The following is a 53,039-nucleotide window of genomic DNA, read 5'->3' on the forward strand; positions in this document are numbered from 1 at the left end:
GTGAAGTGTTATACTTAAATAGCAGTCGACAAACACCCAAAAATCTGGTAGAATAAAATTGATAAAATCGGAAAGGGAAAACGATTATGAAGTACAGTAAAGAATTCAAAGAAGAAGCGTTAAAGCTCTCTGATGAGATCGGACTGAAAAAGGCTGCTCAGCAATTAGGCATCCAGTATTACACACTGTCTGACTGGCGCTCAAAACGAAATGCCGCTGCCAAGGCTAAGAAATATCAGATGTCAGATGAAGAACTTAAACAGCGTAATCTTGAGCTTGAACGAGAAAATGCCGAGCTTCGCAAAGCAAATGATATTCTCAAGGATGCACTCGGTTTTTTCGCAAAAGACCGGAAGAAGTAAAGACAAGCGAACGTCACCTGTTCGTTAATGAGTTCCGCAGCAAGTATGGAGCGAAAGCAATATGCAGATTTCTGAAAATCAGCGAATCAGGCTATTATCGCTGGCTCAGGAATCAGGGCAAGCCTGGTGCAAGGCAGCTTCTTCTGGTCAAAATACAAGGAATACTATCAGAGCATCCTGACAACAAGAATTACGGTGTCAGAAGGATGCAGGCAGCTCTTGCCCAGAAAGGCACTCACGTCAGCCTCAGAACAGTATACCGTACTATGAGCGAAGCCGAGCTTATTCACAAGAACCGCAGACCTCACGGTATCACAAAGACTGATTCCGAAACTCAGGACAGAGAAAACCTGATCAAGAGAGATTTCACTGCAAACGCACCGCTGAAAAAGCTGCTGACTGATATCACCGAGGCCCAGTGCGCTGACGGAAAGCTCTATGTTTCGCCGATTTTTGATTGTTATAACGGCGAGATCGTCGCTCTTGAAATGCGTGATAACATGAAGAAAGAACTCTGTATTGACACTGTAAAACAGCTTCGTGAGAAGTACGGCAGGCTCGATGGAACTGTCCTTCACAGTGACCGTGGCTGCCAGTATACAAGCTATGCCTTCCGCAGGGAACTTGTAACAAATGGGCTAATCCAGAGCCTCAGCGGTACCGCTCATTGCTTCGACAACGCTCGCATGGAGAGTTTCTTCGCCACGCTGAAAAAAGAAAAGCTGTATCAGATCCCGACCTACAGAATGAAGCGTGAAGAGGTCAAGACTGTCATCTTCAGATACATCTTCGGTTATTACAACACACAAAGGATCAACAGCTTCAATGAAGGTGGTCTCCCACCTGTGGCGTTAAGAACTTCAAAGCAGCTCTCTCATCACGCCGCCTGATATCTGCCTATCCAAGATTTTGGGTATTTTATGACTGCACATTTCTTGACAAGTCCAGATTTAGTATCTGATTATGTTATTATACTGAATGGTGGGTCTACATTTGGCTGTTTTAATAATATTTAGCGAGGCAGCACTAGAAAATAGCGTAGATACGGCTTTTTATATTTTCACTGTCGTGTCGCTACCCTCAGGTGCTAGTGTTCGCAAGGACGTGTGGGTTCAAGTCCCACCATCTGCACTAACTAAAACCGTGATGCTCCGAGGAAATCGAGGAGTGTTGCGGTTTTTGTTATAGTGAATAAGTGCGGACTTGAACCGTAGCGACCAAAGACATTTATGGCGTTGGTCGGTTTGTCAACCTTGGCCCACCACCTGCCAATCAGTTTCATATCTTCTGAAAGAAAAACAGACGTGAGGTTAAATACCCCACGCCTGGTTTTTACTCAGATATTTCAGTTCCCTTTCTCGCTATCGTTGTCACCCCATATCCCTCAAGAAACATCTCAAACACATCCAAAACGATCGCATTCGCTTCAGCATGTGGCTGTTGCAAACAAGCAGCACTCCCTTTTGAGATCAGTGAAAAAACTGTAAATTCAAAAAATGATATATGGCGCGAAAGATCAGCTGTCAGAAACCGTTGTAAAGGAAATCTGCCCAGTAATACTGGTTCATATATTCACACTCGTAAGCATTTACAGCTCCGGCATCAAGCTCTTTGAAACGGCTGCGCTCAAATCGCAGCGGCGTGCCGTCTGGTGTTCTCCATTCCGATATGTGAGTGTCCGTCGTCCTTGACCTCGCTTGGTCAAAGCCTACACCATCATCCGCAATGATGATCTCGTATGCACTGTCATTTTCACGGGTCGAGATAGTCACCGTGCCGCCGCCTTTAGCCATATTGAACAAGCCAAAGTCCAAACATTTGTTGAATATGCTGATGCGAAATAGGTTTATCTTGTTGTTACTTTTGTTGTAGTGTGTGTGATATACTGTAGTCAAAGAAAAGGGAAAAACAAAAAACAAACTTCCCCAAAAAAAAGAATCTGTTGTACTTCTGTTGTAGTCGGTGTGCTACACTTAAGTCAAAGAAGAACAACCGAAGTGAAAAAAATGGAGGTATAATATGAAAAACCGTAAAAAATGCTTCGTTTCACAGCGATGTTAACTGCGCTGGCAATAACTGTTTCCATGCTTACTTCCTGCGGCTCGTCCTCGCAGTCCAAGTCGGATTCGGAAAACGCACAAAGCTCCGAGTTAAGGCTGGGCGGCGTAAGAAATGCCGAGGCTCCAAAAGAGATCTACTACGAGTCTGAGAAGGATTATCTCTATTATTCGGATGACTATTTCAAAAAACCATCTACAAACTATAATGAGCATCTGTCTTCGTTATCCATAATGATGGCCAATTACTCCATGAACCCAGGCAATCCGAAGAGCCTTGATGATACCGACTGGTATAAAAATCAGTCGAGCCGTGTTCGCGGATTCTATGATCTCATCGGATTCAAGTAGGCTGAAGTCAATAAGGATTACGAAAGCAGAACAGCGTTTGACACGATCGGCATCATCGCAGCAAATCGAAAGGTCGATGATTATACAGTGATCGCCTGCACCGTCAGATCAGGCGGATACTTCCTTGAGTGGGAAAACAACGTATTCCTTGGCGACGGAACAAAATCCGACTATATGCACGAAGGCTGGTACAATGCCGCAAATAAGGTGATCGACTTCCTTGGCAGCTATATCAAGGAGAAAGGGATCACCGGAAAGATCAAGTTGTGGGTATCCGGTTTCTCCCGTGGCGGCGCAACCATGAACCTGACCGCAGGTCTTGTGGATAACAAGATCGCTAAGGGCAGCGACAGCGTATTCCCCAACGTTACTCTCGAGCATAATGACCTGTATGCCTATACGTTTGAAGCTCCGCAGGGTGCAAATGTCAATTCCAAAACAGTAGCAGCCCCGACGGATGCAATTTACAACAATATTTTCAACATTATCAATCCAAACGATCTTGTCACCAAGGTTGCAATGGCAGATTACGGATTCAGAAGATTCGGAATCGATAAGTACATCACCACACAGTTCTTTGATCCGGATAATTTCGCCTCGAACCGTGAGTCCGTCAAAGAGATCTATGAGGCAAAGTATCCCGATTATAAATGGATATCCGATGATTTCACAATGTATACGATCAATACGGCAGATCTTATAAGTCTGACGAATATGGGCGTTTTGGTACGTGATATCGTTAATGTCGTAGATTCTATTGAAGAAGGAAAGCTCCCTGACATTATCCATGTCAACGACAAGAAAGTGCATTACGATGCCAATACGGCAGTGACATTGCTGATCGACCGTGCAATGGGGAAGATCGGAAACCGCAGTGATTACTGTAACAAGATCCAGCCTTTTGCCAGAAAACTGATGAAGGTGCTGTTCACCGATGTGAAAGATCCGAATACCCCATCTATCGGAGAGATCGGTATAAAATTAGTGTTCCAGGCGATAGCTTACGGCGTATTTGGAGATTCTTCCTTCATTTCTGATTTTTCCAAGATCACCGGCGCTACCGACGAGGAAATAAAAAGTATGTTAGAGATTCTTTGGTATACGTTTGAAGAATATCCGAATGAAATGATCTCAGTGGGCATCTGCATCAAAAATGTTTTTGAAAACCACAGCACCAGCATAAATATGGCACATATCCAGGCACAGGACTCTTATTATGTAGACCATTACAGAAAAAACAACGACAAGGTCCATCTGGTGCCTCTGCGCAACAATGCAGATTTCTTCCGTATCGAACTGGTCGATTTAAATAAGGCTTGGCTCAAGAATACTGATAAAGATCAGGTAGTGATCGATATTGCAGGACATGACACAGGAGCGAGTGATATCAATACCTGCAAAGACGGATATATAGCCGGGTATTATAACTATGCAACTTATGAACGTCTTGAACTGTTCATGCCCGGTCGGTACAACTATTATATCGATGCTTACGAGCACTCTTTGGATCTTTCTCATCATGTAAAAGGGCTGATATGGCATTATTTCTCAAATGGAGAAATGTATCGTAAGTCAAAAGTATTTGTTGATGAAGACGTTACTATGGACGGAGGCCCGTATAAAACCAATATCGAAAAAGTAGTAAACGAATAATAAGTCGGCTGTCTGAGCTTCAGGGCTTCTGCCTGATACATCTAAGCCTAAACATCAACGAGCTGCTGCACGAACAAAATCGTGCGGCAGCTCCTTTTCATTGTATGCTTTAGCAAAAAATGAAATAAGCCAAGCTAGTTTTGCTTGGCTCAAGGAAACAATATTAAGCGAATGACTGCTTTGAAAAATCATTCATTGCAGCCTTTTTGTCGTGCCTTTTTCTCGAGCTGTTAAAAATCTGTAAATCATTCATTTTCAGACTTGACTTTTGTTTGCAGGTCTCACATACTCATATCATTTTTTTCATCTTAGGTTTTGTCATGCTCATCAGCTATTATCGTATTTGAGTTATTCTCGATTCATATCCTTATTTTACAGTTTTTACGATCATTGTTGCTTAGACTACATCTGCCCCGCAAAGTGTAGTTTAAGCTACAATCCCCCTTGATTTTATCTATTGAAAAAACCGTAAAAGCGTGGTATTATACATACAGAACAAGAGAACAGGACAAATAAAAAACACACAAACAACAAAACAATCACACAACGAAAGGAGTAATACAACATGGAATTCTTCATTAATATCTGGGAAGGCTTTCAAAAATTCTTCAGAGGCAAGTGCTGATCTTGTAAATCTTCCCCATAAAACCAAATCCCCAGACCATAACAATTCCCACCCAAAATACACGATTCCCCAAAAATCATACACATTATCCACGATTACAAGCGGACGCTGACTAAATCAGCGAACGCTTTTTTCTTTTTATGCACCTTTCCAAGTACGAATCCTGCCCGCATCGGATGTTGCTTATGCAAAACAAACAAATCCTCTGGATTTTAGGTCTCGGATATCTCCTTAGTTAATCTCTTGCATACGACCGTCGAGCGTTTGACAGGCGTTGACAAAACATAAGCCATAGAGCCGCGGTCAATCTGACCTGCAATGAGCTTGTTTGCCGTAACAAGAACATATATGGCGGGCAGGATAGTCGTCATCATGCCGTAGAAAATTACGAAAAGCAAAGGCTGTGTCATTTTAAGAGCTGAAAACTGTGCGCACAGAACAGACATAACACCGGTGATGGCAGTCCACATCACCCAGTTTGATTTTACCGACTGCTTGAATAAAGGTAAGCTGAACTTATACATTTCCTCCCGTCTCGATATTGTTCTTATAAAAGTGCATAAAGTATTCCTCCAAACTTACGGAATGTTCGTCAATGCCGGTGATACTGCACTTTGAAAGAGCCGTCAAAAAGCTATTTGTAAGTTCATCGGGAACAGATATCACACATTTTTTTGCTGTTCTATCGCCCCTTTCGGGAGTCAGCCCCGAATGAACGAATCTGTTATAATCATCAGTACTTTCAAACTCTATTGTGAACTCATTTTTCAGCCCGTGCTTGACATCGGCGGCAGCTACGGTGGAGATCAGCCTGCCGTCCTTGATGATCGCAATGCGGTCACAGAGAGCTTCGACCTCACTGAAGATATGACTTGAAAGCAGTATCGTTTTGCCGCACTTCTTCTCATTGCGGATAAAGTCGATAAAGACCTCCTGCATCACAGGATCAAGACCGCCGGCTCCTGCATTGCCGAGATCAAAGCTGAGACCCGATATTCCTCCTACCACAGCCCCGATGAAAAATGCTACAAGCATAGCCGCACCTGCGATAAACCCGACTAGAGTTTTCGACAGCACATAGTCAAACGGATCAAGGAGCTTATCAAAGGCGACGAGCTGGCACTTGTCAGGGGCATCAAAAGCCTGATGCGTAAAAACAAATACACCAGACGTTATTTAGAGAGCAAGGATTTCCACGCAGAAGCATCACTATATACAGGGTTTGCGATAAACCTGTTCTTTGCCTGTTCCAAAGGTGCGACGGGCGCAGCTGTCGCTTCGGTCGGTGCTTATGCTGTGCATATGTGTCCACAGGACACCCGCACCCTTAGAGCCGGGGACACAGTAAAGCCCTATTCCGAGAGCTATACGACCTGCATTGAGGAGGCAAAACAGACGCTCACAAATCGGCTCACAGCGCACAGGTTACCGTCACCCGTGACGCTTTGAAAAGTTTTTAAAAGCCGCCATGGCAGCTAAATTCAGGTTTAGCTTAGGAACACTTTTGCGAAGAGAGTTATTATTTTATGCGTGGCGGTGACGAATGAAGGTATGCTTTTTCGCATCTGAAAAATGAACTCCTTTTCTGCAAAGCAGCACAGACATCACCATTGCGACAGTCCAGCCTATCGGCCACGCTGCCCAGATACCTGTTGTGCCAAAGTATGAGGAAAGCAGCTTTGCAAGCACGACACGCAATATCAGGTCGGTAAAGGTCGCTGACATAAACTGCTTCATCAGCTGTGCACCCCTTAACACGCCGTCTGACACAAGCTTTAGGGCTGCGATGAAATAAAACGGCGAGACTATCTGCAAAAATCTTACTCCCACGTTCAGAGCGGTTTCGGTCGGCTCGTCGAGGAAGAAATACACAAGGTATCTGCCTGCGAAAAGATACAGCGCAACTATCGGCACACATATCACCCAGACAAGCTTTATGCCTGCCTTAAAGCCCTCGTGGACTCTTTGCGGCTTGCCTGCGCCAAGATTCTGTGCGGTGAAGTTGGACACGCCGTTGCCAAGCGTTGTGAACGAGGTTATCACAAGATTGTTGAGCTTGACAGATGCGGCATAGCCTGCGGTAACGCTTGAACCGAAGCTGTTTATGACTCCTTGTATGATGATATTGCCCACCGAGATAAAGCTTTGCTGGAGTATGCTCGGTACGGCAACAGATGCTATTTTTCCAAGCAGCTTCCACGAAAAAGCATCAGCTTTGTGCTCGGTCTTAATTTTTGAAAATCTTTTAAAAACGACTGTTACTGCAAGCACGCAGCTCACGCCCTGGCAGATGAGCGTTGCCCACGCAACTCCCGCAACACCCATATTAAATGCTGTTACGAACAATATATCCACAGCGATGTTTGAAACTGACGATGTCGCAAGGAAAATGAACGGCGTGCGTGAATCGCCAAGTGCGGAGAAAATGCCAGTTGCGATGTTGTAAAAGAACACGAACGGCAGGCTCCAGATATATATATCAAGGTACTGCTTTGACGCTGCCATGATATTATCGGGGGTGTTTATCAGTTCAAGCAGCTGCCGGGAGAAGATCAGCCCTGCGAGCATAAGCACCAGACAAAGCACTCCGCCTGCGATAAGTGTGGTATAAACTGCGGTTTTCATATCCTTCAATCGCCTTGCGCCGAATAGCTGTGACACAATGACAGAGCAGCCAATGTTGCAGCCAAACGCAAATGCTATGAACACAAGCGTTATCTCGTAGCTGTTGCCGACTGCCGCAAGCGCATCCTCTCCGATGAATTTGCCCGCAACAAAGCTATCAGCGATATTGTACAGCTGCTGAAAGATTATGCTGCCAAACAACGGCAGACAGAATTTCCACAGAACTCTGTCTGAACGTCCTACCGTCAGATCCTTAGTCATTCAAACCTCTCCCTACTCTTGCACACTATTGACTTTATTATCAATTTATAGTATAATTCATTTTCAGAGATATGTAAAATATATATTCAACATATCTGATATATATTTTTTATATGGAGAATTTATATGAATATCAGCTACGACCACTACAGGATATTTTACTATGTTGTCAGATACGGCAGCTTTACCAAAGCGGCAAATGCCCTTACGAGCAATCAGCCGAACATTACAAGGGCTATAGGGATACTTGAATCAGAGCTTGGCTGCACGCTTTTTATCCGCACAAACAGAGGCGTTAAGCTGACGGCGGAAGGTCAGAAGCTGTACGAGCACATCAAGCCTGCTGTTGAGCAGATACAGACGGGAGAGGAGGAGCTTGCGCTGCGCAAGACGCTGCAATCGGGCATCATCTCGATAGGTGCCAGCGAGATAGCGCTGCGCTGCTTTTTGCTGCCCGTACTTGCACAGTTTCACAAAAAATACAGCGGTGTCAAGCTGAGGATATCGAATTATTCAACGCCGCAGGCAATCACCGCTTTGCACAAGGGAGTTGTGGACATTGCGTTCGTTACCACACCCACAAGCGATATGAAGGGGCTGAAAGCGGTCAACATACAAAAAGTACGTGAGCTGCCCGTATGCTCGGCGGAGCTTGGACATCTGGCAAAAAAGTCACTGGGATATGACGAGATAGCACGCTATCCGCTTATCTCACTGAGCGAGGGAACGAAAAGCTATGATATGTACAGAGATATCTTTGTGCAAAACGGCGTTGCTTTCGATCCCGATATTGAAGTTGCGACCGCAGATATGATACTGCCTATGGTCAGAAGCGGACTTGGCATAGGATTTGTTCCTGAGCCTTTTCTTAACGGTGTACAGGGAGTTATAAGGCTGAAGCTGAAAGGCAAGCCGCCCGAAAGACATATATGCTGTATCAAGACCGCACAGCATTCGCTCGGCAGCGCTGCAAGAGAGCTTGAAAGAATAGTGACAGCGGATCTTTGATACACACGTGGATCAGTATACAAAAAAAGAGCCGGTAAAACCGGTGATCTGCACTGCCACGGAAAGCGGATACTACAGACTTATCCACTAAAATTGACGCTGAAGTCTTAACACCATATTACAATAAAGGAGCTTTTGCACATCGCAGAAGCTCCTTTTGCTTTCTTTATATTCGTTACAGTATCCCTTTTACAAACACAGCCACTATGAGGACAGGAAGGACGTAATTGAAATAATACCTGAAAAACTTTGGGAACTTTACTCCCTTACCTGTGTTGCACTCTTCAAGGTATTTTTCAAATCCCCAGCCCCATTTCAATGTACAGAAAAGCAGGAAGACAAGTGAGCCAAGCGGCAGCAGCCAACTGCTGACGATATAGTCCTCACTGTCGAGAACTCCCATGTCGCCAATTATATGCAAATTCTTGAATACATTGAATCCGAGCACACATGGGATACTTCCCACAAGCACGATAATGCAGTTGATTATTGACGACTTAACTCTGCTCATTTTCAAGTTGTCCATAAAGAACGCTACGAGTGACTCGAACACGGCAATGACCGTTGAAAAGCTGGCAAAGGTCATGAACATGAAAAACAGCGAGCCCCAGATACGTCCGCCTTTCATATTTACAAAAACATTCGGCAGTGTTTCAAATATCAGCGATGGACCGGCATCCGGCTCGATCCCGAATGAAAAGCAGGCAGGGAAAATGATAAGTCCTGCCATTATGGCAACGAATGTATCAAGCATTGAAACTCGCAGTGCTTCGGATGGAAGGGTGTTGTCACGGCTCATGTAGCTTCCGAATATCTCCATTGAAGCTATGCCCACGCTGAGTGTGAAAAATGCCTGGTTCATAGCATTTACAATGACTTTGCCAAGCCCTATCTCCCTGACCTTAGCCAGATCGGGAACAAGGTAAAAGCTGAGTCCCTTCGAGCTGCCTTTGAGCATTATACTGTTCACGGCAAGAACGACAATGAGAAGCAGCAATGCGCCCATCATTATCTTGCTGAGCCTTTCTATTCCGCCTTTCAAGCCTTTGGAGCAGATGAAAAATCCTGCAATGACCACTATCGCCATCCATATACCAAGCTCAAGGGGTGAATCGAGCATCGAGTTGAACACGCCCTTTATCTCCTCGGTGGACATTGACGGTTTGAATTCACCAGCGGCGAACTTTACAAAGTAATCCGACATCCAGCCCGAAACGGTAGTGTAATACATCATCAGCAGGTAACAGCCGATTATGCACACCCAACCGTGAATATGCCATTTTCCGTGTTCTCCCTCAAGCGTGTGAAACGCCTGCACGGCACTCTTGCGGCTGGCTCTGCCGACGGCATATTCCATAGTCAGCACGGGAACACCAAGTATCAGCAGGAACACAAGGTATATCAAAACAAACAGACCGCCGCCGTTCTGCCCGACGATGTACGGAAACCGCCATACGTTGCCTATACCTATTGCACAGCCCGCACTTACGAGCAAAAATCCAATTCTTGAACCGAAACGTTCTCTTTTCATAATACACTTCCCGATCCGCAGGCACGGCAATAATTCTGTAATGCACCTGCATATCCTTATTTTTTCCTATTATATCAATGATGTGTGAACATTTCTACACATTGCAAAAAAAGAACCGTTTATTCGTTCTCATTGCGTTGGATAAACGGTCAAATAAACGTTTGAAGTGTTTATGAAAAGGTCATCCGGATCGGCACAGATAGCGGTGATAAACAAGGGAATTTTGAAAAACCGGGTTTTTTCAAAGATATACTATCCTCGGTTTTTCACTTTTCTGCTAACTTATGCGATCTCCTTTGCGTTATCTATTATTCAGTCTTTTTCTTTTTTAAATACTCATTGCGTAGGTCACAGTCACGTACGCAAGATTTGACTCAAAGATCCCGCCATGCTGTTCCCCTGTGAACACTCTCTTCCTGTGACGTCTTTTGCAGTGAACGGATGACAGTTCTGCGTACAGACCGATCCCACGGTCGCAAAGCGGATATGTCCAAGCAGTGACGTCTGTGGAGTTATCTGCTCCAATATCTCTTTAAGGCGCTCACTGTCGCTTGCTTTGACACCTTCTCTGTATGTACCGCCGCTGTATCTTATTCCCCAGCCATGGAGATTCTTATCACAATGCGAGAAAAACTCCCGCAGCTGTGTGCGAATATCGGTAGGCTCTTTTGCGGAAAGCCCGAGAAGATCGCCTGATTGTCCGCTTCGCTGCCGCCGGAGGTAAAGTAGATCTCTCTCGCCTTACAGCCCAGACAGTCAGCGATCGTATGCCTTGCCTCAAACAGCGCCTCAGCAGCTATCTGTCCGACAGAGTGAAGGCTCGACGGATTTCCGTAGACTTCGTTCATATACCTTGTGACAGTATTTATCACCGACTCACTCATCCGCGTAGTTGCGGCGTTATCCATGTATATCATTATATTTCACCTATTTTATATTTCCTATCAATTAAGTAGGTAAGCAGTGTTATAGCACTTACTGAACAGTTTGTCAAGAGAAAAAACAAACATGAAGCAAGTCAAGCTTGATGAGCAACTGCATTTGCTCGCAAACCATGACCAAGCCGCTAATACAAATATTATGGGCAATAATCTCATCTCACATAGCTTGAAAAACAAGCTATCAGAAATCTAAGCTGAATTTATGATAATTACAAACAACTTATAGATGCCGGCAGTTTTGCTTGTCGTTTATAATTTGTTTACGAAGTATTCTTGCTTAACGCTTATTTTTATACTATAATCATAAGCAGCCTGATAGGTGTTAAAACATATTTATATAGAACCAAAAAGACGGTTCATGGAGGTCGAACATATGAAAAAGTTAGCAGCAATTTGTCTTTGCGTTATTCTGGCGGTTTCCATGGTGTCCTGCGGAAGCTCATCCGGCAATACAGACAGTAAGGATCCAAGCAGCGGTTCTGCATCAAGCCGGGCGGAAAGCAGCACTCCGGATTCAAGCAAGGTTGAAAGCAGCAATTCGGATTCAAACAATGCAGAAAGCAGCAATTCAGATTCAAGTAATGCGGAAATCAAAAGCTTCACTGAACTAGACGATTATCAAAATTGGGCTAAGGAAACCGGATACACTAATAACTATCTTTGTGCCCGTGGAATTGAAGGGATCAACATGGACTATTTCCACACACTGCCCGGCGAAAAGGCATATACTTCCGGTAAGATAGTGATAGGCGACAGCAGATGCTGTCAGATGGGCATTTTACAGCATAGAAACGGAAAGGCTGACTTTGCGGATTTTGCGATCTGGGGCGGTCATTTTACACATGGTGTTGATCCGGCGGCTATGAATGATGAACTTATCTCAGAGGTCACCAACTGCTTCAAGGCGCAGATCGAGGCTTGCGGCGAATGTAAGATCTATTTCTTTGCCACTGTCAATGACTACGATTTCCAGAAGAACAACAATGCGGACAATATAAAGGGCGCAGTTTCTGCTGCTGAAAAACTTGCCGCTTTGAGCTATGATTACAACGGCAAAACATATCACCCACACATCAGCATAATCGGTTTTGAAGGCAGCTCAAAAACAGAGAAAGTTTACGGTATCGAACCCGCAGATTTCAACCGTTATGTTGAGGATTACAACAAAAAGCTGCTTGATGCCATAAAGGCAAGCGGTACTATAAAGGGCTGTGCAGATACTTTCACCACCGTTGCTAAAATAAACGACGATAAGGTAAGCTTTATCACTGACCAGCTGCATTACAGTGACGAAACTCTCGGAAAGCTTATTGAATACGTCAAGGCTCACTGAGTTTTCTGTCCGAAGAGAACGGGATACATAAAACAAAGCAGGACTACCCGGGGGCAGTCCTGCTTTTTCATTTGTCAAGTATTATCGGATATCGTTTACGATAGTTCAAGAGCTGCCGGATCCGTCAGTCTTTAGTCTCAACCTTTTTGATGTCATCCGACTGGTCTTTTGTCAGATCAAGCGACGGAAACTTCTCTGTATTCGGAAGCTGCATATTAAAGCCCTGTGTGCAGTCTATTTTCAGCTCTGCACTGTCGATGTCCAGATCAAGCACGTGTCCGCCGTACTTTTTGTCCTTTGAAACAAAGTGCAGATGCCAGCCGGCAGCATTTAGGTCTTTCATGTACTGCGGGCAGTACAGCGCAACAACAGTGCCCTCTATATTATCCCAGCTGAATTCTCTCTGGTCGGTTTTAAGTGCCTCTGCAAGCGGCTTGTATGGCTGCTCCTGTTTCAGCTCGCTGCGTGCGTGCATCTTTTTAAAAGTGCCGTCTATCCTTACCATATAAAACTGGTTTTTGCCCAGCTTTTCTACCTTTTCATCAAGCAGCTTTTTTATGTCCGCAATATTTGCTATGCCGCTTATATCCTGCTTTTCATCTGTATCAAAGAATGTGACGTTGGCAAAAGGGATAGTCTCGTCATCAGGTGCCGCTTCTATTGAGCCGTCCGATTTTGCTCTGTAAACTGTTCCGTCCACCATGATAAGTTCGCCGTTAACGCCCTCGAATGTTCCTATGCCCGTATCCCCTTTTTGTTTCAACTCCTTGACGCTGACGCTACCGTAATAGTCGCCGAGTGTCAGACCCTGCAAAAGCGATACCTGATAGATAGTTTCTCTGTCAGCCTTCGGAGTTTCGTCCTTCTTGATTTCGCTTGATGATGAGCTGTCACCGCATGAAGTAAGCATTGCAAGTGCAAGTGCGCACATCAGCATTTTCTTCTTCATATATATGACCCGCCTTCCTTAAAATGATTATACCGGTATTATACATCACCACAAGTCCGCTGTCAATTATTATACAATTTGTTTCACAATAATCCGTTTCCATGATTGACACGGGCTTGGTAAAATGTTATAATCAGTTCAGATAAAATCTTCACGGAGGTCTGTATGATCTATTCGAGTATAGGCATTGTGGCGATGCTTGTGCAGCTCATAATAAACTACGATGTGTTTATGAATAAAACAAGCTCCAGCATCGGGCAAAAGCACAAGTCATACCGCCACTTTCTCATTGGCTCTGTTTTATATTATATTACCGATATCATTTGGGGCTTTCTGGATGAACACAAGCTGAACAAGCTGCTTTACGCCGATACTGTACTGTATTTTCTGGCGATGTGTCTTATGGTAATGCTGTGGACATCCTACACCACCGACTACCTTGACGAAAAGACCCGTTTCGGCAAGGCTTTAAGATCAGTGGGAAAGGCGTTCTTTGCCATGTCAGTTCCTGCTGTGATCATCAATTTCTTTTACCCGATCCTATTTGATGTCACAGACGAATGCGAATATAAGGCGGGAAGTATCCGTTATATCATTCTGATGATCCAGATATTCCTGTTTCTGCTCTCATCGCTGCACACACTGGTGCTGAGCACAAAAACTTCAGCGGAAAAAAAGGTACGCTACCGTGCTATCGGTGCTTTCGGTATTGTTATGACGGCATTGATAGCTGTGCAGATATACAATCCTCTGTTGCCGGTATATTCGGTTGGATGTATGCTGGGAACATGTATGCTGCACACCTTTATCTACGAGGACGAAAAGGCTGAATACCGCATCAAGCTGGAAAAGCTATTGCAGCAGGAAAAAGAGTCAACAGAGGCACTGCGTACCGCAAGGACAGCTGCCAACACCGACCCTCTTACCGGAGTGAAAAGCCGTCATGCTTACATTGAGATCACAGCACGGATAGACAGAAGCATAGAGGCAGGGAAAAATGACGAGTTCGGAGTCATCGTGTGCGATATCAACGACCTGAAAAAGATCAACGACACCGTCGGTCACGAGGAAGGTGACAGATACATACGTGACGGTTGTATGATGGTGTGCAAAAAGTTCGCACACAGTCCTGTTTTCCGAATAGGCGGCGACGAGTTTGCGGTTATTCTGGAAAGAAGCGATTACGACAACCGGGAGCAGCTTTTATCTGAGTTTAATGAGCAGGTGGAGCAAAACCAGCGGCAAAAGCTTGTTGAGGTCTCGGCGGGTATGGCTGTTTTTGAAGCCGGGAACGACTCGTCATTCTCCGATGTCTTTGAACGTGCGGATAAAAAAATGTACGAAAGGAAAAAAATACTCAAAGCAATACAATAGTTTGGATGTTACACTATGACCCGGACGAGTTTTATCTCTTCCGGGTTTTCTTTTTTATGCTTAAAGCTATGGCTGATACCGGGTCTTAACTTAACATAAATGCACGTAAGCATTGTATACAAGCCACATTATCACACATACTAATCTCAAAAACACTTACGGAGGCAGATATGGGACTTTTAACCACTGTGTGGACATCTGTGCTGAGCATCATCGTGCTCTTTATCCTTACAAAACTTATGGGCAACAAACAGCTCTCGCAGCTGAGTATGTTTGACTATATCATCGGCATTTCGATAGGCTCTATCGCAGCGGAGTGTTCCTTTGAAAACCAGCACCCCGAGCGAATGGTTGTTGCAATGCTGATCTATGCACTGAGTGCGTACGCTGTTTCAAAGATCACCGAGAAGTCCACCCATATGCGTAAGCTGCTTATAGGCAGACCTCTGATACTTTTCCACAATGGCAAGCTGTATCGTGAAAATCTCAAAAAAGCCCGTATCGACATCAGCGATTTTCTCACCCATTGCCGAAATCAAGGGTACTTTGACCTCTCAAAGCTGAGAACAGCCGTATTTGAGTACAACGGCTCTCTGAGCCTGCTGCCTGTTGACAGCGACAGACCTCTCACGCCGTCAGACGTTCAGCTTGAGCCTGTGCAGGAGGAGATAATGGTCAACGTTATCCTCGACGGACACATCAACGACGCAAATCTCAAAAAGGCTGGATTTGAACGCATCTGGCTGGAAAAACAGCTGAACAAGCAAGGCTACAAAAGCGCAAAGGAGATATTTCTCGGCATAGCAGATACCGTCAAAAAAACGCTCCAGCTTTATCCTATGGACGTTAAAAACCAAACAATGGACCCCTTTGAATAACCGATTTAAGCCTACGGGCATATTATCATAACAGGAGGATAATATGCTATGAACAGACCGGATCATGATCGTAACGCACTTATTCAAAGGCAGCCTCAGGCAGCAGCGATACTCACCCCGCGCAAAGAATATCCCGATATACGGGGCACTGTCAGGTTCTATTCCGCAAATGACGGTACGGTGGTATATGCCCACGTCAGCGGGCTGCCCCACTCATCTGACAAATGCAGTCAGGAGTTTTTCGGATTTCACATACACGGTGGAAAATCATGTACAGGCAATTCAGACGACCCGTTTTCCGATGCAGGAAAGCATTTTGACAAAAATAACTGTCCCCACCCGTTACATTCCGGAGACCTTCCGCCCCTTCTGGGAAACAACGGAAAAGCAATATCCGTATTTCTGAGCAACAGGTTTTCGGTTGAAGACATTATAGGAAAGACAATAGTGATCCACAGCAAGCCCGATGATTTTACCACCCAGCCCGGCGGAAATGCAGGCAAGAAAATAGCCTGCGGCGTTATAAGAGCTGTGAGGTAAAAAGGTATGGGAGAATATCCGCTCAACGTAAAGGCAGAGATCGAGTATGCCCGCAGGTGGGCTTTTTCCCACAATCCTGCCTACTATAATTTTGAAAACATCGGCGGCGACTGCACAAATTTCATTTCCCAGTGCCTTTACGCAGGGGGTGCGGTCATGAATTATACCAAAGACACAGGCTGGTATTACAATTCTCCCTCTGACCGTGCGGCAGCCTGGACAGGGGTGGAGCAGTTCTATCGCTTTATTGTGACAAACACAGGCACAGGACCTTTCGGCAGCGTCGTTGCCCTTGAACAAGCAGCAGCGGGAGATGTGATACAGCTGAGCACCAACGGCAGGTTTCATCACAGCTTGCTTGTAATAGATGTACGACAGGGCGTCCCCTACGTTGCCGCACACACCTTTGCTGCATTTGACCGTGCGCTGACCACATACCAATATGACGGTATCCGCTGTGTGAGAATAATAGGCGCAAGGAAAAATCGGTACTGAGCTGTAAAACGAGCAAAAAACAGCGCCTGCATTATCATGCGGACGCTGTGTGATGCCATTATTATTTTTCAAGCTGTTTTTTCACATAATCTCTGACACTGCTCTCGTTATCATTTACAGAGCCTCCCCTTATGGACAATGCTTCAACAACATTTGCCTTTGGCTCAAGCTCTTTGATAGATTTTATCGTTGATGAAAAGCCGCTTCCCTCGTGAGTAACAAAAACATATATGTTTTTCCCGGAAAAGTCGTATTTATCAAAGAACGAATATACAGGCATTGGCAGGTCAGCCCACCAGTTGGGAAAAACCAGCCAGATGGTATCATAATCATCTATGTTATCAAAGCTGCTTTTCAGCGAAGGTCTTTCCTTTGCGCTTTTCTCGTCCTTTGCCAGATCCACGGTCTTATCATAATCTTCCGGATAACTCTTGTCTGTTACTATTTCAAACGAGTCGCAGCCTGCTTCGTCAGCAGCCCACTGTGCTATCATCTGGGCGTTGCCTTTCAGCTCACCACCCACACGGTTAAGGCTGGCACTTGAAATTGCGTCCACATCATCGGCAAACTCCGTGTTCCCTACTCTGCTGAAATAAACTGCCGCAGATTTTTTTATAGGTACTGTCTTAACATTTTCATTATTTCCGGATGATGAGCTTGCACAGGATGACAAAAGCAATGCGCTCATAGTAACAATAGCAAAAATAGTTTTCTTTATAGCTCTCATAATCACACTCCCTTACTGAGCAAGTTCGATCCTTACTTCAAAATCCCCCTCAAGGCTGCTTATGTCTTTCAAAGGGCAGGTGATAACTCCGATATTTACCTGGTTTCCGTATTTTTCGGAAACATCTTCGTCCTCAAACAGGATAGTAAAGTAGGGTGCATCTGTTGCATAATCAATATCTCCGTTGAGCCAGCCATAGTGCTCCTCATCTTTACTATATGGCAGATCCTCGGTAACTCCGCAGAAATCATGAGAGTATCTGTGCACTTTCTGTGTATACGGCAGCTTGGCGATGAGTGCCTTGGCTGTCTGGGAATCATTGAGCACTCCAGGAATAACCTTGTCTCCGAAGTACATATTTATTTTTGTTCCGCCCTCCATTGGTTTTCTTGTAGGCATTGTCTTATCTTCTGTCTGCATATCTGCACCATCCTTTGCTACTGAATGTCCGCTTACGGCTGAAGAACTGCTGCTTTCTGACGACGAGCCTGATGAACCGCAGCCTGCAAGCAGCATTGCTGCACTTATCAGAAACACGCTTAATACTCTGATCCTTTTCATATAGATCCTCCTTGGTTCTCAAAAACTGAAACTTCCACATTCCACGGCAGCGATAATGGCAGATCGTCTATGGTCATACTCTTTTGATCGCCTTATCTTCCGTCTGATATAATTATACACCGGATCTCTTGATATTACAAATACTTATATCAAATACTTGCATATTTGTTTTTGTAATATCAAGCCACTGTGCAGAGGTGGCAGGATCTGCAAAGCAAAACGCCACACCGCTTGACCGGGCATGGCGTTTTTTATCACATACTTGCTTTCAGTATCTTAACGACCTCATCACGGTCAAGGACCTTGTATCCGCCTTTGAGTATTATTGTTGCATCAGCTATGCCATCGATCATTTCCTCGACAGCTCCAAGCTCAGATATCTTCATCACCAGACCCAGCTCTTTCATCCAGCTTTCCATTGCACTAAGTCCCTGCTCTGCCAGCTGCTCATCTGTCTTGCCCTGTGCGGGAATATCCCACACCTGAGTTGCAAATCTTGCAAACTTTTTCAGACCGTAGGGCATGATATAACGGTAGTACGGAAGGGACACAGCCGCAAGTGTCATACCGTGTGTGGCATCGGTATATGCGCCGACTGCCTGCCCCAGCATATGCACCATCCAGTCGGTGGACTTGCCCCTGGAAACCAGGGTATTCAGTGCCCATGTAGCTGTCCACATAATATTGGAGCGTGCCTCATAATCCTGCGGATCCTTAACGGCGATACGGCTTGCATGGATAAGACCTTTCATAAGCCCCTCGCTGATATAATCCGAAGTGTTATCGTCCTCGCCGGAGAAATACTGCTCACAGATATGATTCATAATATCGTAGATACCCGCCACCATCTGATATACAGGCAGTGTCATTGTGTACCTAGGATTGAGGATAGAGAATTTAGGCATAACATCATCGCCGAATACATGACCAATCTTGAGATGCTGCTCATGGTTTGTGATAACTGCACCGCCGTTCATTTCCGAGCCGGTACCTGCCATTGTCAGCACACAGCCCACAGGAACGATATCACAATCCGGCTCTTCATAGCGGATATAGTACTTATCCCACGGGTCATCATTGCAATGAACGGATACAGAGACTGCCTTTGAATAATCGCAGACAGAACCGCCTCCTACCGCAAGAATAAAATCGGAATTGTTTTCACGGGCGATCTTTACGCCCTCCCTTAGCTTTTCTGCTGTTGGATTTGGCATAACGCCTGCAACTTGCGCAACATTCTTGCCGCATTCTTGCAGTATCCCCATTATCTCATCGTACAGACCGCTTTTCTTTATGGATCCGCCTCCGTATACCAGCAGCACGTTCTTACCGTAGTTTGCAAGCTCCTGCTTCAGATAACCAAGCGAGTCCTCTCCGAAATAAAGCTTTGTTGGGTTGTGATAACTAAAATTACCAAGCATGACAATTCCTCCTTGATCGCAAATATTTTTTATGACTCATCCCGAGATCACCAACAGCCACCATGTCGGCGGGTATATCCTTTGTTACTACCCAGCCTGACCGATAATGGCGTTATCTCTTATGGTGTTGATCTTATTATATCACGGATAAATACAAATTACAAATACCTATTTTGAATGTGTTGCTATTTGTTTTGCGAATAGCGCCCGCTGTGGCATTGTCCATACAGCATATGCCCTCTTTTTTTGACATGCAAAGAGCTCCGGTGAGGGAAACGCAATACTAAAAGGCAGTTGATTTTTCCTGTATGATATGATATAATTGCCTGTGGAAAAGGTTTCTTTTGTTGTTGGTCCAACAGCTAAAAAAATCGTTAACGCCCCGGTAATCTTTGCATAGACCCGGGCAAAAACAAGAAAGAGCAAAACATTATGTCATATATAATCGATTTTCTTACAGGAATACTTGGATATGTGATGCGGGGATGCTACTGGCTTATAGGAAGCTACGGCTTTGCGATAATACTGTTTACGCTGCTGACTAAGGTGCTGCTTTTCCCCCTTAGTATCCTCACACAGAAAAATTCCATCAAAATGGTAAATCTGCAGCCAAAGCTTGATGAGCTGAAGATCAAGTACATTGACGACAAGGATAAATATACCGACGAACAGGTAGCTCTTTATAAAAAGTATAAGTACAACCCGTTTCTGGATATTCTTCCCTTGCTGCTTCAGATCCCGATAGTGCTGGGGCTGGTGGGGGTCGTATACAAGCCGCTGAGCTACGTGCTGTCCATCGGCAGCGACACGGTGGATAAGCTCAACAGCTGGCTGGTCAACACCCTGGGTGTTACCGATGCCGGGAGCACCTTTCAGATAACCATTGCCGAAAAGCTTAAAGCAGGGATAGCTGCTCCTGCAAACGTGAGCAGCGCAGACATAAGCAGGATCACCGACTTTGATATGACCTTTTTCGGAATTGATCTTGGCAAGACTCCTTCGTTTAAAGGTGATTACATACTCTTGCTTATACCTCTGCTGGCAGGACTGAGCGCATGGCTTTTATGCTTTGCACAGAACAAGCTGAATGTACTTCAGCTGGCTCAGAACAGGCTTAACAAGATAATAACCACCGTTTTCATGGTAGCATTTTCCACCTATTTTGCTTTTATAGTTCCCTGCGGAGTGGGACTTTACTGGATATTCGGAAATCTTTTTGCCATACCCCTTATGGTTGTGACTAACCTTGTGATACCGCCAAAAAAATATGTGGACTATGACAGATTGCTCCGGGTAAGGGAGCAAAAGAAGCAGAAACAGGAGGAATACAGAAAGTACCGCAAAAAAGAGAAGTCCGATTACAAGCGATTCTTCTCACAAAAGGATATGAAGCTTGTCTTTTATTCCGAGTCAAAGGGGTTTTACAAGTATTTCAAGGATATAATAGATTATGTGTGCAAAAACTCCGACCTTGTTATACATTATGTCACAAGCGATCCAAATGACGATATCCTCAATGACCCCAGGGAGCAAATAAAGGGCTACTATGTTGCCTCGGACAGATATCTGATACCCCTTTTCATGAAGCTTGACTGCGATATGTGCGTGATGACAATGCCCGATCTTGAAAAGTACCATATCAAAAGGTCACGTGTGAGAAAGGATATTGAGTACGTTTTTGCCTGCCACGGCATCGGAAGCATATCCCTTTACCGAAAAGGAGCTCTGGACTGGTTTGATACGATTTTCTGTCCGGACAAAGATCAGTTCGATGAGATACGAGCCTCCGAGAAGCTTTACGGCACACCTGAAAAGCTGGTAGTGCAGACAGGATACCCTCTTATAGATTCTATGATAAAGGACTATGAATCCATCAAGCACATCAAGAACGAAACACCTCAGATAATAATAGCTCCCTCGTGGCAGCCGGAAAACATTATAGAGCTTTGCGCTGAAAAACTGCTTGATGAGCTTTCCAAGTGTGACTACAAGGTCATACTGCGCCCCCACCCTCAACAGGTAAGGCATGAACCGGAGAGGTTTGAGGCTTTGAAAGAAAAATATGAAGGCGTAGGCAATATAGAGATACAGACAGACTTTTCCGTTACCAATCCCGTTATGGAGTCGGATCTGCTGATAACAGACTGGTCGGATATAGCCTGGGAATTTGCCTTTGTGACCAAGCGGCCCGTTTTGTATATCGACACCCCTATGAAGATAATGAACCCGGAATATGAAAAGATCGGTATTGAGCCTATAAATAAAATCCTCAGAACATCATTGGGCGCTGTGGTCGGTCTTGATGAGCTGGACAGCATCTGCGAAACAGTGAAAAAAATGCTTGACCGAAGACAGACTTACAGCCAACAGATAGAAAGCACTTTCAGGGAACACATCTATAATATCGGCAGAAGTGCTGAACTATGCGGAAGATATATAATCAAAAGGCTGGCAAAGTGACCGCTTTGTAATGCCTGAAAGCGGATGCGGCTCAGTTCGCAATGAAAAAAGCTATGCCTCTATGGTTTATCCGGGACCGTAGAGGCATATTTGTTTTTATTGCCCCGCAGCATTTACTTTTACACATGGATATGCTATAATGAGTGACAGATGAATGATAAACGCTCACAACGGAGGGATCACTGTGAACAAGGTTTTGAAGCTGCTTAAACACGAGCCTATGCTCACAGTTTCGGCGGCAGCTGCCATAGCGGCTATGTTTATTACTCCCCCAAGCACCCGTCTGCTTGGAGATATTGACTGGCATACGCTGGGCACGCTCCTGATGATGCTGTGCGTGCTGGAGGGGTTCAAGCAGGAAAACGTACTTGACCCGCTGGTGCGTCTGTCGCTTAAAACAAAAAGCATGGTGGGACTTTCCCTGTTTTACATATTCGGCGTATTCTTCTGCTCAATGTTTGTGACAAACGATGTATCCCTTATGATCTTTGTGCCGCTGACTATTTTTACATTCAGAGGCGGCGGCAAGGAACAGTATATCCTGCCGGTGATAACAATGGAGAATATTGCTGCAATACGAGGCTCTCTGCTCACGCCCTTCGGCAGCCCGCAAAACTTGTTTTTATTCAGCCGTTTCGGAATAAAGGCAGGCAGATTCATGCTTCATATGCTTCCGCTGTGTGCAGGATCTGCGGTGCTGCTTGTGATTTTCGTGCTGGTGCTTTACCGCCGCAGGCTTCACGAACAGATCGACTTTGACCGTTCACAGCTCAGTTTGCAAGCCGGCAGCAAGCGTCCGCTTTACCTGGGTCTTTTTGTTTTGGTGATCTTTACTATCGTGAGCAGGACTCAGCTGTGGTGGGCAGCTGTTATTATAGTTGTGACTGTCATTGCAGCGGCTGACAGGCGGCTGTTTATGAAAGTGGATTATGTGCTGCTTTTTACATTTTTGTTTTTCTTTGTGTTCTCCTCATCTGTTGCAGCCAATCAGGGCATAGCAGATTTTCTGAGAAAAGCAGTTGCAGGACGTGAATACTGGTGGGCGATCGGTCTGAGCCAGATCATTTCAAATGTGCCCGCTTCAATCGTTCTGTATCCCTTTTCACAAAGCAACTCAGCACTTATATACGGAGCGGACACAGCAGGTCTGTGCTCACTTATAGGTTCACTTGCATCGGTGATAAACTACCGCATTTATGTGCGTGAATACCCGGGTCAGGGAAAAAAGTTCATTAAGGTGTTTACACTTATCAGCTGGGCTTTTTTTGCCATAGTGGTCATTCCCGGTCTGCTGCTGTCGTCATGGGAAATGTAACGCACAGCAGTATCCGGTATTTTATCAGACCGGCTGCTGCCGGATGGACCGTCTGCGGCACAAAAAAACACCCGAGCATTCGATACTCAGGTGCGTGTGGGGGGAAATAATAGGTTTTTTGAAGAAGTTACTATCGCTTTTAAAAGCGGTATTAAAAGGGTTTTGTATTTCAGCACCGGTAAAAACCTGCGCTGTGATTATTACCTCCTTTATGTGTTTATTTTAACTTTTTTCTCTCTTGGTTTTGGATTTATCTCTCTTTCTTTGTTCTGTAATCATAATAGCATATATACACAGTAAAATCAACAGACAATATCACCGTGATATGTAGCTAAAACTACATTTGATGAAAAAGCTGTAGCTTTATTTACACATCACGGTGAAATTGTAGTCTTATATGTCTTTGCCGTTCACGTTTACAATAACATACTCAGACTTGGTGCCCGTCTTGAATTTGATCTCCCAGTCGGAGATCCCCGAGGTAACAATAAAGTCTGTGGACTCACGCTTTTCATATCCGTAGGTCTTGTCGTTCATGCTCATAAGAATTCCCAGGTGGGTTATGGGGAAAAGCTGTCCGCCGTGGGTGTGTCCCGACAGTACCAGATCGGCGGCAGAATCAGCTTCTGCTTTGTAATCATTAGGCTCGTGGTCAAGTACGATAATATACTTGCTCGTGTCTGCCCCCTTGAGCAGCTCGTCCATATCCTTGCGCTCTCCTCTTGACTTGTCCTTTCTGCCTGCAACATAAAACCTGTTGTCAACAAGCTCATAGCTGTCTGCAAGCACATGGACCCCGTTGTCCTTCAGCGCATTTTCCAGCTGCTGGGGAGTATAATCTTTATTTTTATAGTATCCCTCATCGTGGTTGCCGTAGCAATACCACACGCCGTATTTCAGATCAAGCTTACCCAGTGCATCGCAGGCATCTATAAGGTCCTTGCTGCTTGTTCCGTCATCCACAAAGTCCCCTGCTATAACCAGCATATCGGGGGACTGCTTTTCTATGGTCTTTAAGTGCTCCTCAAAGCCCTTTCCGTCAAAAGTGGTTCCCATGTGGCTGTCCGCTATCAGAGCGATCTTCAGCGTGCCGACATTTTTATCCGTGGTGATCTCATAGTCCGTCTGCCATACATTATGGCAAAGATACCAGCCCACGGAGAGATATACCACAGAAGTTATCAGCGCAAGCCAGCCCTGATAGTTTATCTTGAATTTCTTTCCACGAACCTTGTCTATTATCTTAATAACAAGTCCGTACAGCAGCAAGAAGATGACCACGTGCAGCAGTATAATAACTGCGTTCACCACGGATATGGCAAGAGCCGCCACGACAAGACCTGCCGCCACGATCCCAAGGGAAACTATCCTGCGCCGCCATTTATTTTCGCCCGATAGTTTTCTGATCCCTGCAAACCTGCCCACACAAAGGGTAAGATACCCTACGCCCAGGCACGCCGCCACGATCACCGAACCGAATATAAGTGCCCACATTCCCATAATCTTCCCCTCCTGTGCTGTATGGCTTTTGATTTTTGTTGTCTATGACAATATTATATCACAAGCCGGTCAAAATTACAAATACTAATTGTTTATATCCAACTATTCCTTCAGGGCATACCCATTTCAACAAACAGCAAACAAAAAGCCCGGCATTATTACCGGGCTTTGCATATCATCAAAGCTTTTATCTATGTCTTAGTTCGGGGTGGAGCTCATAGAAACTGTGCTTGTTTTTGAACATATCCTCATCGGCATCGTGCATTGCTTTGCGGATATCGTATCCCTTTGGGGCAAAGCAGCTGCCCACGGCAAAACAAACGCCGCCCGGATCGTTGGTAAGATCCTTGAACATATTCAGCTTGGATGTGAATTCTTCCTCTGTGTCATCTGCCAGAATAATAAGGAATTCATCTCCCCCTGCACGGTAGACAGCATCACCCACAAATATCTCCTGAAGAAGAATTGCAGCTTTCTTCAAAAGGATATCTCCTGCGGAGTGACCGCCGAAATCATTTACACGTTTGAGCCCGTTAAGGTCAGCAAAGATGATGCCGTAATCCCCCTTCAGCTCCTCATTGCCTGCGACAATATCGCTGACTCTGTTGTTCATGGCATTGCGGTTCTGTACGCCCGTGAGCATATCCGTGTAACTTACGTGCTCAAGCCGTCTGAGCATTTTATAGCTTGCCACCTCCGATGCAAGGAAGAACGTGGTAAGTTCCAGCGTCTCCTTTATCCGCATGGTGTTTTTGGTGTCAAAATTCGTTGCCCAGATATATCCAAGCACCTCGTTGTTGTATCTCAGCGGGAACATTACAACACTTTCAACTCCCGCTTCTTCCAGCGTGACATACCATGGGTTGTTTACACGGCTTATATGCTCCATGTCCTGCTGGCTTTTTATAATAAGGCAATCGCTCTCCCCTATGGTGTCCAGCCACGAAGCGGCAATGTCATAGAAATTGATGTTTGTAAACTGAGTCACTCTTTTAAGTGTGCTGCCGGCTCTGACATTTGTAGCCAGCACAGTGCAGGTCGCTTCCACAAAATCCATCATCATTATGGTGCAAACCTCTGCATCGCAGATGATACGGATATCCTTGATTATCTCATCCATGGTCTTTTTGAAATCATTGGTATCGTGGAGCTTGATGCAGGTCTTGAGCACATCGGAGGCTGTCTCCACAAAATTATCAGACACAAGGTCTATATCCGTAAGCTCTTTCAGCTCGATAGAATATGTACAGTAGCAAACGTCGCCGTCCTCATAGTCCATAGGCATCGCAAAGATGCTCACCCAATCGGTGAATTGCTTCGGGTGGACATAGGTGTGCAAAGGCTGTTTAAGTACGGCACTGCGGTAACAAAAATCCTCAAAGCTCAGGTCCTTTGCAAAATATCTCTCATATGAAGAATCCGGCACAAAAGTATTTACCAGCATAGCAGGCATATTGTACTTCTGCGGATCCCGGATAGAATCTATATACTTTTCATTGCCTGCAACAATACGGATATCGCCGTATCTGTCATTCCCCATACGTTTAACGGAGATGATACTGGTCATGGTGTGAAACTGGTCTACAAATTTCTGAAAGTCCATGATGCCTCCTTTCTGCAGTTTACACTGTCCGGTCAATATAATAATTATACCACACTGATTTTCGATTTTCAATACAAAAGAATAAAAAAGTATTTTTTTGTAAAATGCAGCTCTGTCCTGCACCCTATGGGAGTGTTTGAGAAAAACCTTGCTTTTCAGCTTTTTTTGCTGTATAATATACAACAGTAAGCTTTAGGAGATGATAAAATGGTCTATACAGTGACCTTCAACCCTGCCATAGATTATGTTGTGCGCACAGGAGAAATAATCCCCGGTGCAGTCAACCGCACCCTGTCCGAGGAGATCTGCTTCGGAGGAAAAGGCATAAATGTTTCCCTTGTGCTCAAAGAGCTTGGGGTGGAGTCAGTGGCTCTGGGATTTGTTGCCGGTTTTACCGGTAAAGCCATTGAACATGGCGTTTCACGTGCAGGTATAAAGACTGATTTTATCACCCTTGAACAGGGCATCTCACGGATAAATGTGAAAATAAGGTCCTCGCAGGAGACAGAAATAAACGGTCAGGGACCCTGCATAGGTAAAAAAGAGCTGGATATGCTTTTTGACAAGCTGGATAAGCTGCAAAGCGGCGATATACTTGTCCTTGCAGGCAGTATTCCCGGCAGTGTGCCCACCGATATTTACGAGAGGATACTTGAAAGGCTTTCGGGCAGAAATATAAGGGCGGTGGTAGACGCAACAAATGACCTGCTGCTGAACGTTCTGAAATACAAGCCATTTCTGGTAAAGCCCAACGACCACGAGCTGGGAGAAATGCTGGGAGAAGACCTGCGCTCCATTGAAGACGTGGAAAAGGGAGCAAGGAAGCTCCGCAGCATGGGTGCTCAGAACGTGCTTGTATCAATGGCTGAAAAAGGCGCATTGCTTATAGACGACACAGGAAATCTCCACCAATGCCCTGCCTGCAAAGGCACACTTGTCAACTCCGTGGGTGCGGGGGATTCCATGGTGGCAGGCTTTGTGGCAGGCTCATTAAAGGGCGACAACGAATACGCTCTGAAGCTTGGCACGGCGGCAGGGGGCGCAACAGCATTTTCTAATGCACTTGCCACTGCCGACGAAATATCTCAGCTTTTAAAGCAGCTGATCTGACATCGACCATAATAAAACAGCTCCTGTCCAAATAGACAAGAGCTGTTATTTTTGTGCCCGTAAAGCACTAAATATCCTGATACATCAGACCGTGCTTTGTGCAGTACCGCACCAGCTTTCCGAAGCGGTAAAGAGGCATCGTGAACTGCATATCCCATTCAGGATACTGCCTGAAGATCATTACGCTGCTGTCACCAACATACGCAGCAAAGCCATACAATTTCATGAATATACTACAATTCGCACCCCGGCTGTTGCTTAAACTACTGATTTTTGAAGAAGTGTTGTATATGCTACAATCAAAGGCAAAATTGAATATTGAAATTTTTGCCGACAGGTGTTATTATATAGACACAGAAAGAAAAACAGACATAAGAAAGGAGCCAAAGACAAAACCAAAAAATACAAAACCCTTCTACAACAAATCTCATTTATAATAATTTCCCCTTCCTTACACCCCCCTTAAATTTACAGCAAAAATCAAGCGAAGCGCCCGTGCAGTAGTGCGGACGCTTTTTTTGTTTTGATATTGGGTTTATGCTGTAAAGGATGTACGGCTTTTATCTTCCTGAGGGAGATAAAGCAGCCGATCAGTGCGCCAATTCCGGCGACAATGGCTGCATATGTGTTGACAGGGCACTTTGTGTCTGATATAATTAAAAAAACAGCTCACCTGACAGGAGGAACAAGTATGGACAGCACCGGCACACAAACTACAAAGGAGTTTTACATTGACAGCGACGGGATAAAGCTTCATGCCAAGCTGGACTGCCCTGCCGGTGTGGAAAAAGCTCCTTTGTGCATTATAATACACGGCTTTACCGGGAACATGGAGGAGGAGCACCTGATCGCAGTTCAGAAAACTCTGAACCGCATGGGGATGTATGCGCTGCGTGTGGAAATGTACGGCCACGGCAAAAGCGGTGGACAGTTCAAAGATCATACCCTTTATAAATGGGTGACTAACGCCCTTTCTGTGGTCGCTTACGCAAGATCCCTTGACTTTGTGACAGATCTGTACCTTTGCGGACATTCCCAGGGCGGACTTCTCACAATGCTGGTGGGCGGAATGTGTGCAGACGACTTCAAAGCTATCCTGCCACTGTCCCCTGCCTGGATGATACCACAGTGGGCAAGAACAGGCACAGTGCTTGGTCGTGAGTTTGACCCTGAGCATATCCCGGACACTGTCTCCTGTGACAGCTGGGAGCTTTCGGGCGACTATATCCGTGTGGCTCAGACTATCCACCCCGAGGAATCTATTGAAAAATACAAGGGCAAAGTCCTTATCGTACACGGCGATAAGGATGAGACTATTCCCCTTTCTCATGCCCAGAAAGCCGCTGAGCTTTATGCAGACGCAGAGCTTGTCACTATCCACGGTGCAGACCACTGCTTCAACGGATATGCCCAACAGCTCGCCTCGGCAGTAAAGGATTTTTTCAGCAAACTATAAACGGAGGTATATTATGAAAATACTTGTACTCAACGCAAGCCCCAGACCTGACGGCAATACAGCAAAAATGACTGCCGCTTTTTGTGAAGAGGCACAAAAGCACGGTCACAATGCGGTTTGCTTAAACGTGTGCAGAATGAATATAAAGGGCTGCCTTGCCTGCGAATACTGCCACGGAAAAGGACAGGGAGCATGCGTGCAGAAGGACGATATGCAGACTGTGTATAGCCAGCTGAAGGACACCGAAATGCTGGTGCTTGCATCGCCTATCTATTATCACGGCATCACGGGACAGCTCAAATGTGTTATCGACCGCTTTTACAGTGCCCTGTACCCCACAGCACCAAAGTGCCTGAAGAAGATCGCTATGTTCCTCAGCTCCGGAGATGATGATATGTATACCGGAGCAAAGTTTTCATACGACGGTGACTTTGTGGGTTACCTGGGACTTGAAGGCTGCGGTATTTTCACAAACCACGACAAAGATGTTCTGGAAAAAATAAGAGAAATGGCAGCATCCCTGTGATGACTGCCTTTTTTATTGCTAACTCAGCACAAAAAAAGAGTTCAGAGTAAAATACCCCGAACTCTTTACATGATATAGATTATACTGATTTTGCCTTGACACGTTCTGTTAAATACTTGCGTGCATACAGAATGTAGAAAAAGATATGGGATAGAGCAAAGATAATTCCAACAGGATATGCAATACCCGGAGAAAGCGAAAAGCCTTCCCTTGCCATAAGAATATATGTAAGGCTGACCGCCGACATAAACGCTGCGGGAATCGCCGTCATAAGCGTATAGTATATCTTTTTGGCATTTTTCAGCAGATACAGGGAAGCTACCCAAAGGGAGATCATCGCAAGTGTCTGATTGCTCCAGGAAAAGTATCTCCACAGAATGTTGAAATCCAGCTGCGTAAGTATTGCGCCCACTCCAAGCATAGGTATGGTCAGTATAAGTCTGTTTTTAAAAGACTTCTGCTTGAGCCCTGTCCACTCGGCAAGGATAAGCCTTGCGCTTCTGAACGCCGTATCCCCCGATGTGATGGGACAGATCACAACGCCGATTATTGCCAGAACTCCACCGATGCTTCCAAGCATATTTTTGCAGATATCGTACACCGTTGCCGACTGACCGTTTGAACTTAGCGCATCGTTGAGCAGCTGTGTTCCGCCGTAAAAAGCAACGCCTGCCGCAGCCCACACAAGTGCTATTACAGACTCGATTATCATAGCACCGTAAAAGACCTTTCTGCCCTCTTTTTCGCTGGTGATGCACTTTGCCATCATCGGTGACTGAGTGGCGTGGAAGCCAGAGATCGCACCGCAGGCAACAGTCACAAACATAAACGGCCACACGGGAAGGTTATCCGGGTGCAGATTTTCAAGGCTGACCTCCGGTATAGAGTAATCGGGCAGAAAGATCAGCCCGCCTGCAATGCTCACAGCCATTACGATAAGCACAACTCCGAACACCGGGTAGAATCTGCCGATTATCTTGTCAATAGGCATAAGCGTTGCAAGCAGATAGTAAACCAGTATGGCCACTATCCAAAAGCCCTTTGACAGAAAACTAGGCGTGAGATTGGCAATAAGCTCCGCAGGGCTTGTTACAAACACAGTACCCGTCAGAAGCAAAAGCAGGATCGAAAACACACGCATCAAATACAGTGCCTTTTTCCCTATGTATTTACCCGACAGCTCAGCTATGGATGCGCCCTTATTTCTTTCCGAGATCATACCGCCCATATAATCGTGGACTGCACCGCCGAGAATTGCTCCGAAGACTATCCACAAAAATACGACCGGTCCGAAGCACGCTCCCATAAGAGCACCGAATATTGGTCCTGTTCCTGCGATGTTCAGAAGCTGTATCAGCACAGCTTTCCAGGTCTTTACCGGCACAAAATCAACGCCATCATTTTCAGATACCGCCGGCGTTGGTCGGTCGTCCGGTCCAAACACTTTTTCAGTAAGTTTTCCGTAAAATAAGAAACCCAGCACAAGAACAACAAGTGCCGTAATAAATGAAACCATATCAAAACCTCTGATCCATATAATTCTTATCACAATATAACACAGACAGCTGCTTTTTTCAAGCCCGTTATGAAGCAAATGATAAGAATATGATAAGACAAACTGTGCTGGATATGGTACTGCCGGAAAGGAGCGCAGCGACCGCAGTTTTTTGTATTTACAGCCGAAGGGATCACGCAAAAGCATTTATGCACACACGGTCATATAAAACAACTGCCTTGCATTGTGATGCTATTGACTTAGCTGCGCCGATGTGATAAAATTCAAGTAAGCGAAGAAAATGGATATAAAATCTATTGCAAGGCAGGTGGCACGCTGATGAAAGCGGTCAGCAAATTCATATCAAGGTTTATGGCAGTAATAGTTCTCGCTGTGGCAGCGCTTGCACTGTTTGTGCCCAAAAGCTGTCTGTGGATACCCGGCGGCTCTGTGAACTATCTGCTTATGGTCGTGATGTTCGGCATGGGACTTACAATGAAGCCTGCCGATTTTGCGGTGGTATTCTCACGCCCGAAGGACATAATCATCGGCTGTGCGGCGCAGTTCCTGATAATGCCGCTGCTCGCATTCGGGCTTGGCAAACTGTTCGGGCTTGAAAACGAGCTGCTTGTCGGAGTGGTGCTCGTCGGTACTTGTCCCGGCGGAACGAGCAGCAATGTCATAACCTATCTTTCGGGCGGCGACGTTGCGCTTTCTGTCGGAATGACAAGCGTTAACACCCTGCTTGCACCGCTGCTCACGCCTGCTCTGACATATCTTTTTCTGCAGACCTCTGTCGATGTCAATGTGTGGTCGATGTTCATTTCGATAGTCCAGGTCGTTCTCGTGCCGATAGGCTTGGGTCTGCTGATAAACAGGCTTTTGGGCAGATACACCGAAAAAGCCAAAGACGTGCTCCCCGTGGTTTCCGTGGCAGCTATCTGCATCATCGTTGCGATAGTCGTTTCCAACAACTCGGGAAAGATACTGTCAACAGGTGCGGTCATCTTTGCCGTGGTGATACTGCATAATCTGCTCGGTTACCTTTTTGGCTATCTCATCGGTCTGCTTTTCAGGTTTGATCCTAAAAGAAAAAAAGCCATTTCTGTGGAGATTGGTATGCAAAACTCGGGACTTGCCGCTTCCCTTGCGGGCAGTGCATTTCCCGATATGTCAATGGCTGCCGTCCCCGGTGCAATTTTCTCCGTGTGGCATAATATCTCGGGTGCGATACTTGCCGCTGTTTTCAGAAAAACAGGCGACAGCAAAGACAGATCTGAAGCAGTTTCCCAAAAGCAATGAACTGCCACGTGCAAAATGCAGTACAAATTAAAAGATCCTCACAGCAAAAACCGTGAGGATCTTTTTTTTGCGCTCCGAACATTCAGGACAATATCTTTTCTTAGTGCAGAGTCCTTTTGAAGGGATGTTATTTTCTGCCCTTTCGGGTCAAGTTCTCATATCACTTCTGAGTTGCTGCTGTGTACCAGTTATCATAAGTCCTGAGCCAGCAAACAGACTGCAGTGTCGAGTGGTTCTTGTAGATATCATTTATAGCGAATGCAAAGGTGAGGATATCATCTATGCTGTCAAAGCCTTTGATTCCGTGAAAAGCGACGTTCAGAAGATCGTCGACTGCTTTGTCTACACCGCCCTCGTAGTTGTTGAATATATCATGGATTTTCTGGTTATCGTTCAGTGATTCTTTGAGGGCAGTGATCAGATCATTAACGTTAGGAATAGGAGGATTCCATACAGGCCAAGCAAATGGATTATACCAATTATCTATGATCTGGTTCCAGAAATTTTCAATATAATCCGTGAACATATTTTTAGCTACACCGATCAATGTATCTTTAAGGTCAATAGCGTTTATGATATTGTCGATGTGTACGCCCTGTGTATTAAGGAATGTCATCATGCGTCTTGCTGCAGATTGGATACCGCTGTCAACATATTCCTCTCTGGAGATGTCAGTACCCAGGTTCATTACAAAATGATTGATAACGTCCTTCGGAGGGGTTTTGCCGTCATTTACTATATCCAGCGACCAATCCCATTCCCAGATATACCACGAAGTCTTGATCGAAAGATCCAGCTTTTTCTTATCCAGTGATGTTACAGGATAATAATCCTTCGCTCTGTCGCCTGTGATCTTATCGATCTGCTGTTTTAACAGATCCAGTCTTTCATCTGAAACGCCTACTGTACCGTCGTTGTCAGCAACATTGTTGACGAAAACGCTCTTCTGGAGATGGTCGCTGTCCCAATTCTCGTTGTATATGAAGTGGTCAACGCCGTATCTCTTGAATCCCCAGTCTGTAGGTGCAACGAAAGGAACGGGATCGTCTTTGCATACAACATTGTGGATGCAGGTGTAGTCACGGTCGCTTCTTTCTTCTGATGCCATACCGCCCTGAGGTGCTTCGATAGTGTATGCGTAAACCTTGTCGTTCTTATCCTGATACTGGTCGATAAGTCTCTTTGCTGTGAGGTTTGCTGTTGCACCGCCTCTTGAGAAGCCTGACAGCCAGAATACTACGTTTCCGTTTGCTGCATCTTCGGTCATATTGTTATCCTCAAGATACTTGTTTACCTCTGATGTTACCTGATTTGCAGCATTAGCAAATCCTTCTGCCTCGCCCTGCTTTCCGAGAGAAACGTTTGAAGCCCATTCCTTCTCATAGTTTGCACTTCTTACGGTTATGGAAACGACCTTTTTTGTGCCGTCCTTAGTTTTAACAGTCTTGCTGCCGATAGCACAAGCAACAGAATCCGGTGTAGGCTCCTGTGTGTAAGCCGGGCTTGCATACAGATCTTCAAAACCCATATGGGAAAGAAGATCCTTTATTGTCTTAGGTCCCTGTGAATAATCGCTGCCTTTTTCTACTGTTGTTGATGAATATGCCAGATTGCATGACATTGTAGCGATATGGGGATCATACTGCTTAGGCTCTGTCTCAAAGAAGCCATCTGAATATTTGAAATCGACCTTGAAGCCGTCTTTTTCATACACGCCGGTCATTATGTCATGACCATTGTACTGATCTGCTTTGATCCTTGTTTCAGCAGCAGTCGTATTCATAGTTGTAACAGAATTTACATCAACTGCATCTGCTATGATGAATGATGATGATGATGTAAGGCCTGCTGCTGTCGTTGCCATCATAACGCCTGCTATCAGTACGGTGATTGACTTCTTTACCTTGCTCATGGATGATACCTTGTTTGTTGCCTTTGTTGTTTTCATTTTTTGTTTCCTCCTTAACTTTGGGAATGATAATTTTTGCAGTAGTTCCCTCGCCGACGGTGCTTGTTATCACGACCTCGGCATTGCACATATCTTTAAGTCTGCGCTTGGTGTTCTCCATTCCGACATGTGAACGCCCGTCATCCTTGACTTCATTCACGTCAAATCCCACACCGTCATCAGATACGATGACTTCAAAGCTGTCATCTGTTTCACGGCTGGCGATAGTCACCGTTCCGCCGTCATCCTTCATCCCGACGCCGTGCTTGACAGCGTTCTCAACAAGCGGCTGAACGGACAGAAGCGGTATCTCGAAATTATCCTCCTGAATATCGTACTCAATGCTGAGCTTTTTGCCGAAACGCAGCTTTTCGATGTACAGATATTTTTCAAGATGTTCAAGCTCCTTTTTAAAAGGTACGGGTGCTGTCTGTTTGAGAGAGTCCATATTGCCCCGCAGATAGTCTGAGAACTTTATCGTAGCCTCATAGGCGGTCTCAGGTTTTATCTTGCACAGCATCGCAATAGACGAAAGAGCGTTGTACATAAAGTGCGGTCTGATCTGGCTGACCATTACCTGCACCTTTGCCTCGTAAAGCTCTTTCTGCATCTGCTGATAGTGTATCGATTCAAGATATTTCCTGCACAGGTCGAATACGGTGCGCACTATCTGTGCGATCATCGTCACCGCAAGACCGTATGTGAAAAAGTGCAGGCTCGAAAAGCTGATGAACTGATTGAATATATCGAGAATCAGTGCCATTATCATGGGTGTCCACATTATCATCGAAAGCAGTGCCTGGCGTGAGCTTCTGATCTCGCGGGAAAGCAGAACGATGAACACGACAGCAGTTATTCCCATAAAGATATTGACATATGCGCCCGTCACGACAAGATCGCTGACTGCGAAAATGTGCAGCGCCGCACAGACGATGACCGATATCGTTACGCATATCGTCAGCACAGCACTGACGGCTCTTGATTTGGCTTTGGAATAGTATAGCAAAAAGAAAAGGTTTTCTTTACTATTTTCAATGTTCCGCTTTGACACACCACCGCCTTTAGCCATATTGAACAAGCCAAAGTCCAAACATTTGCTGAATATGCTGATGCAAAAAAGGTTTATCTTGTTGTACTTTTGTTGTAGTGTGTGTGATATACTGTAGTCAAAGAAAAGGGAAAAACAAAAAACAACTTCCCCAAAAAAAGATCTGTTGTAGTCGGTATGATATACTAAAAACAACAAAAGGACAAACAGAGAATTACAAACACAAAACAAAGTAAAATCGAAACACTGAGAAAGGAGAATTAATATGAACTTTACAACAGGACCGCTCACAACAGGACCTCTCGGAACCGGACCGCTCGATGAAACAGGGCCTCTCACAGTATTCTTCCTGTAATGAACGAACAAGAATAACAAATCTCAAAGAAAGGAGGAAAAAATATGATGGACTTTGGTTATCCTTACTTCGATCATACCGCAGTTGGTTATCCATACTTCGGAATCAGAGTAAAGTAATACATTGATCGAACGCACAAACAGCTTACAATACAACAAATCTAATACCGAAATGAACTAACAAGAATAACAAAAACAGCAATAACCGCAGGACCGAGAGTCTTGCGGTTTACTTGCGTGTTATGAAACTATCTGACCGAAAATCGTACCCGACCGATAACATACCATCCATGAAGCAGCTGACCACGAGCTGCAATACATCTGTTTCTATAAAATCCAAATTTTCATCGGGCAAAGAAACAGACATACGCAAGACAGCGAACATCTGTAAAATATCCTGCACTTTATTGATTTCAATACTGCTACAAATTCAACCGCCGCAAGCTCGGAAACAGCGCCTATTTAAACCTTTTGGCAGCATTGATCGGATGAGGCTTGGGGTGGTGTGGTAAAGGGATAACCATAAAATGAAATTATTTTTGTATCTCTTACATTCTGGCTCGGCAGAATAAGCTCAAAATATGTCGCTCTGAGGGTTGAAAACTCGACTTTTGTATGATATACTATTATACAAGAAATGATAAAATAAGGGGAACTGCTAAGAAACCGTCTATAGTGTTTCTTTTACTACAAAAGGTGGTAATAATGAAAAAAGCATGGATAATCATAATAAACGTTCTGATAATGGTCGCGATCATTGCATTTGTTTCTTTTTATATTTCAGTGAATAACAAAAGTACACTTCAAAGGCAGACCGAGCATTTTGAAAACACGACCGTCACAATGGAGCGTGTCACCGAAAACTATCTCAAAGGCGAACAGCGTATCTGTGACGTATGGGCTCATTATATCAACAGCCGGGAAATGACCATTGAAGAAGCGGCAGGCTTTATCCGTATTTCTCATGTGCTGCCGAATGCATCAGCTCATCTGATATATCTTGACAGCAGAAAAGGCATATCGACACGTCCTCATCTGGGTACAGCCGAGGATTACGAAGTATCTTATGATAAAACGGATTTTCTCACCGATACATCGTGGATATCAGATATCGGCACATCCGTCAATATCTCCCGTGCATATACTAACCCGATGAACGGTGAACAGTCGCTTGCTTTCTGCAATAAGATACAGCTGTATGACTCCGACTACACAGCTGCAAAAGAGGCTGTTCTGCTGCGTGTACTGCCAATATCAGAGCTGGAGCAAAAATGGATAATCCCGCAGGAGGGCTTTAAAAACGCCGAGCTCACGCTGATAGATTCGGAAGGCAACTATATAATAAAAAGCAAATCATTCAAGAATTCAAATTTCTTTGAGTTTTACAAATCATATAACTCATCAAATCCGACTCTTCTTGAAAATCTTCACGATGATATAACATCCTGTACGGGTTCCGTTACGATACTTAACTCCAGAAAAGAAGAAATGCTGCTTGCTTATACTCCTGTCCTTGAAACATCTGGCTGGATACTGCTTAGCCTTATCCCCAAGTCGGATCTGATCGTAAACACGGAAAACTGGCTTCTGATCGGAGTGATCTCCGCAGGACTGCTTGTGTTGTTCATTATAGATCTGATTTTCATTCAGAGCATCAATAAAAAGCTGCGTATCGCCGCAACGGAGGCAGATTCTGCCAACAAAGCAAAAACCGATTTTCTTTCCACCATGTCCCACGATATCCGCACCCCGATGAATGCGATAATCGGACTGACAACGATCGCACAAAAAAATCCCGGCGATGTCGAGGCGACAAAAGAAAGCCTTCGCAAGATAGGTCTTGCAGGCAACCATCTGCTGACACTTATAAACGACATCCTGGACATCTCTAAGGTCGAAAGCGGAAAATTGAGTTTATCACCTGTAACATTTTCCATAGTTGAAACGGTCGAAAACCTTGTCAATCTGTCTCAGCCTATGGTAAAAGAGAAGAATATAGATTTCAATTTTCGTGTTGACCGAATGGAAAAGGAATACCTTTATGCCGATCAGCTCAGGCTGAATCAGATATATATAAATATACTTTCAAATGCAATCAAGTATACTGAGCCGGGCGGAAGCGTCAGTGTGGATATGCAGGAGGAGGAAAGCTCTGTCGAAGGGTGTGTGAGACTGATCTATAAGGTATCCGACACCGGAATAGGTATGAGCCCTGAATTTATGGAAAAGATGTTTCAGCCGTTTTCACGTCAGACAGACAGCCGCATCAACAGCATACAAGGAACGGGGCTCGGTCTTGCGATCACCAAAAAGATGGTCGATCTTATGAACGGAACGATAGACTGTCAGAGCGAGCAGAACAAGGGCACGACATTTACTGTCGTTATAGATATTCCCGTATCTGACAGACAAAGAGACGATATACGGTTTGATCCGATTGACATTCTGGTCGTTGATGATGATGATGTGCTAATTCAGACTGCTGAGGATACGCTGAGTTCTCTGGGCGCTGCAGTAGAATGTGCAAACAGCGGTGCACAGGCGATAGAAATGATGCTGAACCGCCGTCAGCAGGAAAAGAATTACGATATTGTGATAATCGACTGGAAAATGCCTGATATGAACGGTATCGAAACTGTCAGCAAGATCAGATCTGATATAGATGAGAAGATACCGATACTGCTGATCTCCGCATATGATACATCGGAGATAGAAGAAGATGCCAGAAAAGCAGGGGCAAACGGGTTTATCAGCAAGCCCCTCTTCCGTTCTGCTCTTTATGATAAGATCAGTCAGCTTCTCGGAAAAGAAGTAAGCTCCGTCGAGCCGGAGGACGATCATTCAGATCTTGAAGGAATAAATATCCTCGTAGCAGAGGATAACGATATAAACTGGGAGATCCTACAGGCAACTCTCAGAATGTTCGGCATGACCTCGGAGCGTGCAGAAAACGGCCGCATCTGCGTGGATATGATGAAAAACGCAGAGGAAGGGCGTTACACTCTGATCTTTATGGACGTGCAGATGCCTGAAATGAACGGTCTGGACGCTACAAGAACGATCAGAAAAATGGAAGATCCGTGGGCAGCATCAATACCGATCATAGCGATGACAGCCGATGCTTTTTCCGAAAACATCACCGAGTGTATGAATGCAGGCATGGACGGACATATCGCCAAGCCTTTCGATATTAAACTCGTAATCAAAGAAATCCGCAAGATAAATGAAAGGAGATCAAAAAAATGAAAAAGATTCTAAGTATCATTCTGTCGGCGTTCATGCTGCTTGGTTTAGCTTCCTGCGGTTCCGAAGAGCACAAGGAAAGCAAAAAAGGGTTTGAACCAAAGCTGGATACGGATAGTGCCTGTAAAATAAACGTTGCAGGCAGTTACAGCAATTTTGAGGCTCTTGAAGCGGAATTTGAACGCTTCAACGAATATTATCCGAACGTTGAGATGTGCTACACCAAAATCGACGACTACAACAATTCTATCGCCACAGTTCTCAGCGGCAACGATGCACCCAACATTTTCTTTTCGTTCAGCTGGATGATGGGCAACCCGGCCTATGATAAGGTTTTTGATCACATGGAAAACCTTGCCGACAACTCTCTTGGGCTGGATCTTGACTGTATCCGCCCCGGACTTCTCAGCCGTGACTCACAGGGAAAAGTGCTGATGGTGCCTGTATTCTCCACCTCTTACGGAATGCTTATCAATAACGATCTGTTTGAAAAAGAGGGGCTGAAGGTTCCTCAGACCATTCAGGAGCTTTTTGATGTCTGTGCCTCGTTCAGGGGAAAAGGATATGAAAGCCCGATGATGGGATACAGTGCAGATTCATCAGGCTGTCTGATGAATACGGTCGCTTATCCGATATTTGCTGCAAAGCTGGCAGAAAATCCCGAAATGGTCGCAAAAGCCAACCAATGCGATCCCGAAGCAGGAAAATATATGCGTCCTGCCCTTGAGACACTCTCTCAGCTGATAGATAAAAAATGTATTGATCTGAAAAAGTGCGCTGAGATAAGCGATAATTATGGCGCTGTCATCATGCGTTTCTTTAAAGGCGACGTTCCTATGATGATCTGTACAGGCGATACGGTCTCAGGAACAAGCAAGCGTGAAAGTCAGTCGGCAGAATTTACAGCGCACCCCTTCACCTATACATTTGCACCCATACCGACAACAGACAAGGGAGGATATTTTCTTGACAGCCCTTCCGTTCAGTTTTCAGTCAACAATTCCTGCAAAGACAAGGATATGACCAATGAATTTATGCGTTTTCTCATTTCAAAACAGGAGCTCAGCCAGATGGCGTCAGTAAAACGTCTGATAACGCCGTCGGATGATCTGTCATTAGATAAAGTATATGCTCCTGTCGGCAAAACCCCGCCGGAACTTGTTATCTCCCCTACCTCACTTGGTATCAAGGATAAGCTCGCCGTTCAGATACGTCTTGCCTCTTATCTGGTCGCAACCGGAGATCTTACCATTGATCAGGCCGTTGCAAAGTACGGGACACTTGAATAATTTGCAAGCATACTCATCATCACAGGAACTGTTATTGAAGTCACTGTGATACTAAGGCAATACCATAAAAGCTATGCCTGTTTTTATTTCTAATTATACCGCCAAAGCTCAGAAACTGTTCAAGAAGCGGCAGATAGTGAGCAAGGTCATAAAGGCTCTGCTCTCTTTTGTAACACCTCTGATGAGTTGTTATCACATCACCGCCAAACCATAGCTCTATGATTTCCGGGAGTGCCTTCAGCGTTACGGGCTTTCCTACAAACTTTACGGGAACAGAACAAGTTTCCAACATCTTACTGTTCTCCGGTAATTTGCGAAAATGACCGATTTTACGGAATTTGTGAAGTCATCACTTTGAGCAATTTCAAGCGATCTCAAGCATTTTTCCACACAAACAAGTGGTTAACAAGTGGTTAACCCGGGCACACTTCCGCAGAATATCAACAGCAGCCCCGGACGATCGGTCAACGTTCGGAGCTGCTTTCGTTATGTTCACTTTTATTGGATATGGTTAAATAAACATCACCATATAATGAGAAATTGTCAGCATTTCGCTGCTTTGACCAACGTTGCTTCCGGCTATCTTATATGCCTCTGTCGGCTTGAATTTTTCGATAAATCGGTCAAGTGAAACTGTCGCCGTGTTGCCTTCTTTGACTTCGAACGGCTCGATCTCAACATTCTTTTCTATGATGAATTCAAGCTCGGAGTTATCATCGGGCTTGTAATAATGAAGGTCATACCCTTTCTGTTTCAAAGCACAGGCAACGAAATTCTCATAGATACTGCCATATGCAAGTCCAAGCAGCGAGCCCGACGCTATTACATCAAAACGGCTGTCCTGAGCCATAAATTTCAGTGCTGTTCTTGCGTCAGCACATTTTTGTATCTCATCAAAGAAGATAAGAGTCTTACCCGGAACAAGTTCAACATTCGGTATATTGGCAGTTATCTTCTTAGAGATAGTTTCAGAAGAACGGTCACCCGCAAATATGATCTTAAGGTCAGCAGCTATTTTTATGCCAAACGTAGAATTTCCAGTTCTATTAGTATCTTTCCAGATTTGGCTGAAGTTTTGCTGGACATTTTGTGATAAAATGATGTATAATTTAATTAGTTATATACAACGTCTGCCAGGCGAATGCTTCATACGTTTTTTGCAAAGCTTTTCTGTCACAGTTCACTGTTTCTTGAAAGCAGGCTTTTAACGGACAAATACAGATCATTTCTGCGTAATGCAGTTAATTTTTTTTAAAGAAGTGTTAATATGTTGATAAAAAGGATCGTCGCAGCACTTTCGGCTGTGCTGGTTATTGCCACAGCTGCACCTATGAGCGCCTTTGCAGCTGCGCAGGACGCAAGTTCCTGGAACATTAAGGAATTGAGTGAATCACTGATAAACACCAATATCAGTTCCGCAACCTTTGACTACACGGTTGATAAGCCATCGTCAGTACCTGCTGCGGTGGATGTAACGAAGTTCGATCTGCGCAATGTTGACGGCAAAAACTATGTCACAAGTGTAAAAAGCCAGGAGGTTTTTTCAGCCTGCTGGGCGTTTGCTGCAACAGCTGCCGCCGAAACAAGCATTCAAAGAAAAAGCAAAAGCGATAGTTCCGCACTTCTATGACCTGATGCCGTCTTCACTGATAGTCAATAAAGAATTTAAAAATGCATCTATGGCAAATGTGTTCCACTGTGATAATAATGTCAGGGTATATGCCGTAGGATTTGTCAATCCTTCCTGCAACGAAAGCGTTACATACGATATATATCTGCTCAACAAGAACTACAAAAGCCCCGTTGACGGCAAGAAGATCAGCTCTGTCACACAGAAGTATCCCTATGCAGGTTATCACCGTGTGTATCTTGACGATCCAGTGTATATCCCCAAGGGTGCAGACTATTCGGTAGTTGCCACTGTTACCGAGGAAAACGGCAGTAATTGCGTGACTTTCAAGGCGGGTACGAACAGAGCCTATGCCGAGATGCTGGCACAGCAGCAGAAACAAGCTTATATTGCAGCCCATGGCAGCGATGAAGGCTTTGAGCCTACAAAAATAACCTATAACAAGGGCGTTGTGAATAAAGGCGAGAGCTTTGTCACTGCGGGAGGCGAATGGTATGACTGGAAGGATGTCATTGATTGTAACCAGACGGCTGCCCAATACTTTGAGGTGGACAACTTCAGTATCCAGTCCTACACCGACTGCGAGGTGGCAACAGTAGTCAACAGTCTCGGTGAAAAGGATAAGCAGCCTTATAAGGTCGGAGATAAGGTCTGTGGCACAGTATCGCTCACATGCAATGTTGACGGAGGTCACAGCTTTGATGTTTATATCAACGGCAAGCTTATAGGCAAAACTGATGTGCTCCAGCTCGGCAAGACAGCACAGCTGAAGTATGAACTCACAGCCTCTGAGCAGGACGCTGAGAACGGCTTTATCAAGAGCGTTGTCACCGTATTCTTTGAACAAGACAGCATAAAACGAGAGCTTGAGCTTTTTGACCGCTCCAGTATCACGACCGCCACAGCTAAGGTCGCAGCGACTAATGACAGTTCAAAACCGGTTGACAGCTCCACGCCGACAAACTCAGATACGGACAGCGCAAGTGCTTCTTCAGATAACGGTAACGAAACCATTAAGAATCCTGATACCGGAGCAAAGCACAATACAGCAGCAACGCTTGTAATAATCGGCTTTGTGGTACTGATCGCAGCAGCGTCGGTGATCACGAGCAAAAAGGATAAGACTGCTGAGAAGTCAAATCTCCTGACTAAATGACCCGGTGCAAAACAGTAAATCATTACATGAACAAGTTTTCAGATCTTTACTGCCAGTGACAACTTGCTAAAATAATAGATTTACGCAAGCGGTAAACAAATGGTTGACCCGGGCACATTTGTGCAAAATATCAACAGCAGCCCCGGACGATCGGTCAACGTCCGGGGCTGCGTTTTGTTGTGCATATCATGTCAAATGAGAGTGCATCCTTTATACCGAAAAAGTATTATAAATTAAAAGGTTTTTTCGATATAGAAGTAAAAAGTATCTGAAATATGATAGTTTTTCAAGCTGCAATTCCATAAAGCACTTTTATCGGGTCGGTCCGTCATAAACCTACATTTCCGCAAAAATAGAAATAAGGACCCGTTAAGGTCCTCGATCCTTGATAGTCGTATTAGATCGTATTTCGATATTATGTTCCGGCGTTCATACCGACAAATGCCTTTGCAGCACTGCTCTGCGGATCTCATCGATCTCTGCCTGAGCATTCAGCATATGAACCCTGCAAAGCGGGAATGACATACTGCCATTCTCATCCTTAACTTTAACGCTCAAAAACACACCCGTTGGGACTGCACGGTAATGACTTACTATCCTTACTATATCGGTAATGCTGTCAAGCCTGACCACAGCACCGTTTCTGATAAATAAAAAATATCTGCCAAGCCTGAACTGATCGTCCGCAAAGGGCTGAGCCCAGCCAAAGTCGATGAACATACTCTGCCCGCCGTCTGCAGCAAGGTAGGCGTTGAGCCTTTTGGCTGCTCCTGATCGAAATCTGTAAATGAGACAGCAAAGAAGAGCAAACACAACACTTACGGGGGCGCCTATAAGCGCTGCCGTCCCGAGACTCTCCCCGAGAGCTGCAAGGATAAGAGTTATCATCACACCCACAAGAACAGTGACCACAACGGGGACTGCTCCAACCCTGGGCACACGCATCACTTTGCAGTAGCTATATAAGGCGTTACTAAGCTGATTAAGCTGCTGCTCGTTCATTATCCCGTTGGCATAGAATTGCTGGTCAAATTGTGACATCAGCGCTGACACCTCCTGTAACAACTATTCCTTTACGATAAGCCAATCTATATAATACCACAAATCGACCATTCTTTCAAATCGGCGGCCACAGTTCTATGTAAACTTTCTGTTACCGCAGCATCACCGAGCTGTTAAGCTCTGCACTGACCGACATCATCAACGACCGTGAGATCATTATGAAAGGCATCGACTACTCTTATTATTACGAATCCGAAGAATAAAGCAGAGGCTCTCTCGACCACGAGGGAGCCTCTTTTTGCTGTCTTTGTTTGAAATGAGTTACAGATCACAGCCGCCACAACTTTTATCGTCTTCATATCATCCCACCGTCAACTGATTAGTTTTCCTAAGATACTTCGCAGGGATAGGTTTTTTCAGCTTCCACACCACGTTCATCGGCTTTGAGCCTTCCGACTTCACATAGTCCGCAAGGCCTAAAAAAGTATATGGTGCAGCACCCAGCTTATTGCTCTTGTACTCGCGAACGAATATCATCACGCTTGTTCCCATATCACGATGATGTATGTAACGCTGACCTGTCTTGCTTTCGGGAGTTATAGTGCTTTGGCTCTGCCAGTGGAACAGCTCGCTGTTGATAGAATAGTCATTGTACATTGTGGTGGGCGAATAGTCATTGTCCGACTTGTTGAGCGTTACAAACAGCAAGTCGGTCTTTTTATCCTCCAGATACTTCACACCCTCACGGACAGTATCAGGCTTCATGAAGTCCAGCGCCACAAGAATCTGATCTCTCGTGTAACTGCAATGCACATCCAGTGGACAGTCATAGTCCACCTGCACAGGCTCGTCGACAAAAGACAGACCTTGAGCTGGATATCAGCATTATTTCATTTTGGAGGAGTCTTTAATCCATGTTTGTAATAATCTGATTGCGCTTTTTCCAGAACGATTGATTTAATCAGAAACAAGTAATATAAACTATATGTTTTTTCTCGCTTCTTCAATCTTATTCTTTATTAATTCGGGAGTAATATCTTCCCAATAATTCACATACACTAGTTTTACGCCATTCTCTCGGCTTCTCTCAGATTTCATTTGATCTCTTTGCCGTTGCGTTTGAAAACTTTCCTCACCTCCAAAATAATCAACAGGTTCAAAATGTTGCTTTCCTTGGTATTCTATTGCTATTTTCAAGCCGCAAATATAAATATCATATGACATATGTCCTTTATCAGTACTTAGATAAAATGGCTTATACTGGTATATTACTTGATACTCTTTATAGAGCTTTTTTGTAATGTTGTAAACCAACTCTTCACTTTTCCACCTGTTCAGCGGCTTAGAATACGAACCAAATTCGCATTTATCATATTTCCCACTATAGGCATCACCAACAATTTGTCTGGGTATTTTGAATAGATCAGCATCGTTTTTTACTTGTCTATCTTCAATATAATATGAAAACTTGTTTTCTAATCTCCATCGTTTCTTTTCACCTTTCCATGATAAAAATGCACTAATAAAATCTTGATTATCTACAAAAGGAAGACAACTAGCTCCATTCAACTCTAAAGAACGAGAATTCTTTTCCTCAAGTTCCTTACAAAGTTTCAATATAAAATCACGTGTTTTTCGTTTAGTATCTCCAACCCCATAAATAATTCTGCCGTCCACTCTTTCCATGCGTAGTATAATAAAATGATGTGTTTCTCCTGGATAATCATAATACCGTTTTTCTAGTCTTAATTCTGGTAATGCATGATTTACTGTTTCAAAACAATCGATAGGTTTTACATAGTAGTCTAGTCCATGGAATGAAAAAAACTCCAATCCTATATAATCACATTCAAAACATCTTTTAAACCCCGCAAAATTAAATCTGAACAGGTCATTATGTGTCAGTTCTTGAATATAAATATACGGAAAATCCCATTTTCTTACATTTTCATCATTTAAAGCTCTCCAATAAACTGGAACAAGTCTAAATGCAATTATCAAACTGTTTTCAATCATGATTACTATATCTGTCTTTGAAATCTCATATCGTTTTACTTCCTTATTATCACCGTATAATTCAACGTATTTTCCAACAACATCTTTTAGTGAGTCAAACATTTTTTCTCTTGAAATTTTAATTGTAACTAAGTCTACATTTCGTTCCTTTGATATGCTTCTTTTTCCCTTAAAACTATATTTTAATTGCTCTAAAGTACAACCATACGATCCTCTAATTACACGATTTTTCTCATAGACATAATTTAGAAGAAACCTAAATTCTGTTGTCAATCCTATGCCAACATCATTTACAAACAACTCAACAGAACTCCATGTTTTGATTATTGTCAATAGACTGGAAACCATACCACCGTATTCTAACAATTCCTTCTCAGAATCCAATCTAATTGTTATCGTGTTCTTGCTAATATAATACAATTCTTGCGGAAATGATTCCAAAACAAAAAATACTAAAGGTGCATTCTTAGCAGTGTTGCCTATTGAGAATGTGAGCTTAACCTCTTTTATAACAAAGTCCTTGCAATTATTAAACTTGTTCTTTAAAAATGCATTCCTAGCCTCTATAAAGGGATCAACATCAGAGTTTAAAGATACATCAAAAGAATCCATGACACTTTCGTAATCTGTGTATTTCATTTTATCACACCCTTTTTATTAATGACACAAGCATATCTATCCTGTCAGCAGAGACTATCTCCTTTTTCAGCTCGGTCATCATCTGCGGCTCGTGACCTGCTCCCGTGAACAGCGAGCTTGATGCAAGCGAAGTCTCAGGACGTGTCATGGTGATACGGCGCTTCATAGTGTCCGCATTGTTCTGCATGTTGGCAACTGCAAGAAGCTGCTGTGCACGCTCGTCAACACTCATGCCGTCGAATTCATCATCGCCCGTCAGCTCTGTCACCGCCGAAACTATCCTGTTCGCAAGTCCCAGCTGACCCTCAATATCATCGCTGGAAAGGCAAGAAAGCCCCTTCTCGATTATCTCGGAGAGGTATCCCGAAAGGATCTGCGGAGCTTCGGCTTTGTCAATATTGCGCTTGTCAATGAGCTGCTGACTTTCGTCGAGCTCATCAGACAGCTCTTTGTTAATGACCTGTTCGTACAGTCCGGGTCTGAGCATAAGGAACACCTCCGAATGTTTGATAACTGGGCATCGATTGTTTGTAATATCATAGCATAATCCGCAGTAGTTTTCAATATCTTTTGCTTTTTTGGGGTATACATCATCAGCAAAAGAATAAAACTGCCCAAACCCCGCTGTTCAAACAGTCACTTCTGTAGAACTTTCCTGAAAAGTCTGGATATTGCCGATCGGTTGTGGTATCCTCCTTGGTGGTGATACTATGCGCAAAGCATCTATTATCGCAGTTGCGGTCGCCAAAGGAGAAAAGCTGTTTGAGCGTGAAACTGCAAACGGCACAGCTCTGTATTTCTGTCTTGAGGACGGATACCAACGGATCCAGAAAAGGCTGTACAAGCTAACAGACGAGCCGTCGGACAAGCTGTTCTTTTCAATAATGGCAGACTCTATCGGCTGCGGATTGGAACAAGAGATTGAAAAGTTCAAGTCTGTTCGCGAGGACTTGCGTCTGGTCGTTATCTACACTCTGCAAATGGTTCGCAGCGATACCGAGTCCACCTACGGCAGCGACTACGCAGAGCTTCTGCCACTAAAAGCTCTCGCACAGCAGCTCGGTATCAGCATCGTGCTTGTACATCACCTTCGCAAAGCCGCCGACAAGGACCCGTTCAATATGGTCTCCGACAGCACGGGACTCAACGGCTGCGTCGACGGTCTGCTGGTGCTGATGAAAGCAAAGCGGAGTATCGGCATCTTTCTCGGAACGGTTGTAATGTGCGTTGTTGCAATGATATTTGCAAGAAAAAAGGATGAAAAGAATGAGAAAGCTGACTAAGATACTTCTTATAGTACTTGGAAGCTTGCTGCTCATTACAGCAATAATGATCGTGTTAGATACCACAGGCGTTGGTCGGGATTTCGACTGGCGCCTGTTATCTATTTGAAAGGAGGAAGATAACAATGAGAAAGACTAAGAAACTGATAGCTTCGGCAGCGGCTGTTATGATGTCTGCAATGTTCATGACAATTACGGCATATGCAGATGTGGCAGGTGCAGTAACCTCCACTTGGTCAACGGCTAAGGCTCAGATCAAAAATGTCGTAAACAATGTGGTGTTCCCGTGTATCGACCTTATCCTTGCGGTTTTACTGTTCGTAAAGATAGGTCTTGCCTACATGGATTACCGCAAACATGGACAGCTTGAGTGGACACCGATAGCGATCATCTTCGGCTGTCTTTTGTTCACGCTGACAGCACCGCTGTATGTATGGACGATGCTGCCGAACTAAATCAACGGACAGGCTCGCTCTTGCGGGCTTGTTCCGCTAACCGCAGTATATTTCGGGAAAAATAAAAAAATATATGTAAGCACTTGATTTTTATGAATTTTTCGGCTATAATAATATTAGACGTTATATTAGCCGAAAAGGAGGACGCTTATGTATATAACAAGGCACGCAGAAGAAACCGTCAAAGAGCTCGCTTCAATGTTTGGTGCGGTTCTCGTTGCAGGACCGAGACAGGTCGGAAAAACAACTATGCTTGAAAAGCTCACCGATGGGATAAATCACGCAACGCTTGACGATCCTATAGTGCGGGAGTCAGCATCTTTGCAGTCCGGAACTTTTTTCAAAGATAACCCTCCGCCTGTATTTGTCGATGAGATACAAAAAGCCCCTGAACTGTTTGAACAGATAAAGCTACTGCTTGACCGCAGCAGAAAAAAAGGACAGTTCTATATGTGCGGTTCTCAACAGTTCAAAATGATGAAGGGTGTTAGCGAATCACTTGCAGGAAGGATCGGTCTGGTAACGCTTCTCGGATTGTCTCTTAGGGAAATTAACAGAGTGGATTTTGACCAGCCTTTCATTCCAACTGATGAGTATTTCACCAAGCGTAAGAGTACTGTTAAGAATACTGAATACTCCGACATCTGGAACACTATCCACAGAGGCAGTATGCCTGAACTGGTCGAAAACTCTCAGTTCAACTGGCAGATCTTTTATTCCTCATATGTACGCACATATATCGAAAGAGATGTTCGGGAACTATCCGAGATCAGTGATACTGTAAAATTTACAAGTTTTATGACTGCTGCAGCTGCGGCAACAGGACAGCTTCTTAATTTTGCTTCTCTGGCAAGAGATGTAGGTATCAGTCTACCGACTGCAGAAAGATGGCTTTCAATACTTGTTGCCTCTAATATAGTTTACCTGCTCAGACCATACTCAAACAATATGACAAAGCGTGCTGTAAAAACACCGAAGTTATACTTCCTTGACACAGGTCTTGCTGCATATCTGACAAGATGGACAACACCGGAAGTGTTAAAGAACGGTGCTATGGCCGGTGCTTTCTTTGAAAGCTTCGTTGTATCTGAGATCATCAAGAGCTATTACAACAAAGGATTGCTTGATCCTTCAATATATTTTTACAGAGATAAGGATATGAAGGAGATAGATATAATCATCGAAGAAAGCGGTACACTTTATCCTCTGGAGATCAAAAAGCACGCTGATCCATCAAAAAAAGATATAGAAGCTTTTAAGGTTCTGGATAAGTTCACTGACCTGAAAAGAGGAAAAGGCGGAGTGATATGCACTTACGATAAAGTGGTATCAATAACATCACAGGATATAACTATTCCTATAGACTATTTATAACCAGCGAAAAACAGCATCGGCTGATGAAACAACAGATGTTATATCAGCCAAAAAACCAAATAATGAACAAAAGCTCTCGCTTATGTGAAAACATAGGCGGGAGTTTTTTGATTGGAGGAAAAGATGAAAAAGACAATACTTGCGGCACTTGCCGCACTAATACTGATCTTTGGCGCATCATGCGGATATATTGGGCAGGATACCCAGGCAACAACCACAACGACCACAGAACTGACAATACCCACAATGCCTACGGATCAAGGCTCGTTAACCATGCCCGTGATGACTTCAGAGACCGTGACCACTACAACTAAAAGTGAGGCTGAACTCAAAAAAGAGGCTATGGATACTTTCCTTGCAGAGTTTTACTCGTCAAAGATATCCTTTGTGGATATAGGCAAGATAGTTGCGGAGGTGGTAAAGACTTCGCCGCTTGACCACAAGGAAGAATCAAAATCGGGACAGTAGATAGTGACTGTCAAGGGCAAAAGCGGCAGTGGAAACATCGATGTTATGCGGATAGATCTTACCAAAAGCGGACTTGACTATGAGGCCGAGTATCTGCTCACCACAATGGGCGATGTATTTACAAGTTTCATACAAGGAATATCCGTATCACTATCACCTATATAAACAATATTTCTGAACGGAACTCTGATGTCTTCAGGAGCAAAATACTCATTTACCCCATAGTCATTTATGTCTAAAACTCCTTTTTCTATTCTGAGAGCCTCTGAAAAAAAGTCTGTAAAAAATCAGCTAACTGTGATAAAATAGAATTAATATCACAGGAGGCTGATTTTTTATGGCAAGAAGAAAAAGAGAACCGATGAGTGAAGGAAAGAAGAACATCATAGGAATGCTGCTTGAGGAATACGACATCAAGTCTGCAAAGGATATTGAGGATGCTCTCAAAGACCTTCTCGGAGGGACGATCCAGGAAATGCTCGAATCCGAAATGGACGAGCATCTGGGATATCAGGAATATGAGCGTTCCGACAATCCTGACTCTCGCAACGGCAAGAAAACCAAGAAGATTCGCGGAAACTTCGGAGAAACCGAAATAGAAGTGCCGCAGGATCGTGACGGCAGTTTTGAGCCAAAGGTCGTAAAGAAACGTCAGAAGGACATCTCAGGCATTGAGCAGAAGATAATATCGCTGTATGCCAAAGGCATGACCACTCGCCAGATAAGCGAAACTATCGAAGATATCTACGGCTTTGAAGTCAGCGATGGCATGGTTTCAGACATCACAGACAGATTACTTCCGCAGATAGAGGACTGGCAGAAGCGTCCTCTCGATGAAGTATATCCGATAGTATTTGTAGATGCAGTACACTTCTCAGTTCGTGAGAACGGGCAGATACGAAAGCTTGCTGCGTATGTGATTCTGGCTGTCAGCATGACAGGTCACAAGGAAGTCCTTTCAATACATATCGGTGAAAACGAGAGTGCCAAGTACTGGCTCGGCGTTCTGAACGACCTGAAAACGATATATCATGCGCCTTCCGAGGACGCTGCTCTGGAAGCTCTCGACCGTGTTACTGAAAAATGGGAAGGCGATTATCCCAACGCTATGAAGAGCTGGTACAAGAATTGGGACGTAATATCGCCGATTTTTAAGTTCTCATCCGACGTCAGAAAGGTCATTTACACCACCAACGCTATTGAGAGCCTGAACAGCGGCTATCGCCGTCTGAACAAGCAGAGAAGCGTATTCCCAAGCGATACAGCGCTGCTGAAGGTTCTGTATCTGGCAACGCATGAGATAGCTAAGAAATGGACCATGCCGCTGCGAAACTGGGGCAAAGTCCTTGGCGAGCTTGAGATCATGTACCCCGACAGGCTCGGCTGAGCAGCCGGCTATCAGCCTGATCCCATTCCGCTGCGCTCCATTCCAACAGGCTGATATCACAAGTATCTTGACAAATTACAGTATCCAATTTATACTGTAAAAAACGGAGCGGCTTTTTAAGCCGCTCCAGCAATAACGTTTTTTATCACAGTTTTTGATTTTACAGAGTTTTTTTCGCAGAGCCGGTGATTGAAGATTAGTCAACGCTCTGCCGGAATAAATCCGACAGAGCGTTGTTCGTTATATCTGCTGCGGATTATTTGACGGTTACGTTTTATTGCAGATTTGCTTATCTTGTATCTTTCTGAGATTGTTTGATAGCTCCCTTTTCCATAAAATTATTCTTGAACCGCTTGCATTCTTTCTTCGTCTGCCAACTTTTGATTTCTTGACATAAAAATAACCCCCTAGAGTTTCACACGATTTTTGTTTTTTCGTGTGTCTACTCTAAGGGGATTATATCAAACTCGATTCGGGCAGGGTGGTTTGTTATTATGCGACGATTCCTATTTGGTATGTAATCGCTGATTCTGCGGAGAAAATACTTACAACGATCAGCATAGAACATCCGAAACTCAACTGCGGTCTGTAAATCATCCGTCAGTTACTGAAGCTGCTTTTTCTCCCTGAGATTTGGCAAAGCGTATCATATTACGGTTATAGCCCGTAGTAACGAGATACGCTTTTTCTTTGTGCGCTTGCATCAGACCGCTTAACACAAATCCGCTCAGTCCGTTGATCCGCGCATCAGGATCGGTCAGATCGAAAAGCTCTCCCGAGTCACGTTCTACGATAAGAACGCTATCGTCTTCAAAGAAAAGCGAAAGCTCGACCAATATCGGCTTCTTTGACCGCTTGTTGATGTCCAGAACGGTGAGCCCTATCTCCTCCGCAAACAACCCAGTACGGTTTGCCGTCTCTTTAGGGTACTGATGTGAAAGCAGCAAGTCTGCGACCTGTACGGAGAGTGCGGTTGCGGACTGAGGACTAAGTGTATCGTCAAGAACAACGATCTCGGTATCCATATCGCCCAGCAAAAACGGGAAGTCGTTTTTGCCGAACCTCAGATACACAAAAAGCATAGCGCAAACAAGCGTCAGTATCGGAGCAGCGACAAATCCCGCCCACAGACCGTTTATGCCGAAAACGGCAGATCCGAGTATCGGCAGGAGAATATATAACAAACCGTTCTGAAAGCACGCTATGCAGGTCGCCATACCTATGCGGTCGATCAGCATATAGTAAGAAGTGGTGAGCGACACCATACTGCAGAACACAAATCCGAGAC

At 44.5% G+C, this 53,039-nt stretch carries 50 protein-coding genes and 1 pseudogene; 27 read left to right on the plus strand and 24 right to left on the minus strand.

What is annotated here, in order from left to right:
* Positions 1 to 86: 86 nt before the first annotated feature.
* Positions 87 to 362, plus strand: a complete 276-nt coding sequence (locus tag T494_RS0109850; RefSeq protein ID WP_242836426.1) for a transposase — start codon at positions 87 to 89, stop codon at positions 360 to 362.
* Positions 363 to 379: 17 nt separating this feature from the next.
* The gene (locus tag T494_RS0109855; RefSeq protein ID WP_155984081.1) at positions 380 to 1,252 is read left to right on the plus strand and encodes an IS3 family transposase; all 873 of its coding nucleotides are present in this window, start codon (positions 380 to 382) and stop codon (positions 1,250 to 1,252) included.
* A 633-nt stretch (positions 1,253 to 1,885) separates the two neighbouring features.
* Here the strand turns inward: T494_RS0109855 and T494_RS0109865 are convergent.
* Entirely contained in the window at positions 1,886 to 2,155 is a 270-nt protein-coding gene (locus T494_RS0109865; RefSeq protein ID WP_155984082.1) for a hypothetical protein, read from the minus strand.
* A 243-nt stretch (positions 2,156 to 2,398) separates the two neighbouring features.
* Between T494_RS0109865 and T494_RS0109870 the strand changes: the two genes are divergently transcribed.
* Together T494_RS0109870 and T494_RS0109875 are read left to right on the plus strand one after the other, a co-directional pair.
* On the plus strand, positions 2,399 to 2,770 hold the full coding sequence (locus T494_RS0109870; protein WP_028506159.1) for a hypothetical protein: 372 nt from the start codon (positions 2,399 to 2,401) through the stop codon (positions 2,768 to 2,770).
* An 87-nt stretch (positions 2,771 to 2,857) separates the two neighbouring features.
* Positions 2,858 to 4,423 carry a hypothetical protein gene (locus tag T494_RS0109875; RefSeq protein WP_028506160.1) on the plus strand — a complete coding sequence of 522 codons (1,566 nt, stop codon included), beginning with the start codon at positions 2,858 to 2,860 and terminating at the stop codon, positions 4,421 to 4,423.
* 837 nt (positions 4,424 to 5,260) lie between these two features.
* On the opposite strand, the gene T494_RS0109880 is transcribed toward T494_RS0109875, so the two are convergent.
* Together T494_RS0109880 and T494_RS12925 are read right to left on the minus strand one after the other, a co-directional pair.
* On the minus strand, positions 5,261 to 5,572 hold the full coding sequence (locus tag T494_RS0109880; RefSeq protein ID WP_028506161.1) for an ABC transporter permease subunit: 312 nt from the start codon (positions 5,570 to 5,572) through the stop codon (positions 5,261 to 5,263).
* The gene (locus tag T494_RS12925) at positions 5,565 to 6,083 is read right to left on the minus strand and encodes a hypothetical protein (RefSeq protein WP_051540328.1); all 519 of its coding nucleotides are present in this window, start codon (positions 6,081 to 6,083) and stop codon (positions 5,565 to 5,567) included. Before T494_RS12925 ends, T494_RS0109880 begins: the two co-directional genes overlap by 8 nt.
* A 111-nt stretch (positions 6,084 to 6,194) precedes the next feature.
* Between T494_RS12925 and T494_RS0109890 the strand changes: the two genes are divergently transcribed.
* Positions 6,195 to 6,497 carry a hypothetical protein gene (locus T494_RS0109890; RefSeq protein ID WP_028506162.1) on the plus strand — a complete coding sequence of 101 codons (303 nt, stop codon included), beginning with the start codon at positions 6,195 to 6,197 and terminating at the stop codon, positions 6,495 to 6,497.
* A gap of 75 nt (positions 6,498 to 6,572) precedes the next feature.
* On the opposite strand, the gene T494_RS12930 is transcribed toward T494_RS0109890, so the two are convergent.
* Positions 6,573 to 7,934, minus strand: coding sequence for an MATE family efflux transporter (locus T494_RS12930; protein WP_051540329.1), 1,362 nt, complete (start codon positions 7,932 to 7,934; stop codon positions 6,573 to 6,575).
* Between the two features lie 126 nt (positions 7,935 to 8,060).
* On the opposite strand from T494_RS12930, the gene T494_RS0109900 reads away from it, so the two are divergent.
* Positions 8,061 to 8,942: a LysR family transcriptional regulator gene (locus T494_RS0109900; protein WP_028506163.1), complete on the plus strand. Its 882-nt coding sequence runs from the start codon at positions 8,061 to 8,063 to the stop codon at positions 8,940 to 8,942.
* 175 nt (positions 8,943 to 9,117) lie between these two features.
* Here the strand turns inward: T494_RS0109900 and T494_RS0109905 are convergent, their stop codons facing one another.
* Positions 9,118 to 10,473: a sodium-dependent transporter gene (locus T494_RS0109905; RefSeq protein ID WP_028506164.1), complete on the minus strand. Its 1,356-nt coding sequence runs from the start codon at positions 10,471 to 10,473 to the stop codon at positions 9,118 to 9,120.
* Between the two features lie 590 nt (positions 10,474 to 11,063).
* A complete protein-coding gene (locus T494_RS0109910) occupies positions 11,064 to 11,390 on the minus strand; it encodes an aminotransferase class V-fold PLP-dependent enzyme (RefSeq protein ID WP_028506165.1) in 327 nt (108 codons plus the stop codon).
* Between the two features lie 397 nt (positions 11,391 to 11,787).
* Here T494_RS0109910 and T494_RS0109920 point away from each other — a divergent pair, with 397 nt between their 5' ends.
* A complete protein-coding gene (locus tag T494_RS0109920; protein WP_028506166.1) occupies positions 11,788 to 12,747 on the plus strand; it encodes a hypothetical protein in 960 nt (319 codons plus the stop codon).
* Positions 12,748 to 12,871: 124 nt separating this feature from the next.
* Here the strand turns inward: T494_RS0109920 and budA are convergent, their stop codons facing one another.
* The gene (budA, locus tag T494_RS0109925) at positions 12,872 to 13,696 is read right to left on the minus strand and encodes an acetolactate decarboxylase (protein ID WP_028506167.1); all 825 of its coding nucleotides are present in this window, start codon (positions 13,694 to 13,696) and stop codon (positions 12,872 to 12,874) included.
* A 165-nt stretch (positions 13,697 to 13,861) separates the two neighbouring features.
* Between budA and T494_RS13505 the strand changes: the two genes are divergently transcribed.
* From T494_RS13505 to T494_RS0109945, 4 genes are all read left to right on the plus strand, one after another.
* Complete coding sequence (locus tag T494_RS13505; RefSeq protein ID WP_028506168.1) at positions 13,862 to 15,070, plus strand: GGDEF domain-containing protein; 1,209 nt, start codon at positions 13,862 to 13,864, stop codon at positions 15,068 to 15,070.
* 170 nt (positions 15,071 to 15,240) lie between these two features.
* Positions 15,241 to 15,948: a DUF421 domain-containing protein gene (locus T494_RS0109935; protein ID WP_037344609.1), complete on the plus strand. Its 708-nt coding sequence runs from the start codon at positions 15,241 to 15,243 to the stop codon at positions 15,946 to 15,948.
* Positions 15,949 to 15,996: 48 nt separating this feature from the next.
* Positions 15,997 to 16,488, plus strand: coding sequence for a superoxide dismutase family protein (locus tag T494_RS0109940; protein ID WP_051540331.1), 492 nt, complete (start codon positions 15,997 to 15,999; stop codon positions 16,486 to 16,488).
* A 6-nt stretch (positions 16,489 to 16,494) separates the two neighbouring features.
* On the plus strand, positions 16,495 to 16,983 hold the full coding sequence (locus tag T494_RS0109945) for an amidase domain-containing protein (RefSeq protein WP_028506171.1): 489 nt from the start codon (positions 16,495 to 16,497) through the stop codon (positions 16,981 to 16,983).
* A gap of 61 nt (positions 16,984 to 17,044) precedes the next feature.
* On the opposite strand, the gene T494_RS12940 is transcribed toward T494_RS0109945, so the two are convergent.
* The 3 genes from T494_RS12940 to T494_RS0109960 all read right to left on the minus strand — a co-directional run bounded on the left by T494_RS12940 (position 17,045) and on the right by T494_RS0109960 (position 19,692).
* Positions 17,045 to 17,710: a flavodoxin gene (locus T494_RS12940; protein WP_051540334.1), complete on the minus strand. Its 666-nt coding sequence runs from the start codon at positions 17,708 to 17,710 to the stop codon at positions 17,045 to 17,047.
* Between the two features lie 12 nt (positions 17,711 to 17,722).
* Positions 17,723 to 18,271: a cyclophilin-like fold protein gene (locus tag T494_RS0109955; protein WP_028506172.1), complete on the minus strand. Its 549-nt coding sequence runs from the start codon at positions 18,269 to 18,271 to the stop codon at positions 17,723 to 17,725.
* Between the two features lie 254 nt (positions 18,272 to 18,525).
* Positions 18,526 to 19,692, minus strand: coding sequence for an iron-containing alcohol dehydrogenase (locus tag T494_RS0109960; RefSeq protein ID WP_028506173.1), 1,167 nt, complete (start codon positions 19,690 to 19,692; stop codon positions 18,526 to 18,528).
* Between the two features lie 432 nt (positions 19,693 to 20,124).
* Here T494_RS0109960 and yidC point away from each other — a divergent pair, with 432 nt between their 5' ends.
* Positions 20,125 to 22,152 carry a membrane protein insertase YidC gene (gene yidC, locus T494_RS0109965; protein WP_037344611.1) on the plus strand — a complete coding sequence of 676 codons (2,028 nt, stop codon included), beginning with the start codon at positions 20,125 to 20,127 and terminating at the stop codon, positions 22,150 to 22,152.
* Positions 22,153 to 22,336: 184 nt separating this feature from the next.
* On the plus strand, positions 22,337 to 23,467 hold the full coding sequence (locus tag T494_RS0109970) for an SLC13 family permease (RefSeq protein WP_197021149.1): 1,131 nt from the start codon (positions 22,337 to 22,339) through the stop codon (positions 23,465 to 23,467).
* 393 nt (positions 23,468 to 23,860) lie between these two features.
* Here T494_RS0109970 and T494_RS0109975 read toward each other — a convergent pair whose 3' ends face one another.
* Together T494_RS0109975 and T494_RS0109980 are read right to left on the minus strand one after the other, a co-directional pair.
* Entirely contained in the window at positions 23,861 to 24,967 is a 1,107-nt protein-coding gene (locus T494_RS0109975; RefSeq protein ID WP_028506176.1) for a metallophosphoesterase, read from the minus strand.
* 187 nt (positions 24,968 to 25,154) lie between these two features.
* Positions 25,155 to 26,570 carry a GGDEF domain-containing protein gene (locus tag T494_RS0109980; RefSeq protein ID WP_028506177.1) on the minus strand — a complete coding sequence of 472 codons (1,416 nt, stop codon included), beginning with the start codon at positions 26,568 to 26,570 and terminating at the stop codon, positions 25,155 to 25,157.
* 207 nt (positions 26,571 to 26,777) lie between these two features.
* Between T494_RS0109980 and pfkB the strand changes: the two genes are divergently transcribed.
* Positions 26,778 to 27,680 carry a 1-phosphofructokinase gene (pfkB, locus tag T494_RS0109990; RefSeq protein ID WP_028506179.1) on the plus strand — a complete coding sequence of 301 codons (903 nt, stop codon included), beginning with the start codon at positions 26,778 to 26,780 and terminating at the stop codon, positions 27,678 to 27,680.
* 67 nt (positions 27,681 to 27,747) lie between these two features.
* On the opposite strand, the gene T494_RS13890 is transcribed toward pfkB, so the two are convergent.
* Complete coding sequence (locus T494_RS13890) at positions 27,748 to 27,906, minus strand: hypothetical protein (protein ID WP_155984083.1); 159 nt, start codon at positions 27,904 to 27,906, stop codon at positions 27,748 to 27,750.
* Between the two features lie 465 nt (positions 27,907 to 28,371).
* On the opposite strand from T494_RS13890, the gene T494_RS0110005 reads away from it, so the two are divergent.
* Together T494_RS0110005 and T494_RS0110010 are read left to right on the plus strand one after the other, a co-directional pair.
* Complete coding sequence (locus tag T494_RS0110005; RefSeq protein ID WP_051540336.1) at positions 28,372 to 29,136, plus strand: alpha/beta fold hydrolase; 765 nt, start codon at positions 28,372 to 28,374, stop codon at positions 29,134 to 29,136.
* A 13-nt stretch (positions 29,137 to 29,149) separates the two neighbouring features.
* Positions 29,150 to 29,662 (plus strand): flavodoxin family protein, encoded by a 513-nt coding sequence (locus T494_RS0110010; protein WP_028506182.1) that lies wholly within the window; start codon positions 29,150 to 29,152, stop codon positions 29,660 to 29,662.
* A gap of 79 nt (positions 29,663 to 29,741) precedes the next feature.
* Here T494_RS0110010 and T494_RS0110015 read toward each other — a convergent pair whose 3' ends face one another.
* Positions 29,742 to 31,178, minus strand: a complete 1,437-nt coding sequence (locus T494_RS0110015) for a carbon starvation protein A (protein ID WP_028506183.1) — start codon at positions 31,176 to 31,178, stop codon at positions 29,742 to 29,744.
* A gap of 318 nt (positions 31,179 to 31,496) precedes the next feature.
* Between T494_RS0110015 and T494_RS0110020 the strand changes: the two genes are divergently transcribed.
* A complete protein-coding gene (locus T494_RS0110020; protein WP_028506184.1) occupies positions 31,497 to 32,459 on the plus strand; it encodes a bile acid:sodium symporter family protein in 963 nt (320 codons plus the stop codon).
* Between the two features lie 160 nt (positions 32,460 to 32,619).
* On the opposite strand, the gene T494_RS14195 is transcribed toward T494_RS0110020, so the two are convergent.
* Together T494_RS14195 and T494_RS13675 are read right to left on the minus strand one after the other, a co-directional pair.
* The gene (locus T494_RS14195; RefSeq protein WP_347490892.1) at positions 32,620 to 34,371 is read right to left on the minus strand and encodes a lipase family protein; all 1,752 of its coding nucleotides are present in this window, start codon (positions 34,369 to 34,371) and stop codon (positions 32,620 to 32,622) included.
* Positions 34,262 to 35,476, minus strand: coding sequence for a histidine kinase (locus tag T494_RS13675; protein WP_155984084.1), 1,215 nt, complete (start codon positions 35,474 to 35,476; stop codon positions 34,262 to 34,264). Before T494_RS13675 ends, T494_RS14195 begins: the two co-directional genes overlap by 110 nt.
* 1,038 nt (positions 35,477 to 36,514) lie before the next feature.
* Between T494_RS13675 and T494_RS0110035 the strand changes: the two genes are divergently transcribed.
* Both T494_RS0110035 and T494_RS0110040 read left to right on the plus strand, forming a co-directional pair.
* Positions 36,515 to 39,055, plus strand: a complete 2,541-nt coding sequence (locus T494_RS0110035; RefSeq protein WP_037344618.1) for a response regulator — start codon at positions 36,515 to 36,517, stop codon at positions 39,053 to 39,055.
* Positions 39,052 to 40,341, plus strand: coding sequence for an ABC transporter substrate-binding protein (locus T494_RS0110040; RefSeq protein WP_028506187.1), 1,290 nt, complete (start codon positions 39,052 to 39,054; stop codon positions 40,339 to 40,341). The genes T494_RS0110035 and T494_RS0110040 overlap by 4 nt, the downstream gene beginning before the upstream one ends.
* 40 nt (positions 40,342 to 40,381) lie before the next feature.
* On the opposite strand, the gene T494_RS0110045 is transcribed toward T494_RS0110040, so the two are convergent.
* Together T494_RS0110045 and T494_RS14200 are read right to left on the minus strand one after the other, a co-directional pair.
* Positions 40,382 to 40,633, minus strand: a complete 252-nt coding sequence (locus T494_RS0110045; RefSeq protein WP_028506188.1) for a hypothetical protein — start codon at positions 40,631 to 40,633, stop codon at positions 40,382 to 40,384.
* 219 nt (positions 40,634 to 40,852) lie between these two features.
* On the minus strand, positions 40,853 to 41,455 hold the full coding sequence (locus tag T494_RS14200) for an AAA family ATPase (RefSeq protein WP_081777287.1): 603 nt from the start codon (positions 41,453 to 41,455) through the stop codon (positions 40,853 to 40,855).
* A gap of 153 nt (positions 41,456 to 41,608) precedes the next feature.
* Between T494_RS14200 and T494_RS0110055 the strand changes: the two genes are divergently transcribed.
* Together T494_RS0110055 and T494_RS0110060 are read left to right on the plus strand one after the other, a co-directional pair.
* Positions 41,609 to 41,971 carry a C1 family peptidase gene (locus tag T494_RS0110055; protein WP_028506190.1) on the plus strand — a complete coding sequence of 121 codons (363 nt, stop codon included), beginning with the start codon at positions 41,609 to 41,611 and terminating at the stop codon, positions 41,969 to 41,971.
* A gap of 4 nt (positions 41,972 to 41,975) precedes the next feature.
* Positions 41,976 to 43,127 carry a lectin like domain-containing protein gene (locus T494_RS0110060; protein ID WP_028506191.1) on the plus strand — a complete coding sequence of 384 codons (1,152 nt, stop codon included), beginning with the start codon at positions 41,976 to 41,978 and terminating at the stop codon, positions 43,125 to 43,127.
* 429 nt (positions 43,128 to 43,556) lie between these two features.
* Here the strand turns inward: T494_RS0110060 and T494_RS0110065 are convergent, their stop codons facing one another.
* The 5 genes and pseudogenes from T494_RS0110065 to T494_RS0110085 form a co-directional block, all read right to left on the minus strand.
* A complete protein-coding gene (locus tag T494_RS0110065; protein ID WP_028506192.1) occupies positions 43,557 to 44,168 on the minus strand; it encodes a hypothetical protein in 612 nt (203 codons plus the stop codon).
* A gap of 134 nt (positions 44,169 to 44,302) precedes the next feature.
* Positions 44,303 to 44,488 (minus strand): hypothetical protein, encoded by a 186-nt coding sequence (locus T494_RS14345; RefSeq protein WP_028506193.1) that lies wholly within the window; start codon positions 44,486 to 44,488, stop codon positions 44,303 to 44,305.
* A gap of 1 nt (position 44,489) precedes the next feature.
* Positions 44,490 to 44,987 (minus strand): annotated as a pseudogene (locus T494_RS0110075) (DUF3427 domain-containing protein); the annotation flags it as partial.
* Between the two features lie 123 nt (positions 44,988 to 45,110).
* Positions 45,111 to 46,784 (minus strand): hypothetical protein, encoded by a 1,674-nt coding sequence (locus T494_RS13510; protein ID WP_051540338.1) that lies wholly within the window; start codon positions 46,782 to 46,784, stop codon positions 45,111 to 45,113.
* A gap of 4 nt (positions 46,785 to 46,788) precedes the next feature.
* On the minus strand, positions 46,789 to 47,271 hold the full coding sequence (locus T494_RS0110085) for a hypothetical protein (protein ID WP_028506195.1): 483 nt from the start codon (positions 47,269 to 47,271) through the stop codon (positions 46,789 to 46,791).
* Positions 47,272 to 47,494: 223 nt separating this feature from the next.
* Between T494_RS0110085 and T494_RS12955 the strand changes: the two genes are divergently transcribed.
* The 6 genes from T494_RS12955 to T494_RS0110120 all read left to right on the plus strand — a co-directional run bounded on the left by T494_RS12955 (position 47,495) and on the right by T494_RS0110120 (position 51,751).
* Positions 47,495 to 48,067: an AAA family ATPase gene (locus T494_RS12955; protein ID WP_051540340.1), complete on the plus strand. Its 573-nt coding sequence runs from the start codon at positions 47,495 to 47,497 to the stop codon at positions 48,065 to 48,067.
* A 125-nt stretch (positions 48,068 to 48,192) separates the two neighbouring features.
* Complete coding sequence (locus tag T494_RS0110100) at positions 48,193 to 48,522, plus strand: DUF3852 domain-containing protein (RefSeq protein ID WP_028506196.1); 330 nt, start codon at positions 48,193 to 48,195, stop codon at positions 48,520 to 48,522.
* Positions 48,523 to 48,672: 150 nt separating this feature from the next.
* Complete coding sequence (locus T494_RS0110105; RefSeq protein ID WP_028506197.1) at positions 48,673 to 49,896, plus strand: ATP-binding protein; 1,224 nt, start codon at positions 48,673 to 48,675, stop codon at positions 49,894 to 49,896.
* Positions 49,897 to 50,019: 123 nt separating this feature from the next.
* The gene (locus T494_RS0110110) at positions 50,020 to 50,364 is read left to right on the plus strand and encodes a hypothetical protein (RefSeq protein WP_155984085.1); all 345 of its coding nucleotides are present in this window, start codon (positions 50,020 to 50,022) and stop codon (positions 50,362 to 50,364) included.
* 3 nt (positions 50,365 to 50,367) lie between these two features.
* Positions 50,368 to 50,529 (plus strand): hypothetical protein, encoded by a 162-nt coding sequence (locus T494_RS13900; protein WP_155984086.1) that lies wholly within the window; start codon positions 50,368 to 50,370, stop codon positions 50,527 to 50,529.
* Between the two features lie 172 nt (positions 50,530 to 50,701).
* Entirely contained in the window at positions 50,702 to 51,751 is a 1,050-nt protein-coding gene (locus T494_RS0110120) for an IS256 family transposase (protein ID WP_028506199.1), read from the plus strand.
* A gap of 593 nt (positions 51,752 to 52,344) precedes the next feature.
* Here the strand turns inward: T494_RS0110120 and T494_RS14025 are convergent.
* A partial coding sequence (locus T494_RS14025; RefSeq protein ID WP_028506200.1) for a hypothetical protein occupies positions 52,345 to 53,039 on the minus strand: 695 nt, incomplete at its 5' end.

Source organism: Ruminococcus sp. FC2018, from assembly GCF_000621805.1.
In the GTDB taxonomy this organism is placed as follows: domain Bacteria; phylum Bacillota; class Clostridia; order Oscillospirales; family Ruminococcaceae; genus Hominimerdicola.

Bases quoted from the DNA above. Each gene is read 5' to 3' on its own strand.
- T494_RS12955 (WP_051540340.1), top strand. From the start codon at position 47,495: ATGCGCAAAGCATCTATTATCGCAGTTGCGGTCGCCAAAGGAGAAAAG.
- T494_RS0109880 (WP_028506161.1), bottom strand. From the start codon at position 5,572: ATGTATAAGTTCAGCTTACCTTTATTCAAGCAGTCGGTAAAATCAAAC.
- T494_RS0109870 (WP_028506159.1), top strand. From the start codon at position 2,399: ATGCTTCGTTTCACAGCGATGTTAACTGCGCTGGCAATAACTGTTTCC.
- T494_RS0109945 (WP_028506171.1), top strand. From the start codon at position 16,495: ATGGGAGAATATCCGCTCAACGTAAAGGCAGAGATCGAGTATGCCCGC.
- T494_RS0110035 (WP_037344618.1), top strand. From the start codon at position 36,515: ATGAAAAAAGCATGGATAATCATAATAAACGTTCTGATAATGGTCGCG.
- T494_RS0109940 (WP_051540331.1), top strand. From the start codon at position 15,997: ATGAACAGACCGGATCATGATCGTAACGCACTTATTCAAAGGCAGCCT.
- T494_RS0109865 (WP_155984082.1), bottom strand. From the start codon at position 2,155: ATGGCTAAAGGCGGCGGCACGGTGACTATCTCGACCCGTGAAAATGAC.
- T494_RS13675 (WP_155984084.1), bottom strand. From the start codon at position 35,476: ATGGCTAAAGGCGGTGGTGTGTCAAAGCGGAACATTGAAAATAGTAAA.
- T494_RS0109975 (WP_028506176.1), bottom strand. From the start codon at position 24,967: ATGGGAATGTGGGCACTTATATTCGGTTCGGTGATCGTGGCGGCGTGC.
- T494_RS0109905 (WP_028506164.1), bottom strand. From the start codon at position 10,473: ATGAAAAGAGAACGTTTCGGTTCAAGAATTGGATTTTTGCTCGTAAGT.
- T494_RS0110040 (WP_028506187.1), top strand. From the start codon at position 39,052: ATGAAAAAGATTCTAAGTATCATTCTGTCGGCGTTCATGCTGCTTGGT.
- budA (WP_028506167.1), bottom strand. From the start codon at position 13,696: ATGAAGAAGAAAATGCTGATGTGCGCACTTGCACTTGCAATGCTTACT.
- T494_RS12930 (WP_051540329.1), bottom strand. From the start codon at position 7,934: ATGACTAAGGATCTGACGGTAGGACGTTCAGACAGAGTTCTGTGGAAA.
- T494_RS0110015 (WP_028506183.1), bottom strand. From the start codon at position 31,178: ATGGTTTCATTTATTACGGCACTTGTTGTTCTTGTGCTGGGTTTCTTA.
- T494_RS0109955 (WP_028506172.1), bottom strand. From the start codon at position 18,271: ATGAAAAGGATCAGAGTATTAAGCGTGTTTCTGATAAGTGCAGCAATG.
- T494_RS0110110 (WP_155984085.1), top strand. From the start codon at position 50,020: ATGAAAAAGACAATACTTGCGGCACTTGCCGCACTAATACTGATCTTT.
- pfkB (WP_028506179.1), top strand. From the start codon at position 26,778: ATGGTCTATACAGTGACCTTCAACCCTGCCATAGATTATGTTGTGCGC.
- T494_RS0109900 (WP_028506163.1), top strand. From the start codon at position 8,061: ATGAATATCAGCTACGACCACTACAGGATATTTTACTATGTTGTCAGA.
- T494_RS12925 (WP_051540328.1), bottom strand. From the start codon at position 6,083: ATGCTTGTAGCATTTTTCATCGGGGCTGTGGTAGGAGGAATATCGGGT.
- T494_RS0110100 (WP_028506196.1), top strand. From the start codon at position 48,193: ATGAGAAAGACTAAGAAACTGATAGCTTCGGCAGCGGCTGTTATGATG.
- T494_RS12940 (WP_051540334.1), bottom strand. From the start codon at position 17,710: ATGAGAGCTATAAAGAAAACTATTTTTGCTATTGTTACTATGAGCGCA.
- T494_RS0109935 (WP_037344609.1), top strand. From the start codon at position 15,241: ATGGGACTTTTAACCACTGTGTGGACATCTGTGCTGAGCATCATCGTG.
- T494_RS14195 (WP_347490892.1), bottom strand. From the start codon at position 34,371: ATGAGCAAGGTAAAGAAGTCAATCACCGTACTGATAGCAGGCGTTATG.
- T494_RS0109890 (WP_028506162.1), top strand. From the start codon at position 6,195: ATGCGTAAAAACAAATACACCAGACGTTATTTAGAGAGCAAGGATTTC.
- T494_RS0110055 (WP_028506190.1), top strand. From the start codon at position 41,609: ATGTTGATAAAAAGGATCGTCGCAGCACTTTCGGCTGTGCTGGTTATT.
- T494_RS0110045 (WP_028506188.1), bottom strand. From the start codon at position 40,633: ATGTTGGAAACTTGTTCTGTTCCCGTAAAGTTTGTAGGAAAGCCCGTA.
- T494_RS0110065 (WP_028506192.1), bottom strand. From the start codon at position 44,168: ATGTCACAATTTGACCAGCAATTCTATGCCAACGGGATAATGAACGAG.
- T494_RS0110060 (WP_028506191.1), top strand. From the start codon at position 41,976: ATGCCGTCTTCACTGATAGTCAATAAAGAATTTAAAAATGCATCTATG.
- T494_RS0109960 (WP_028506173.1), bottom strand. From the start codon at position 19,692: ATGCTTGGTAATTTTAGTTATCACAACCCAACAAAGCTTTATTTCGGA.
- T494_RS0109980 (WP_028506177.1), bottom strand. From the start codon at position 26,570: ATGGACTTTCAGAAATTTGTAGACCAGTTTCACACCATGACCAGTATC.
- T494_RS0109910 (WP_028506165.1), bottom strand. From the start codon at position 11,390: ATGATATACATGGATAACGCCGCAACTACGCGGATGAGTGAGTCGGTG.
- T494_RS0110120 (WP_028506199.1), top strand. From the start codon at position 50,702: ATGGCAAGAAGAAAAAGAGAACCGATGAGTGAAGGAAAGAAGAACATC.
- T494_RS0110085 (WP_028506195.1), bottom strand. From the start codon at position 47,271: ATGCTCAGACCCGGACTGTACGAACAGGTCATTAACAAAGAGCTGTCT.
- T494_RS0110010 (WP_028506182.1), top strand. From the start codon at position 29,150: ATGAAAATACTTGTACTCAACGCAAGCCCCAGACCTGACGGCAATACA.
- T494_RS13505 (WP_028506168.1), top strand. From the start codon at position 13,862: ATGATCTATTCGAGTATAGGCATTGTGGCGATGCTTGTGCAGCTCATA.
- yidC (WP_037344611.1), top strand. From the start codon at position 20,125: ATGTCATATATAATCGATTTTCTTACAGGAATACTTGGATATGTGATG.
- T494_RS0110020 (WP_028506184.1), top strand. From the start codon at position 31,497: ATGAAAGCGGTCAGCAAATTCATATCAAGGTTTATGGCAGTAATAGTT.
- T494_RS13890 (WP_155984083.1), bottom strand. From the start codon at position 27,906: ATGAAATTGTATGGCTTTGCTGCGTATGTTGGTGACAGCAGCGTAATG.
- T494_RS14345 (WP_028506193.1), bottom strand. From the start codon at position 44,488: ATGAAGACGATAAAAGTTGTGGCGGCTGTGATCTGTAACTCATTTCAA.
- T494_RS13510 (WP_051540338.1), bottom strand. From the start codon at position 46,784: ATGAAATACACAGATTACGAAAGTGTCATGGATTCTTTTGATGTATCT.
- T494_RS0109850 (WP_242836426.1), top strand. From the start codon at position 87: ATGAAGTACAGTAAAGAATTCAAAGAAGAAGCGTTAAAGCTCTCTGAT.
- T494_RS0109920 (WP_028506166.1), top strand. From the start codon at position 11,788: ATGAAAAAGTTAGCAGCAATTTGTCTTTGCGTTATTCTGGCGGTTTCC.
- T494_RS0110005 (WP_051540336.1), top strand. From the start codon at position 28,372: ATGGACAGCACCGGCACACAAACTACAAAGGAGTTTTACATTGACAGC.
- T494_RS0110105 (WP_028506197.1), top strand. From the start codon at position 48,673: ATGTATATAACAAGGCACGCAGAAGAAACCGTCAAAGAGCTCGCTTCA.